The organism is Devosia limi DSM 17137 (genome assembly GCF_900128975.1).
GTDB classification, from domain to species: Bacteria; Pseudomonadota; Alphaproteobacteria; order Rhizobiales; family Devosiaceae; genus Devosia; species Devosia limi.
On sequence record NZ_FQVC01000008.1, the window covers coordinates 76972 to 134642 of the forward strand.

Consider the following 57671-nt stretch of genomic DNA (forward strand, 5'->3'; position numbering starts at 1 on the left):
CCCCTCAAGGGGGAGGGGAGCCCACCGGCGGTGCCCGGACCGCAAAAGCAAAGGGGCCCTTGCGGGCCCCTTCATCGTCAGCGGTATCGGATCGGCTTAGGCCGAGTAGTACATTTCGTACTCGACCGGATGCGGGGTCTGCTCGAACTTGATGACTTCCGTCATCTTGAGTTCGATGTAGCTGGCGATCTGGTCCTTGTCGAACACGCCACCGGCGAGCAGGAACTCGTGGTCGGCTTCCAGGGCGTTCAGAGCTTCGCGCAGCGAACCGCAGACATGCGGGATCTGCATCAGTTCCTGGCGCGGCAGTTCGTACAGATCCTTGTCCATCGGCTCGCCGGGGTGGATCTTGTTCTTGATGCCGTCGAGGCCGGCCATCAGCATCGCAGCGAAGCTGAGATACGGGTTTGCCAGCGGATCGGGGAAGCGGATTTCGACGCGCTTGGCCTTCGGTGACTGGCCGAAGGGGATACGGCAGGAGGCCGAGCGGTTGCGGGCCGAGTAGGCCAGCAGCACAGGGGCTTCAAAGCCGGGGACCAGGCGCTTGTAGGAGTTGGTGGTCGGGTTGGTGAAGGCGTTGATGGCCTTGGCATGCTTGATGATACCGCCAATGTAATACAGCGCGTCCATCGACAGGCCGGCATACTGGTCGCCGGCGAACAGCGGCTTGCCGTCTTTCCAGATCGACTGGTGGCAGTGCATGCCCGAGCCGTTGTCGCCGAAGATTGGCTTCGGCATGAAGGTCACGGTCTTGCCATAGGCATTGGCAACCTGGTGGATGACATACTTGTAGATCTGCACGTCGTCGGCAGCCTTGATCATCGGCGCAAACTTGATGCCGAGTTCATGCTGGGCCGAAGCCACTTCGTGGTGGTGCTTTTCGACAACCACGCCCATTTCGGCCATTGCCGCGAGCATTTCGCCACGGATGTCCTGGGCGCTGTCCAGCGGCGGCACCGGGAAATAGCCCTTCTTGAGACCGATATGGTGGCCGTTATTGCCGGCTTCATAGGCGGTGTCGTTGTTGGACGGCAGTTCCGGATGGTCGACTTCAAAGCCAACCTTGAACGGGGTGTTGGAATACTTCACGTCGTCGAACATGAAGAATTCCGGCTCGGCGCCGAACACCACGGTGTCGCCGATACCGGTCGACTTGAGATAGGCCTCTGCCTTCTTGGCCGTGGTGCGCGGGTCGCGGCTATAGGGCTGGTAGGTCAGGGGCTCGAGAATGTCGCAGTTGATGACCAGGGTCGACGCACCAAAGAACGGGTCCATGTAGTGCGAGTCCGGATCGGGCATCAGCACCATGTCGGACTCGTTGATGGCCTTCCAGCCGCCGATCGAGGAACCGTCGAACATCGTGCCTTCTTCGAACAGGTCCTCATCGACGATGGAAACGTCGAGCGTGAGGTGCTGCAGCTTACCGCGCGGGTCGGTGAAGCGCAGGTCCACATACTTGATGTTCTCGTCTTTGATGCGCTTGAGAAGGTCGCTTCCGGTGGTCATTAGGTCTTCCCCTGTCTATTCGGAATGCTGTGGTGTTTGTGTGGATGGTCAGGCGCGCTTACAGCGCGTCGTCGCCGAATTCGCCGGTCCGGATGCGGATCGCCTGTTCGATGGAATAGACGAAGATCTTGCCATCGCCGATGCGACCGGTTTGCGCCGCATTGCGGATCGCTTCGATCGCCTTTTCGGCGAGGTCATCGGGGCAAACTACCTCGACTTTGACCTTGGGCAGGAAATCCACGACATATTCGGCGCCGCGATAGAGTTCGGTGTGGCCCTTCTGCCGCCCGAAGCCCTTGGCTTCGGTGACGGTGATGCCCTGGAGACCCACTTCTTGCAGTGCCTCTTTGACTTCGTCGAGCTTGAAGGGCTTTACGATAGCCTCGATCTTCTTCAATTGAGTTTCCACTTCGCTATTTCGGCGGTACCGCCACCCCCTTATGCACGGCCTGTGCCAGCTGTGCCAGTGCAGATAAAGTCATTGCATTGCAATGGTTTACAGACGCACTGCATACGGGACGGGCAGGCGGAAGAACCCGTCCATGGTCAGATTTGCGGCAAGATGCCCATTTCTTGGGCAATTGGCAAACACTCGCCTGCCCAATGCTGTGGCGCGCGAGTTGTCCAAAGGCCTGTAAGGCTTGCCACAATGAGGCTTTGACTGGCACTTCAAGTTAGGTTAGACCCTCGCCCAACCCGGCCAACGGGTATTCTTGCGGGTGTGGCGGAACTGGTAGACGCACTGGATTTAGGTTCCAGCGCCGCAAGGCGTGGAGGTTCGAGTCCTCTCACCCGCACCACGATTATGACCCTGGCTGCCTAAGATCAATGAATACGGGATTGAACCGAATGCAGGTTACCGAAACCCTCAACGAGGGCCTGAAGCGCAAGTTGAGCGTCACCATTCCGGCGAAAGACCTCGTCTCGCGCCTCGATGCCAAGCTCAACGAGATCCGGGGCCAGGCCAGCATCAAGGGCTTTCGCCCAGGCAAGGTGCCGACCGCTCACCTCAAGAAGGTCTATGGTCGTTCGGCCATGTCCGAAGTGATGCAGGACGCAATCAATTCGACCGTTTCCGAGACCCTTGATCAGCGCTCCGAGCGCGCCGCAGCGCAGCCCAAGGTTGACCTGCCGGACGATCAGGCCGTGATCAACGACGTTCTCGAAGGCAAGGCCGACCTGGCATTCGTCGTGGAGTACGAAGTCCTGCCGCCGGTTGAACTGATGGAACTCAAGGGCGTCAAGCTCAACAAGCCCGTCGTTGAAATCACCGACGAAGAGCTGGATGCCGAAGTCAACCGCGTGTTCGCCCAGAACCGTGGCTATACCGACAAGGGCGATGACGCTGTTGTCGAAACCGGCGACCGCCTTGGTCTGTCGTTTGTTGGCAAGATCGACGGCAAGCCGTTCGATGGCGGCACTTCCGACCATGCTCACCTGACCGTTGGTTCGGGCGAGTTCATCCCGGGCTTCGAAGAGCAGCTCGTTGGCATGAAGAAGGGCGAGACTCGCGAAATCGAAGTCACGTTCCCCAAGGATTACCAGAGCGAAGAGCTTGCCGGTAAGAAGGCCACTTTCGAAGTGACCATCCTGCACGCCGACGGCCCGAACACGGGCGAGCTGGACGATGAGTTCGCCAAGCGCCTTGGCGTCGAAGACGTCGCTGCGCTGCGCGCCGCCGTCAAGACCCAGATGGAAGCCGCGCTGGCTTCGATGAGCCGCCAGCACGTCAAGCGCCAGATTCTGGACGCGCTCGATGACGGTCACAAGTTCGAAGTACCGGCCCAGCTGGTCGATGCCGAGTTCGAGACCATCTGGAACCGCGTCAAGCACGAGATCGAGGCCCATGGCCGTTCCTTCGAAGACGAAGGCACGACCGAAGAAGCCGCCAAGGAACAGTACCGCAAGATCGCCGAGCGCCGCGTGCGTCTGGGCCTCGTGGTTGCTGAGATCGGCAACAAGAACGACGTCAACGTCACCGACGAAGAGCACCAGCAGGCGCTCATCGCCGAGGTCCGTCGTTTCCAGGGCCAGGAACAGCAGGTTTACGACTATTACCGCAAGAACCCGCAGGCTCTCGCCGGTCTCCGTGCTCCCGTGTTCGAGAACAAGGTCGTCGACTTTGTTGCCGAGCTGGCCGAGCAGACCGAAAAGAAGATGACCCGCGCCGAGCTGGCCAAGCTGATCCAGGCCGACGAGGACGAAGTTCCGGAAGAACACCACCACTAAGGTTCCGGACCAGATTTTTGAAAGCCGCCCAGCAATGGGCGGCTTTTTGTTTTGGGGCCGGCTGGTAGGATGGGCTCGCCGGCACCACATCGGCAGGGCCTCGCAAATCCGGCAAGGCCGACATCAAGGACGTTACCGACCAATGAGCAGCCCCAGTTCCGATATTCTGCTGACGCCAGCCCAGATGGGCGAAGCCGACCGCCTCGCCGTGCGCGCCGGAATCAAATCCCTCAAGCTGATGGAGGCCGCTGGCCGTGCTGTGGTGGATGCAGTAACCGAGCACTATTACCAGCGCTCGGTGCTGGTCCTCTGCGGCATGGGCAATAATGGCGGCGACGGCTTCGTGGCCGCACGCCTGCTCAAGGAGAAGGGCTGGCCGGTGCAATTGCGGCTCATTGGGGATCGCGCGGCGCTCAAGGGCGATGCCGCGGCCATGGCGGCGCTGTGGACCGGCAGGACCGAAGCCCCAAGTCTGAAGGACCTCGAGCACGCCGACCTGGTGATCGATGCTCTGATTGGTGCCGGGCTGGATCGGGACGTCGACGGTGCGCTTGCCGAGCTCATTGGGGCGGTCAATGCCAGTGGCCGTCCCGTGGTCAGCATCGATGTCCCCAGCGGGTTGGATGGCGCCACCGGGGCCGTGCGGGGCACGGCGATAGACGCCGACCTCACGGTGACGTTCTTCCGGCTCAAGCCGGGTCACCTGCTGCAGCCGGGCCGCGATCTGTGCGGTGAAACGGTGCTGGCTGACATTGGCATTCCCGATTCTGTGCTTGATCTAATCGGTGCAAGTGCATGGGAAAACACGCCAAACCAGTGGGAAATTCCCGCAGCCGAGAGCCAGGGTAACAAATTTGACCGTGGCCACTGTGTCGTGGTTTCGGGCGGTCCACTGCACACCGGCGCCGCCCGGCTGGCGGCAATGGGCGCGTTCCGTGCCGGTGCCGGTCTGGTGTCATTGACCGGCACGCAGGATGCCCTGATGGTCCATGCCGCTCACGTCACTGCAGTGATGTTGAAGGTGTCCGAGACCGTTGCGGATCTGACCGCGCTCCTCGCCGACAACCGCATCACCACCGTCGTGCTCGGCCCGGCCGCAGGCGTGGGGCAGGAGACGCGCGACAAGACGCTGGCGGCGCTGGCAGCAGGCGCCGCGGTCGTGCTGGATGCCGATGCCCTAATCAGCTTTGAAGGGCAGGCCGAGGCCCTGTTTGCCGCCATCAAGGCCCAGCCGGAGCGCCCGGTCGTGCTGACGCCCCATGGGGGCGAGTTCCGGCGCCTGTTTGGCGAGACCCAGGGCGACAAGTTGACCATGGCCCGCGCCGCTGCGCGGCATTGCGGCGCCACGATCGTTTACAAGGGCAATGACACCGTCATCGCCGCGCCCGATGGCCGGGCCATCGTCAACGCCAATGCGCCGGCCTGGCTGGGAACGGCCGGGGCTGGCGACGTGCTGGCGGGGATCGTGGCGGGCCTTCTGGCGCGCGGTATGCCCGGATTTCAGGCCGCCGCCGCCGCCGTGTGGGTGCACGCCGATGCTGCCAACCGATTCGGAGGACCCGGACTGATCAGTGAAGATCTGCCATTATTGGTGCCGGGCGTGCTGGCAAGCCTCTAGAAATGGTGAACATGCGGGCAAAAGGGCATCGCGCCTTGCTCCTGCCGAAAAAATCGTTAGTGCAGGGCGCAATGATTTTTCACGTTCTGATGATTTCACGGAGCCTCTCGTGAGCGACCTGACCCTGAGCCAAGCCATCGACAACATCTATGCGTCGATCAAGAACAATAACGAGGACATTGACCTCCACATCGCCGCGCTGAAGGCCGCAATGGCGACCGAGGGCGTCAAGGAGGCGGTGTTCGAGCCGGCCAAGCTGGCCCAGAACAACCGCCAGGGTCGCAAGACCATGCAAGCCTATTTCAAGAAGAAGGGCGTTCCGGTCAGCTTCGCTTCATAGGGACGGACACCATGGCGTCGGGTTGGCATTCACCTTGCCGTCACAAGCCTTGGCGTGCCTATTGAAGCGCGCGTCAATGCCGCCTATCTGTGCCTTTACCGCGCGTTAATGCGGCACAGGCAGCAATCGGCCAGTCGCGCTGATTCGAATTCAAGGCACGATCCAGCAATTTGGGTGTCCGGTTTCCGGCATCGTGTACCAACCGAATAGGCTAGCCCGGCATCCACGCAGTCCGGCGCAGCAAAGGGGCATCAACTATGAGAGATCCACACGATCTTTACATGAATACGCTCGTTCCCATGGTGGTTGAGCAATCCAACCGCGGCGAGCGCGCATTCGACATTTACTCGCGCCTGCTGCGTGAGCGCATCATCTTCGTGACCGGCGTGGTCGAGGACAACATGGCGAGCCTGATCGTGGCTCAGCTGCTGTTCCTTGAGTCGGAAAATCCGAAGAAGGAAATTTCCATGTACATCAACTCGCCTGGTGGCGTGGTGACGGCTGGCCTGTCGATCTACGACACCATGCAGTTCATCCGTCCGCCGGTTGGCACGATGGTCATGGGGCAGGCGGCTTCGATGGGCTCGCTGCTGCTGGCCGCCGGTGAAGCCGGGATGCGGACGTCGCTACCGAATTCGCGCGTCATGGTTCACCAGCCGTCCGGCGGGTTCCAGGGTCAGGTGACTGACATCCTGATTCACGCCAAGGAAGTCGAAGGCCTGAAGCGTCGTCTCAATCAAATCTACGAGAAGCACACCGGCCGCACTTACGAGGAAATCGAGAACGCTCTCGAGCGTGATCGCTTCCTGTCTGCCGAAGAAGCCAAGACCTTTGGCCTTATCGACAGCGTCTACGAGAAGCGCGCCGTACCGGACGCAGTCTGATCTATGGGCGTTAACGCCAATAACGAAGCGCCGCGGAGTGTGACATCCGCGGAATTGCACGTAGCCGGATCGACCGCTAAGGTCGGTTCGGCTTAGACTTTCTTTAGGCCTCGAGCGTTACCGTCATAGGTGACGTTGAATTTTGGGGGTGTTTACCCCCGGGAGTGACAGGATGTCCAAAGAGACAACGAACGGCGAATCCTCCAAGAACACGCTTTATTGCTCGTTCTGCGGGAAATCCCAGCATGAGGTTCGCAAGCTGATCGCCGGTCCGACCGTGTTCATCTGTGATGAATGCGTAGAACTGTGCATGGACATCATCCGCGAAGAGAACAAGACCTCGATGGTCAAGTCCTCCGATGGCGTGCCGACACCTGCAGATATCTGCAAGGTGCTCGACGACTATGTCATCGGCCAGTACCGCGCCAAGCGCGTGCTCTCCGTGGCCGTCCACAACCACTACAAGCGCCTGCACCACGCGACCAAGAACCAGGATGTTGAGCTTTCCAAGTCCAACATTCTGCTGATTGGTCCGACCGGTTCGGGCAAGACGCTGCTGGCCCAGACCCTGGCTCGTATCCTCGACGTGCCCTTCACCATGGCTGATGCCACGACGCTCACCGAAGCCGGCTATGTCGGCGAAGACGTTGAAAACATCATCCTCAAGTTGCTGCAGGCCGCCGACTACAATGTCGAAAAGGCCCAGCGCGGCATCGTCTATATCGACGAAGTCGACAAGATCAGCCGCAAGTCCGACAACCCGTCGATCACCCGTGACGTATCGGGCGAAGGCGTGCAGCAGGCCCTGCTCAAGATCATGGAAGGCACCGTGGCTTCCGTTCCGCCCCAGGGCGGTCGCAAGCACCCGCAGCAGGAATTCCTGCAGGTGGACACGACCAATATCCTGTTCATCTGCGGCGGTGCCTTCTCGGGCCTCGAAAAGATCATTTCGGCACGCGGCGAAGGCTCGGGCATCGGCTTCGGTGCCGTGGTCAAGGACCCCAACGACCGTCGCGTCGGGCAGGTCCTGGCTGACGTCGCCCCGGAAGATCTGGTGCGCTTCGGCCTGATCCCGGAATTCATCGGTCGTCTGCCGATCCTGGCGACCCTTGAAGATCTGGATATTGCCGCCCTGATCGAAATCCTGACGATGCCAAAGAACGCTCTGGTGCGTCAGTACCAGCGTCTGTTCCAGATGGAAGAAGTCGAGCTGACCTTCCACGAGGATGCCCTCAAGGCCATTGCCGAGAAGGCCATCGAGCGCAAGACGGGTGCTCGCGGTCTGCGGTCCATCCTGGAAGGCATCCTGCTCGACACCATGTACGACCTGCCATCTCTGGAAGGCGTCGAGGAAGTCGTGATCAGCGAAGACGTGGTGAAGGGCAAGGACGTGCGTCCGCTCTACATCTACTCCGATCGCCAGAAGGAAGAACTGCCCGCAGGGGCCTGATCTTCTCGACCATGAGATACTAAAACGCCGGGGCAAAAGCCCCGGCGTTTTTGATTCTTGCTCACCCACGGAGTCATTCCCGCGCAGGCGGGAATCCACTCTTTGGCACACCGGATGAAGAATGGATTCCCGCCTGCGCGGGAATGACCCGGTGGTCGTTTCAGGTCTCGTGGTTCAGGCGATCTCCGGCGTCCTGGCGGGCAGCACTCTGTGCGGTTCGCTCACCAGCTCCCCATAAAGGTTCTTCGGATCCGCCACATCCGGCACCAGGTCCAGCATGTGCTTCGGTCCGCTCCGCGTCAGGTCATGCACCAGCCGGAGGGCTGAAAAATCCTCGATAGCGAAACCAACCGAGTCGAAGACGGTGATCTCATCAGCGTCGGTGCGGCCAAACCTGGAGCCAGCCAGCACTTCCCACAGTTCGGTGACGGGATAATCCGCCTCCATCTGCTGGATTTCGCCCTCCACCCGCGTCTGCGGCGTGAACTCCACGAACACCCTGGCGCGCTCGAGAATGTCCCGATGTAGCTCCGTCTTGCCGGGGCAATCGCCGCCAATGGCGTTGATATGCGTGCCGGGGCTCAGCATGTCCGCCGTGATGACGGCCGCGCGGCCTTTGACCGCCGTGGCAACGGTCACGATATCCGCGCCCGCTACGGCTTCACGCGCAGAACCGGCGCGGATCAGTCGAAGACCGAAACCAGCGGCATTGGCCATGAACTTCTCGACCGCCAGGGGATCGGGGTCGTAAACCCTGATCTCCTCGATGCCGATGATCGCCTGAAAGGCGAGGGCCTGGAATTCCGATTGTGCTCCCGTGCCGATCAGCGCCAGCGTGCGGCTCTCTGGCCGGGCCAGCAGTGATGCGGCGAAAGCCGACGTGGCCGCGGTGCGCAGGGCCGTCAGCAGCGTCATTTCGCTGATCAGCAGCGGATAGCCCGTGGCGACATCGGCGAGGACGCCAAATCCGGTCACCGTCAGCTTACCGGATGCCGGATTGCCTGGGTGGCCGTTGACATATTTGAAGCTGTAAAGCGTTCCGTCCGAGGTTGGCATCAGCTCGATAACACCCTTGGCGGAGTGGCTGGCGACACGGGCTGACTTTTCGAATTCGGGCCAACGTCCGAAATCGGCGCGGATATAGTCGGTCAATTGTTTCAGAAAGCCCTTTGTGCCGGTGGTTCGCACCAGCCTCTTGAGGTCCTCGATACCAATGAATTGGGTCATTGCTGCCTCCCTGCTGCAGTGATGGTTGCACCCTGTCGGGAATAAGGTGCGGCGCCGGATGCCAGCCCGGTGAAGCCGGTGCCGCGCATTGGCGAACGCGCCATGATCTGGCGGCCAAACAGGCTGGCGGCGAGATCGACCAGCAGCCGGGCGCTCATGCCGGCGTGGTCGAGGAATGGATTGAGCTCGACGATATCCACGGAGCTGACGCAGCCGCTGTCATGCAGCATTTCCATCGCCAGGTGACCTTCACGGAAGGTGAGGCCTCCCGCGACTGGCGTGCCGGCACCCGGAGCAATCGAGGGATCCATGACATCGACATCCAGGCTCACATGCAGATGCCCATCAACGGCTTCCACGCGCTCGATAACCCCGCGCATCAGTGCTACGGCGCCCATTTCGTCGATCCGGCGCATATCCATCACATCGACGCCGCGCGCCTCCAGCAGTGTGCGCTCGGGCCGGTCGATGGAGCGGGCGCCAAAGATGGTGACGTTGCGCGGATCGATTGCCCCACGCCACGGCCCATCAAACTCCGGGCCAAAGTCCGGCTCGCCGCACAGCAGCGCCAGTGGCATGCCGTGCAGATTGCCGGTGGTGGAGGTTTCCGGCGTGTTGAAATCGCCATGGGCATCGACCCACAGCACGAAGAGCGGCTTGCCGATCTCGGCGCAGTGGCGCGCCACGCCACCTAGGGTGCCCATGGAGAGACTATGGTCGCCCCCGAGGAACACCGGCAGGTGTCCGGCCTGCAGCGACGCCTGTGCCCGCTGGCAGCTCTGCGCAGCCAATGCCAGCACGTCGGCCTGGCGCTCGGTCGATAGCCGCCACGGCGATTGGGCGTTAGGGGCAGGGCGCTCGTGCCAGACAATATCGCCGTGATCGCTGACCGTGTGGCCCAGCGCGGCGAGCGTATCGAGCAGCCCAGCCACGCGCAGTGCTTCCGGCCCCATACCATCGCCGCGGCACGAAGCGCCCGCGTCAGTGGGAATGCCAAAGATGTCGATGGAGCGAACGGCGTCTGCTGGCTGATGCATTGGTGTCGGTCCCCGCCGGGTCATGACCGGCTCTGATGATCCCTTCAGCATGAAGCACAGTGAGGTGGGCCAATAGTCGGAGATGTGATAGAAATGACTATTCAACTGAGCAAAGTGGCGGTGCAAAATGTGCAAAGTGACAGATCATGCAGCTCGATGACCTCGACCACCGCCTGATTGCGCTACTGCGCACCAATGCCCGGACGCCCGTGGCCAAGCTGGCGCTCGATCTCAAGGTGTCGCGCGCAACTGCCAAGGCGCGTGTGGACCGGCTGGTGAGCAATGGCGTCATCGCCGGCTTCACCGTCGTCATGGCTGGGGGCGAGAGCCATGGCGTGCGCGCCATCACCATGGTTGAAGTGGATGGCAAGAACGAAGCTGCCGTGGTCAAGCGCCTGCTTGGGATGCCCGAAGTGCGCCAGCTGCACACCACCAATGGCCGCTGGGACGTTGTCGCCGAGCTCGAAGTTGCCGATGTAGCTGAGCTGGACGACCTGCTGCGGTCAATTCGCCTCATCGACGGCATCGCCAATACCGATACGAGTATCCTGCTCAAGGCCCGCAAATCGGTACTTTGAGGAGGCTATCTACCCGCCAGATGCACATCTCCTGTGCGCTGCGGGGTTAACCGTGACAATTTTGCAAAGGTTGACTTGCCCCAGCCGCCGTCCGACCTATTTATTAATCAGAATCAGCCCAGCCTCTGCGGTGGGGCTGTCTGCAACGGGCGCGCTTCCCTCCTTCCTTCCAGTGCGCCCCGGAAAGGATAAGAGATGACTGACGTGAATCCCGCCGGCGGCGAAATCAGCCGTGATCGGGTGTACCCAGTGCTCCCGCTGCGCGACATCGTCGTTTTCCCCGGCATGATCGTGCCGCTGTTCGTCGGCCGCGAGAAATCGGTCAAGGCGCTTGAAGAAGTCATGCGCGACGACAAGCACATCCTCGTCGTAACCCAGAAGAACGCGCAGGATGATGATCCGGCGCCCGACCAGATTTTCACGACGGGCACCATTGCCACCGTCCTGCAGCTGCTCAAGCTCCCCGATGGCACCGTGAAGGTCCTCGTGGAAGGGCTGAGCCGCGCAACCATCGATCGCTACCTCCAGACCGTCGATTACTTCGAGGCCGAAGCCACCGTGCTGCCCGAGCCCGAAGACGATCCGACCGAGCTTGAGGCGCTGGCCCGTTCGGCCCAGACCGAATTTGAAAGCTATGTGAAGCTCAACAAGAAGATCTCTGCCGAGGTCGTCGCTGCTGTTGGGCAGATCGAGAACCATTCCAAGCTCGCGGACACCATTGCCAGCCACCTGGTCATCAAGATCAACGAGAAGGAAGACCTGCTCTCGACCGTTTCGGTCGCCGAGCGCTTCCAGAAGATCCTGGGCCTGATGGAAGGCGAAATCGGCGTCCTGCAGGTGGAAAAGCGCATCCGTAGCCGCGTCAAGCGGCAGATGGAAAAGACCCAGCGCGAATACTACCTCAACGAGCAGATGAAGGCGATCCAGCGCGAGCTGGGCGATGGCGAGGAAGGCTCCAACGAGATCACCGAACTCGAAGAGCGCATCGCCAAGACCAAGCTCTCCAAGGAAGCCCGCGCCAAGGCGGATGCCGAGATCAAGAAGCTCAAGACCATGAGCCCGATGTCAGCTGAAGCCACCGTGGTCCGTAACTATCTCGATACGCTTCTCGGGCTCCCTTGGGGCAAGAAGAGCAAGGTCAAGCGTGACCTGGTCCTGGCCGAAAAGGTTCTGGACGAGGATCACTATGGCCTCGAGAAGGTCAAGGAACGCATCCTTGAATATCTGGCAGTGCAGGGCCGTGTCGGTAAGCTCAAGGGCCCGATCCTTTGCCTCGTCGGTCCTCCGGGCGTCGGCAAGACCTCGCTTGGCAAGTCCATCGCCAAGGCGACGGGGCGTGAGTTCGTGCGCATGGCGCTCGGCGGCGTTCGCGACGAAGCCGAGATCCGTGGCCACCGCCGCACCTATATCGGCTCCATGCCCGGCAAGGTGATCCAGTCGCTCAAGAAGGTCGGCAAGTCCAACCCGCTCTTCCTGCTCGACGAAATCGACAAGATGGGCCAGGACTTCCGCGGCGATCCGTCCTCGGCATTGCTGGAAGTGCTCGATCCCGAGCAGAACCACACCTTTGCCGATCACTACCTTGAGGTCGATTATGACCTTTCGGACGTGATGTTCGTGACCACCTCGAACACCTTGAACATCCCCGGCCCATTGATGGACCGTATGGAGATCATTCGCCTGTCCGGTTACACCGAGCAGGAGAAGCACGGTATTGCCAAGCAGCACCTGATCCCCGAGACGCTCAAGGAAAATGGCCTGCAGCCGCATGAGTTCATCCTCAGCGACGAGATGCTGACCGCCGTGATCCAGCGCTACACCCGTGAAGCGGGCGTGCGTAATCTCAAGCGCGAAATCTCCAAGCTGATGCGCAAGGCTGTGGCCGAGATCGTCAAGACCAAGGCCAAGTCGATCACCATCGACGAGGAAACGCTGACCCGCTATCTCGGCGCCGACATCTACAAGCACGGCGAAATCGAAGCCGAGGCCCAGGTTGGTCTGGTGACCGGTCTGGCCTGGACTTCGGTTGGTGGCGAACTGCTGACGATTGAAGGCGTGATGACGCCGGGTAAGGGTCGCATGACCGTTACCGGCAACATCAAGGAAGTGATGAAGGAATCGCTGACTGCGGCCACTGCCTATGTGCGTTCGCGCTCGGTCGATTTCGGCATCAAGCCGCCGATGTTCGACACGCGCGACATCCACGTCCACCTGCCTGAAGGGGCAACGCCCAAGGACGGTCCGTCCGCTGGTATCGGCCTGGCAACGGCCATCGTTTCGGTCATGACCGGCATTCCGGTTCGCAATGATGTCGCCATGACCGGCGAGATCACGCTGCGGGGCAGGGTCCTGCCCATCGGCGGCCTCAAGGAGAAGCTGCTTGCAGCGCTCCGTGGCGGTATCAAGACGGTGCTCATCCCGGAAGAGAACGTTCGCGATCTCGCCGAGATCCCCGATATCGTCAAGGAAGGCATGGAGATCGTGCCGGTCAGCCGGATGGATCAGGTGATCGAGCGGGCCCTGGTCCGCAAGCCTGAACCGATCGAGTGGAACTTCGATGAACAGCCGGTGAAGCCGGTTGGCGTCGAAGCCGAAGACAACAGCACTGGATTGCCGCATTAATCTGGCAGATCCGGGTCATCAGACGGCGGTCCGCAAGGGCCGCCGTTTTCATTTATCCTGTGACACCGGGCCTGCCGCCATCTAGGGAACTGAGCCCGCTCAGGAACATCCCGTTCCCAGCGCATAGCGAGATACCAATGCCGATGACCGCCAGATTGCTTGCCACTGTTGCCGCCGCTGCCGCGATGAGCTTTTCCGCGCCTGCCTTCGCCCAGGAAGAAGTCAGCGACGCCGTCGACATCGCCATGTGGTGCGGTGCGGCCTTCACCGTTGCCGCGCAGGCCGACGATACCCCGGCCGAGCAGGCCGAAAGCTCCAACGCCGTTGCCGCCATCCTGTTCGCCAAGGCCGAACTGGCCCTGGAAGCCGACGCCGTCGCCGAAACCGAGTATGATCGCCTCGTCGAGTTCTATGTCGAAGACGCTTTCGCCCAGGTGATCAATGAGACCGGGGATACCCGCTACACCCCCGAGGAATGCCTGGCGCTCGCCGCGGAGGAATAAGCCGCTTGCTGCGAGCCGACACGATTGTTCGGCTCGCCCCTTGCCTTGGATAGGTGTCTGCTGACATCAATTGTCGCTGCGGCGCGATCTGCTTGGAGGGCGCCCCGTTCCGGTTCGCAGGGGGCCGATTATGAACAAGCCGCTACTCGTCATTCTCGCCGCCGTGACCCTTGATGCCATCGGGATCGGACTGATCTTTCCCATCCTGCCCGCCCTGCTGCGGGACGTCGGCCACACGACTGAGGTGGCGACGATGTTGGGCCTCATGCTGGCGCTTTACGCGGCGATGCAGTTCCTGTTCTCACCCGTTCTGGGGGTGCTCAGCGACCGCTTTGGTCGGCGGCCGGTCCTGTTGATATCGCTGGCCGGGGCGGCAATCGATTATGTCATCATGGCGTTCGCGCCCCAGCTCTGGATGCTGGTCGTCGGCCGTGCCATTGCCGGGATCACCAGTGCCAATATGGCGGTGGCCACGGCCTACATCACCGATATTTCCAGCGAGGACGAGCGGGCCAAGCGCTTCGGTTATTTCCATGCCATGTTCGGTATCGGCTTCATCATCGGCCCGGTGATCGGCGGCATTCTGGGGGACTATTGGGTGCGGGCACCCTTCCTCGCGGCGGCGCTGCTGAACGCCGTCAACTTCTCGCTGGCCCTGTTCGTCCTGCCGGAGTCGCGCCCCGGCACGCGTCATGCGAAGTTCGAGTGGAAGGCGCTCAATCCCTTCATTCCGCTCAAATGGGCGCTCACCTTCAAGGCGCTGATTCCGATGATGGCCATCTTCGTCATCATGAACTTCGTCGGCACCATGTACGGCACGGTCTGGGCGCTCTTCAGCGAGGACAGCTTCCGCTGGAGCGGTATGATGATTGGCCTTTCGCTCGGGGCATTCGGCTTCTTCCACGCCGGGGCGCAGGCGTTCCTCACCGGACCGGCAGTGGCGCGGCTGGGGGAGCGCTGGGCCCTTGTCGTCGGCATGGCCTGCGAGTTGACGGCGCTGGTCTGCCTGGGCTTTGCCACGCAGGGCTGGGTCTTGTTCGCCCTGGCGCCTCTCTTCGCGCTGGGTGGCATTGGCATGCCGGCGTTGCAATCGCTGACCACCACGCAGGTGGGACCGGACAAGCAGGGGCAATTGCAGGGTGTGCTGGCCAGTCTCGTCAGCTTGGCGGCCGTGTTCGGGCCGCTGTTCTTCAGTTTCGTCTATTTCGCCATTCGCCCGAGTTGGCCAGGTTTGATCTGGATTATCGGTGCCGCAATTTACCTGTCGGCGCTGCCGCTGATGTTGGGAATCCGTCGCCGCATGCCCGTCGCGGCCGCAGGTTGAGTGATGTGCCGCTGAGGCGGTGGAAAACCCCGGAAAACCGGGAAAAACTTCGATCCGGCCTTGTCGGCGTGTTTTTTCCGGTTCATTAACAGCTTTGCACCGTCTGGCGGCCCAAGACCCCCGGAAATCCTTGCGTTTCACCTAGAATCGCAAAATGGTGGCGACGTTTTGGTTCGCCGCGAGGCGGGCATTCACTGTGAGGAAACGCTATGAACAAGAACGATCTGGTTGGCGTCGTTGCCGACAAGGCTACGATCACCAAGGCACAGGCCGCCGAAGCGGTTGACGCAGTGTTCGAAGCGATCACCGCTTCGCTCAAGGGCGGCGACGAAGTTCGCTTGGTTGGTTTTGGTACTTTCGCTGTTTCCCAGCGCAAGGCATCGATCGGCCGCAATCCTGCTACCGGCGCCGAGATTCAGATCCCGGCCTCGAACCAGGCTAAGTTCAAGCCCGGCAAGGGCCTGAAGGACGCGATCAACTAATCACCGGCAACGGTTTGATGCGTCGATCGGCCCCGAGCGCCTTGCGCCGGGGCCATTTCTTTGTCCGTACCCAGTTGACGGGCAGGGCCGGTGGCCCTAATCAGAGCCCCACACGCAGCTGCTTCGGCCTGCGGGCGATTAGCTCAGTTGGTAGAGCGCCTCGTTTACACCGAGGATGTCGGCGGTTCGAGTCCGTCATCGCCCACCAACCCCTTTAGTTATAAAGGGGTTAGAATGGGCCGGAAACGGCCATGATTTCCCTGGTGGTGCAGCCGGCTTCGGCCAGGCGCCGGCAGGCAGCTTTGCGGAGGCCGTGGGCGTTGAAGCCCTTGGGCAGACCAGTGAAGCGCTGAAGATCCTTGTGGCGCTTGGAGATCCGCTACGTTTCGAGATTTTTCGAAAGTTGGGCGAAACCCCGGGATTGTCCTCATTCGATTTCAGATGCGGCAAGTCGGCATCGACGATTTCCCATCATACTGAATAGCCCCTAGATTTGTAGACGCCTTCCTTATGGGCAAAGCCAATTTCACCGAAGAGTTCAAGCGCGATGCGGTGCGTCAGATCACCGAGCGGGACTATCCGCTTTCCGAGGTGTCGCAGCGTCGGCGCGTGAGTGCCCATTCGCTCTCGACCTGGCGCAGGCCACCGGCCACCTGAGAATCGGTGGAGAGGCGACGATGCAGCAAACCCGGTGACTGATCCTGGCCTATCTGGGGAATCGCGCTCCGGCAGCCGAATGGCCTAGGGGTTGTCCAATCGTAGCTATCTTGTTAGAAGCGTCCCCAATTCAGGAGATGCCTTTGCTCACCGTTGCCAATACCCTCAATTCACCCGCCGAGGCGGTGAATACCGGTGTTGCGCGCATGGCGCAAACAAGCCAGTAGCTCTCGGCACCAGGCGGCTGGGCTATGCCCCCGCGCATTCTTCTATTGAGAATACTCATGATCACTGAAGCATCTGCTTCTGACTTCGCCTTGCTGCAGGTTGGCAGGGCGCCTGATGACTATCGTTTGGCTCCCGGTAATATCGCTCCCACCGAGGTGATCGAAATGCTGTCCGAATTGGCCGAAGGCATTCGTCCAAACTTCACCCCCTGTGCCTGGATGATTATCGAGGACGGTGAAATCGTCGGCCTCTGCTCCCTCATTCGCACGCCCGAGGCTAGCAACATTCACATCGGGTACGGAGTTTCGCCATCGCGCTGGGGGAAAGGCATAGCGAGCCGCGCCGTTGCTGACGTCTTGGCGTGGGCTCGACGTCACCCAAGGGTCGACTGGGTCACGGCCGAAACCGGCGCCGAGAACTTAGCTTCACAGTCCGTCCTGCGGCGAAATGGCTTCGAGCAAATCGGCACCTGTGTCAATGAGGAGGACGGCCCACTTATTCAGTGGCGCAAAAACACTGCGGCCTGATTACATGGAGCGGCTCACAAGAGCCGCTCCTACGTCCCGTCTGACGGCTTTTCGGATTTCTACTTCACGCACTGAAGGTCCGAAAAGGGGCGGTTGCCGCCGGACAGGAACACGCACCGTATGGTCGTGCTGAAAGCCAATGTTGCGACCGCCCGCGACAGGGGAGACTGGACCCGGACCAGCGCTGTTTAGGGTCGGTGCCTCACAGCGGCCAGACGATCAGCAGCAGCGGGATACTGACCCCCACCACCAGTATCTCAAGCGGCAGACCCAGCTTCCAGTAGTCGCCAAAGCCAAATCCGCCTGGGCCAAGGATCAGGGTGTTGTTCTGGTGGCCGATGGGTGTCAGGAACGCGCAGGAGGCGCCGATAGCCACGGCCATCAGGAAGCTGTCCGGGTTGACGCCCAAAGTGGAGGCGATGCCTATGGCGATGGGACAGAGCACTGCGGCAGTGGCAGCATTGTTCATCACGTCGGACAGGCACATTGTTACGACCAGCACCACCGCGAGCGCGGCGACTGCATTGCCCTGCGCAATGGTGTTTACCAGAAACTGCGCCAGGACATCTGCCGCCCCCGTGACCTGCATGGCGCCCGCAACCGGGATGAGGGCGGCCAGCAGCACGATCACCGGCCAGTCGATGGCAGTATAAATCTGGCGTAGCGGAACAGTGCGCAACAGCATCGACGCAATCACCCCCAACGTGAAAGCCACCGCCGCCGGCAGCAGCCCGGCGGTGACAATGCCCACCGATCCCAGCATGATGGCGCTCGCAATGATCGCCATGCGCTTGTCGGGGATGCGCAACTCGCGCTCACCCAGCGGCACGCAACCGGTGTCGTTGACGAATTCCGACACTATTTCGGCGGGACCCTGCATCAGGAGCAGATCGCCAGATTTCAGTGTGAGCGTCCGCAGCCGTGACTTCGGTCGGTGCCCCTCACGCGACACCGCCAGGAGGTTCAGTCCGTAACGCGTGCGCAACCGCAGATCGGAGGCTGAGCGGCCGACGATGCTGGAGCTGGGCAATACGACAAGTTCGCGCAGCACGATGTCCTCATCCCGCTTGCTGTCGCCGTCATCTGTTTCATCCTGCGCCGGGCCAGGCGATTCCTTCGCGTTCTCGTCCTCCTCGTCCTCTGCAGTCGACGGCCCCTGTTCTTCCAGCTTGAGGCCAAAGACCGACAGCGCCTCGGCCAACGCTTCGACATCCGCCTCGATCACCAGGATGTCTCCGGCGCGGATGTGTCTGCCGCCATGCGGCGCGGTCATCCGCACATTGTTGCGCACCAGGCCGACGACCTGCGCTTCGCTGACCTCGATCTCACGCTCAAATGCCCGCAGGGTCAGGCCGACCGCCTTACTGTTCTCGGGCACGCGCACTTCGGTCATATAGGCGCCCGTCTCAAAACCCTCTGTGTCAACCGCTTTGCGCTCAGGCACCAGGCGCCAGCCGATTAGCGCGACAAAGGCCACGCCGAGCACTGCCACCGCGAGCCCGACCGGAGCAAAGTCGAACATCGCGAAATGACCCAATCCTGCCTCGGCCCGAAACCCCGAAACGATCAGGTTCGGCGGCGTGCCGATCAGCGTGGTCATGCCGCCCAGGATGGTGCCGAATGCCAGTGGCATCAACACCTGGCCGGGCGACATGTGCAGTCGGCGGGACAGTTGTAACGCTACCGGCATCAAGAGGGCCATGGCGCCCACATTGTTCATGAAGCCCGACAAGAGCGCCCCCAAACCCATCAGCATGGCCATGCCAGTCAGCCGCCCAGGCTCGCGTGGCAGCACCGTGCGCGCCAGCCAGTCCACTGCGCCGGTGCTTTGCAGACCCTGGCTCAACACCAGAACGCAGGCCACGGTGATTACAGCTGGATGGCCAAAGCCCGCAAATGCGTCCGCCGGCGGTACCAGCCCTCCCACGACGCAGGCCATCAACGCCAGCAGCGCCACTATGTCATGCCGGAACCGTCCCCACAGAAACAGCGCCATTGTTGCAAACAGAATGGCGAAGATCAGGATCTGGGGCGTGGTCATTTTTAGGGCTCGCGTTGCTCAAAGGCCGAAAGGCAGCCTACGCGATTTTCTGTATAAAGCCGGTCAATCTGCAAGCGGCTCAAATGAGCGGTCGGCGCGACCGCGTTCGCAATGGCTGCTTTCCGATATGCGGCAACCCAAAGCAGACAGGCAGCTACCGGCCCCAATTTGGTCGTGGCCAAATGCATAGGGCAAGGCCCAATTGTATGAGAATGGCGCGGCAGAGGAGTTTCGAGTTTCACCCCTGGGACGCTTGGACTTAGCTTGTCGGCCCTGGATTCGGTTTTGGCTTTGACTGCAGCACAAAACACTCCGCAAAGTTAGAAAGCTCCGAATTTTTTCAAGCGAATTCAATGGGGCGGGGTAGGGGGGCAACGAGGCTAGACGTTCTAACCTCCTTGTATACATAGGCGCTGGTGGTCCGTCATCACCCACCATTCTTCTGTCGCAGGACAGGATGCGCCAATAGGGTGCCACTCCCAAAATCCGATATCAGCGGGCTCAAACGCGGCCCGCCTAACGATCCAGTTCGTCGCTGAGGCTGCGGGCCCAGAACAGGCCAACGATGGCGCCTTTGATGGGCGGCAGGAGCAGCAGTGGCAGGATGAGCGCCAGGGGCACCAGGACGGCCAAGTAGACGAGAGGACTTGCGGCACCGGTCAGCTCCATCTCCAGCATCACGAAGACCAGCAGGTGCGCCACGATCATGATGACGACGAAGGGCAGCAACAGGCCCGCATTGTAGCGATCCAGCCGCTCACCGCAGTGCGGGCAGTTCTCGACGACCTCGATATAGTGGTGGAACAGTTTGCCGACCCCGCATTTTGGGCAACGGCATTTCAGGCCCTTCAAGAGTGCGGGCCAGATGCGGCGGGGTGTTTTTGCGAGTTTGGATTCGGCCACTTGAGTCTCCCAAGTCTACTCCGGGCAGCCTATGACGGGCGATGCGGCTTGGCGACTGGTGTTCGTGGCACAGCGACGTTCGGCCGCTTAACGACCGGTAACGGCCTCCACGACATCGGCGATGCTGAAGCCGGCGGCCGAGACTGCGCAGGTGGTCGCAACGAGGATAATCGCCGCGATCAGGCCGTACTCAACGGTGCTGACGCCGGATTCGTCGCCGACAAATTTCGCAAGGATATTCAACATGGATGCCACCCGTAACACGCATTTACTCAATAAACGTTTCTTGCCCGATCACGCCTGAACGCATTCTGAACGAAATCTGACCGACCAGCCCAGAACTTGAATGTCTCACTCAACTCCAGTACAGGTCCCTTGTTCGGTTCCGCCATTTCGCGCGGATTAAAAGGGAACACGGTGCGGATTACCCATCAGGGGCCAAAACCGTGGCTGCCCTCGCAACTGTAAGCGGCAAGTGCCGCTGCCATCGCCACTGACCTCACGGTTGGGAAGGCGGCAGCGCCACACTTGAGCCGTGAGCCAGGAGACCTGCCGAGCACACATTCCATGAAGCCGAACGAGGTGTTTCGGCAGGGGGCGGTCTATGAAAACCTGCACGCTCGGCGTCGCGCTCGATTTCACTCGTCTTCTCCACTGGGAAGATGGCGGTTCTGTGCCTGATGCAATTCTCTTTCTGATTTCACAGCAATATCTCAGTGCCAGGCGGCAGCGCATGCTCAGCGACGGGCTGGCGGCGGCTGTCAGCTTGCCTAGCCGGTTGATCCGGCTGGAAGGCGTTGGTGCCCATCTCGGCGAAACGCTCGATGCGATGCGCGACGACGGCTTCACCGATATTCTGGTGCAGCCGCTGGGCCTGCCATTCTCCGAGAGCCTGACGGCCTGGGTGCCTGGCGTGCTGGCGCACTGGCTGAGCGTACAGGCCCTCGATAAGGGTCTCGTGCTGCGCTTTGCATCCGATCCGAGTGGCGATAGCGATGTCGTCGCATCGCTTGCGGCGCAGACCATGGCCAATGCGCTGCTGGCCGAGCCGGTCGATCCGGCGCGTGCCAGTCTGGGTAAGCCCGGATGGCAGGACCCTCCGGCCTTTGATCACCACATCCTCGTCTGCACCGGACCCCGGTGCCACTTTCGCGGGGCACGATCGCTGCGCACGGCTCTGGCCGAGGAACTGGCTCGCCAGAACCTCGCTTCACGCTGCCTCGTCGCCCAGACAGGATGTCTTTACCCCTGCAACCAGGGGCCGATGCTGGCGCTCTATCCGGCGGGGGAATGGTACCAGCTGATCGAGGAAGAGCATGTTGCCCGCTTCGTGACCGAGGTCATCGGGCAGGGCGCGAGCCTCCCCGAATTCATCATCCATCGGGTCCAGCGCCCCGAAGGGGTCGCCCAGCGCCCCGAAGGGGTCGTCCAGCGCCCCGAAGCGCGCGCGCCGCACCTCGAAGCCAATTCCACATTTCAATCAGGAGACTAATATGCGTCACTTTGCCCTGACCACGGGCCTGCTCGCCCTCATGACGGCGGCCCCGGCTCTTGCCGACAGCACCGTTTATCCGCTGACCATCGTCAACGGTCCCAACACGCTGGTGTTCGAGAAAGCGCCCGAGCGCGCCATCAGCCTCAATGGCCACACGACTGAACTGATGCTGTCGCTGGGCCTGGCCGACAGAATGGTCGGCACCGCCTATCTCAACCATCCCATTCTCGACAGCCTCAAGACCGATTACGACGCGATCCCCATTCTCTCGGATGGTACCAGCTCGCCGTCGCTTGAAGTCGTGCTGGGCGTCGAGCCCGATTTCACCTTTGGCCGCCTGAGCGCCTATCGCGACACCGCCGTGGCCACGGTCCCGGCGCTGCAGGACCTGGGCATCAACGGCTATGCCGTCACCGGCACGCTGATCAAGGGCGCGACGCTCGACGACGTCTACACCGACATCACCAATCTCGGCCTGATCTTTGACATCCAGGACCGCGCCGACGCGTTGATCGAAACCATCGGTAACGAGATCGCTGCCGTTCACAAGAAGGTCGCGGATGTCGATAACCCGGTTTCGGTCGTGGTCTTCGATAGCGGCACGGACCAGATTTACACCACCGGCAAGGCCTTCCAGACCCACCTGATCGAACTGGCAGGCGGCAAGAACCTGTTCGCCGATCTCGATGAAACCTGGGCCAATGTGAGCTGGGAAGAAGTGGTGGCGCGCGCGCCCGACGTCATCGTCGTCAATGATTATGGCACTGTTTCCGCCGCCGAAAAGATCGCCCAGCTCAAGGCCAATCCGGCGCTGTCGTCAGTCCCGGCGATCCAGAACGAACGCTTCGTCATCCTGCCGCTGCCGAGTGCCTTTGAGGGCGTTCGCAATCCGACCGCCGTGCGTCTGCTGGCTGAAGGCTTCTATCCGGACCTGTTCAAATGAGTGAAGCATCCGCTTCCCCTCTGGCACGGCAAAACCCCGGTTTTGCCGTGCCGTTTCCGCTTGTGATCGCGGGGCTGGCCTTCGCGCTGGTCCTCTCCGTCACGATTGCTGTCCTGATGGGGCCGGTGCCCTTGCCGGCCTCGATGGTCTGGCAGGTGGCGTTCGCCCGGATCTTTGGCGGCGAGGGGGAGTGGAGTGCGGCGCAGGGCAATATCGTCTGGATGATCCGCTTTCCGCGCGTTCTGCTGGCGATGTTTGTCGGCGGCGGGCTGGCTGCGGTCGGTGTCACCATGCAGGCTGTGGTGCGCAATCCGCTGGCGGATCCCTACATTCTGGGCGTCTCGTCCGGGGCCTCGGTAGGCGCCGTGCTGGTGCTGGGCCTCGGCTGGTTCGCCTTTGCCGGTGCCTTCGCGGTGTCGGCCGGCGCCTTTACCGGCGCCATCGTCGCCTTCGCCATTGTTTTTGTCGTGGCGCAGGCCGGCGGCCAGATGTCGCCGCTGCGCCTGGTGCTGGCGGGCATGGCCTGCTCCTACACCTTGTCCGGGCTCACCAGCCTCCTGGTGCTCACGTCCGACAATCGTGAGCTGGCGCGGCAGGCAATGGAATGGCTGCTGGGCAGCCTCGCCGGCGCGCATTGGAATGATCTGGGCCTGCCGGCAGCGGCGCTTGCCATCGGCACCATCTATCTCGTGCTCAATGCGCGGGCGCTCAACGCGTTACTGATGGGTGACGAAACCGCAGCCACGCTGGGCATCGATGTTGCCCGCACGCGGCGGCACCTGTTTGTTGTCGTCTCACTGGTCACAGGCGTCATGGTGGCGGTGAGCGGCGCCATCGGCTTTGTCGGCCTCGTCGTGCCCCATGCGGTGCGCATGGTGGTGGGCACCGATCATCGCCGGGTCCTGCCGGTGGCAGTGCTGTCGGGCGCCATCCTGCTGATCTGGGTGGACGTGATCGCCCGCATGGCCTTTGCACCGGTGGAATTGCCGGTCGGTGTCATCACCGCGCTGCTGGGCGGGCCATTCTTCATCTGGATGCTGGCCACGCAGCGCTGGAAAAAGGGAGAGGGCGCATGAGCCGGATTTTGCTCGAGGATCTGTCGGTTGCCATCGATGGTCAGCAGATTGTCGAACAGATTGCGCTCTCGGTCCAACCCGGCGAGTTCGTCGGACTGGTTGGCCCCAATGGCAGCGGCAAGTCGACCCTGCTCAAGGCGCTGTATCGCGTGCTGCGGCCGTCTGGGGGCCGCGCCTGGCTGGATAGCGACGACATCTGGACCATCACCGCCAAACAGAGCGCCCAGCGCCTGGCGGTGGTCGGGCAGGAGCGCATGGGCGAGTTCGACTTCACCGTGACCGAACTGGTCGCCATGGGGCGCACGCCGCACAAGGGCATGTTCGACGCCAATGGCGCCCGGGACCGTGGGATCATCGAGGACTGCCTCCATCAGGTCGGCATGGCCAGCAAGGCGCAACGACAGTTCATGAGCCTGTCGGGCGGTGAGAAGCAGCGGGTGCTGGTGGCGCGGGCGCTGGCGCAGAGCACCCCGGTGCTGGTGCTGGACGAGCCGACCAATCATCTCGATATCCGTCACCAGATCGATCTGCTCGAACTGATCCGCCATTTGCGCAAGACCACGCTGGCGGCGCTGCATGATCTCAATCTGGCGGCGCGCTATTGCGACCGCATCGTCATGCTGCACCATGGCCGGGTGGTGGCAGAGGGCAGGCCCCATGAAGTGCTGACGCAGCAGCGGATCGAAGCAGTCTATGAGGTCGGCGCGCTCGTGCAGCTCGACGCCGACAAGGTGCCCTCGATCCTGTTTGCGCCGCTGCAAAGAGCGGCAACGCCTGCAGATCGTCCTGTGCAAATGGAAACCGGGGCTTAACCAGTCCAGGCGATTCCAGGCTCATCTGCGTAGATGTCCGAATTCGGGTCGCGCCTCGCTTGCCGGATGATCCTCCGCAAGGCGCCATTTCGCGCCGCTCATAGCGGAGGACAGAATGCGACGGTTTCCAAAACGCACGTTTGCGATGCTACTGGCTGCGTGCTCCATGACCAGCGCGAGCTTTGCCGATAGCCTTCTCGGCATCATCGGCGATAGCGACAGTGGATCGCTGATCACCATCGGCAGTGGCTCAGCTGGCGATTCCGGCCTGGTCAATCTGGGCCTCGGCGGCGGCGACGGCAATGTATTGGACGCCAATGTCGGCGGTTCCAGTTCCGGCTCCGGCGCATTGGTCGATGCCAATGTCAGTCTCGGCGGTTCGTCCGGTCTGGTCGACGTCACCGCCGGTGTCGGCAATGCCGTGGATGCCAGGGTCAATGTCGGTGGCGGCAATGGCCTGGTCGACGTCAATATCGGCATCGGCCGCCCAGGCAATGGAGGTCCCGGCGGACCCGGCGGTCCTGGAACCCCGGGCGGCCCCGGCGGGCCCGGCAGTCCCGGCGGCGTTCCCCCGGGCTTTGTCGTCGTGCGTGGCGGCGGGGGCGTGATGATCGGCTCAAATCGGGCATCCTGCGCCAATACCAATACCGCTCAATTGCTGGAGCTCTTCAACAGCACCAGGACGCGGGGCTGGAATCGGGCCGATGGCATTCAGCTCATCCCGATCAAGGTGTGTGCCGACATCCGCCAGCAATTGGCCAACTACCTGGCCGCCAATGGCGACTACCACGCGATGGTGCGGGCCGTGGCGTCTGACCCGCTGATCCGTGCCGCACTCAGCCGAACCCGCTACCAGCCCGGCCACGTGCTCGGCGTGCAGCGGTCCGGCTCGCAACTCACCGTCTTCGTGTTCTAGCGCCGGCCAGGCCTTGCGAAGCGCAGGGCGCAGATAGGCCCGGGCCGGCCAGATCTGGAGAATGGTTGGCCCGGGCAAAATAGCGGGGTGGCGGGCAGGGGGCTCTCGGGATTGGAAACGCCGAAACCTGCCCGATACGTTGTGAAAGGCGACCGACTCCCCGCGCGCAAGTGCGAGTCGGTGCGCCTGCGTCGTCGAGTGGCGAGTCGGAAGCGCTTTGAACCGCAGCGCAAACCGACCCTGATCCGTCCTGAATCGTGCGACTCGCCAAAATGCCAATAAAATGAGCAATTTGCGCGAAATCGATCCCTAAGAAATTATGAAAAGCAATCAAACCGAAGTGAGTTGGTCGTGTTTTTCCACACCTCAAAAACTCATTGCAGAATTCTCATACGATTTTGTTTTGGGCGCTTGACTTGGTTGGGGGGGCTGGGTAAACGACACCCACGTTGCGCAGACAGACCAGTCTGCCGCTGCGGGAGTAGCTCAGTTGGTTAGAGCGCCGGCCTGTCACGCCGGAGGTCGCGGGTTCGAGCCCCGTCTCTCGCGCCACCTTCCTTCTTGATTATGTTCAAGAAATTGGAATGGTGGCGCAGGGCTCCGCCCCGGAAGTTTCAACTTCCTAATCTTCCAAGGTTCCTTTCTAAACTCGTTGTGCTCTGCGCCAAAAAGCGCGCGCCGCTTTCACAACGGCGTCGTCTTCCATACACGCATGCCGTCGTTACGGCGCTGGTTTTTGAAAGAGTAAGGTCCGGACCGCCTTCAGGACCGTGTTTCCTTTGGGAGAAACGCTCTTTGTGGCCGACTGGCCCGTCGGGCGGTTTCCGGCAGATAAATCCAAACTCTCAGAACCGCGAATCGTCGGTAGACTGCGGTTCGTGCAGGCACTTGTCTGGGCGTCGCGCTCCCGTGACATCTATGATGGCTTGGAATGGACACAGACTGTGCTCGCAGCCGCGCTTGCCCATCTCGGCCGTATCGATGAAGCGAGAGATGCGCTGCGGGTCGTGACCGCTGCGCGCCCCGGCCTGACGATTGGCGAACTTTTTGGCCGCAACCAGAGGCCTGGCCCCCACGATGGTTTTCTGGTCGAGGGCCTTGTCAAAGCCGGTATCCTGAGGACCTGAATCCAAGGTGATTTGGGCGCCCCTGTTCGGACATTCAAAGCCGCGGGAGCCGCCAATACCAATGGAGCCGGACGATCTTTCCAGGTGCTCCGTGCGACTATCCAATCTTGCGCGCCGTAAAGGGAGTTACGGTCTTGCACTGCATGCCGGCGATGACCGCCGCCGCGGCGGCGTCGAGACCGGGAATGCTGAGGTCATATTCGAACACCGTGCTGCCGCTTACCTGGGTTGCGCTATCCACGCTGATGCTGTGAATGACGCTCGCGCCCGAAGCGCCGCCATTGGCGGACATGCGCTCGTCGACCACGACGCCGCGCCAGGTCTGCAGGCCCGTCTTGCTCCAGCGCACCATGCCCACCGATTCCATGAACAGCTTGTCGGGGTGGAATTCTCGATCCCATTGGATCGTCCGCGTCTCGCCGGTCATGCCGCTGGCGGCGACCTGACCGCCCACCATCTTGCAGGCCGAAGTGTCGGTGACGCCGACGCTGATCTGCCAGCGTCCATCTGCCATGCCTGAATTGTCAGTTACTTCCAGTGGGCAGGAGCCGGTGCCGCCATATTTGCGGTCGAGCTGGGCGGGGGTAAGAGACGACCAGTAGAACTTCCCATCGTAGTTCACGAGCGTCTTGGTCTCATAGCTTGCCGGAAAGGCACCAGGCATCTGCGTGGCGAGGGTATCAATGCTGTCGTTGGAGACACGGCAGGTGCAGCCAGACGATCCGCATATGGCGATTTGCGCAGAAACGGCGAAGGCTGGCAGACTTGTCCCAAGGCCCGACAGGACCATGACAGCCGTGAGGGATGCGATTTTGATCATTTTGCACATGTAGCGATCCTCAATTGACGCCGAGCCGGGTCATGAATTCCTCGGGAGACATCCCGCCCAGATCCACGGGCAGGGTGGTCTCTTCCTGCAAATCTGTTGGCGCCACGCTCAGCGTGTCGCGGATCATCTCGAAGACCACATCGAGCATCATGTCCTGTCCGCGCATGTAGCAGAGCTGGCTGGTGCCAACTGTTCCGCAGCGGCCATTGGACTCCAGCCATTGGCGCGGATTGAGCTCGATGGTGTTGACCGTGCCGAAGCTCTCCCAGAAGAAGCTGGCCGTTGGCAGGCCGCTGCCTGCGCCGCCGGCCGTTTCGTAGAAATAGGGCTCGCTCATCGACCAGTCGTTCGGCAGCCTCAGCGAGATGCCGCTTTCTGCGTGACTGACGGGGCATCCGGGTGGCGTGTCTTTGCAGACAAAGGCGACATCGTCGCCAAGGCCCGTCTCCGAGGGGCCGGAATCGCGGCCTTGTGCCATCGGAATTTCAAAATCGTTGCGGCCTTTGGGGTCGATAGTGATGGTATCGGCGAGATAAATGCCGGCATCGGAATTGACGCCCTCGACTTCATAGGTGCCACCGGCGGCCAGCTCCGTAACGAAGCTGGTCTCCAAATCGCTGCTGGCAAAAGCGACATTCAGTTCCTGCATATCGGTGCGGATGGCTGACCATTGCACACCTACATCCCCGATCTCGAATGGCGTCCGCAATCGGACCGGCACATTGGCGGCCGCCGCCGCCTCACCGGCCTGCATGGGCTGAGGCGCCGATGAGGTCATGTCGACGAAGTCCCCCGGCGCGGGGCCGTGTACCGCTTCGCGCATCTCGGCCAGGGATGGTGGCGTATAACCACCGGGCCACATGACAACGCTGATGCCCATGGCGCCGGCGGACAGCGTTCCGGCATAGCCAATCTCATAGGGTGTGAGATAGAGCGTCATCGGCTCGAGGATCGGGTCGCCCACCGTAAAGGTCATGCGCAGTGCGCCGTTCTCGAAAGTGGTTGACGTGAACGTGCCCTCCCGGCCCGCCGCCTGCGGCCCGGCCAGCATGTCCTGTGCCGTCCAACTGCCGTCGATAGGTGCACCAGGAGAGGCCTGCTCCAGTGCCAGCGTCAGCAATCGGTCTGCACCCGCCTGCACTTGATAGGGCGGCACGCCCAGCACCTGCCATGGGCCGTCCAGCGTCGGGACAATCGGATCCTCCTCGCTCATGACGGGGATGACAAAGTCATTGTCCTGACCGGGCAGGATCTCCACCACACCCTTGAACGTGTCCTTGGGCCCCCAGTTGGCGGTCACCTCATAGCGGCCGGGCTCGAAGACACCCTCGCCAATGATAGTCTTGCCCGAGGGCGCCCATGCTTCCGGGCTCATGTCAGGATCGAGCGGAATGGCCGACCATTCATGCGGCTCTTGCGGGTAGTCTGGCGGCAGGCGGAATGTCGCCGGCACCATGGGCAGGTCGTCCTGCCCGGGCGCGGCCTGGGTTGCCGCGGCGGCCTGCGCAGCAAGATCGGCCGTATTGATGCCATCGCGATCTTCATAGGGCACGCCAACGCCGAACGCGCGGGAGAACAGGATTTCTTGGCTGTTGCCCGAGATATAGCGGAGTTCGTAGAGGCCGGGTTCCTTCGGAGCGCGCAGTCGCATCGTCTGCGTCTTTCGGTTGCTGAAGGGGGCTCCCCAATCGCCCACATAGTCTGCAGGCGCGGCGGCTGGTCGGGCGATGACGATGCGTTGGCCGACCTGATTAGGGCCGCGCCAGGTGAACTGGAACCTCTTGTCCGGTTCGACCGAACCGACGGCGTCGAAGCCGTTGGACGGCGGAACGACTTCAATTGGCTGGCGGGCGATGATGCCCTGGCCAGTCACGGCCAGGATCAAGTCATATTCGCCTGGCTCTGACGGTGCCGTTCTGGTGAACGGGTTATTGCCGGTCTCGCCACCGCCCAGAACGCCATAGGAGGGGCTGACGTCCGGCGCTTCTTCGCCACGCCGCGTGAAACCGGCATAGTCGACATTCCGCGCCGACCCTTGAAAAGAAATTCTGTAGTCATGGCCAGCTTCAGCCTTGGGACCCATATCGAAGAAGGCTTCGGCAACAGGTTCTGGCTCCGGCGCCGGCGCTGGCTCGACCTGCGCCACCTGACGTAGCGCATCGGCCAGTTCCTGCCCCGTTTGCGGGGTGAGCAGCAGTCCACCCGTGGCATCGGCCACGCAGGCCATGACTTCGCCCTCTTCCCTGGTGAGGCCGAAGCCGACAACATGGGCGCGAATGGCAATGCCTTCATTGGCAAGCTGCGCGGCCAGCGCGCAGGGATCAGCCTCGCAGGTTTCGAGCCCGTCGGTCACCAGGATGATATCGGCCGATTCCGCAGTTGGCGGGATCATCGAGGCGGCCAGCGACAGCGCGTCCGTGATCGGCGTCATGCCGCGCGGATTGAGCCGGTTGAGGCTGGACGACAGGCCTGCGGGATCATTGATCCCGACATTGGCGACGACTTCGATATCCGAGCAATCCCCGCGCCGGTTATGGCCATAAGCGATGACGCCGAGCGGAATGGAATTGTCGCGGCTGACGAAAAAATCGCCGATCACCTCGCGGGCGATTTCGACCTTGGAAATGCCGCCATCAAGCTGGCCCCACATCGAGCCCGAGGCGTCGTAGATCAGGATCGAGGCGCTGTCCGCCTCCTGTGCAACCAACGGCATGGCCAATGTGGCTGCGGCGCTCACCAGCGCCGCGCGCCCAAATGTCTTCAATCGCCCCCGCATGCCGGACGTCCCTCCGATGATGTTATGAAAACTCATGTCGTTGCCCCGCCCTGCATGGTTGAGCCACCAGTGCGCGGTGGGGCGGTCTGCTGCCATCCGGCGGCCTTGTCCTTGATCTTGGCGAATTGCTTGGACATGCCCGAAAGCTTGGCGTCCCATTCCGCATTGGGCTCCTGGCCCTCGATGGTGCGGAAATAGACATCCATCATGCAGGCGATTGCGAAGGGTTCGATCAGCGCGGCTTTCACCGCAGGGCGAAGACGAGGCCGCCAGCCGACCAGGCGCCGGGGATAAAATAGACCAGCGCCGCCGCTGGTGCGAGCATGAGCAGGAACACCAGGAACGACAGGCCATAGACGATAAGCGTCAGCCAGGCCGCGTTTTTGAGCATGGTCTTGTAGTTCTGCCCATAGAGTACCAGCGCCGTGCGCGCCGAGCCCCAGGGATTGGTCGAGCCGGTGCGGATGGCATAGGCGAGGATCACCTCGTCGATGAAGCCCACTGCGATATTGAGAAAAGCGCGTAGAATGCCGGTCATCTGTTGCAGGCCGGGAATAGGCAGGAAGGCGGCAATGCCTTGAATAAGCCCGGACACAGCGCGCAGCACGCCCTTGACCAGTTGATCTACCGCGAACAGGACGCTGGCCTCGCCGAAGCGCTGCCTGACCACGGAGGTCGCGTGGGAGACTTGCGACTTGCCCTCGGGCGTCTGCCGCCCATCGAGCAGATCGACCAGCACGGCGATATGGCCGGCCTTGACGATGTAGAGGATATATTCGCGCAGGAAATAGAGGACGCCGGCGGTGACCCCGAAGCCGATGGCGCCGCCCCAGAAGATCGAACCGGCCCGGAAGCCCTCATCCCCAAAGGCGCCGATGCCCCAGCCAATGCCGGCGCCCGTCCCGGTGACGATCACATAGGCCGCCGCAATGCTGAAATAGACGGCCACGCGCAACAGGACGAAGGGCATGGTCTTGCCCATGAGCCCAAGCGAGCGGGAAATCGAAAAATCCCACATTATCGGGCCTGCCTGGGTTGAATGGTGATGATTGTGAACATCAGCTGCGTCTCCAGAGAAATCGGTCTGTCAATGGTCGAGACGGGGCACGGTGGTTGCGGCAAGCCTGCCGGTCCAATCGCCTGTGTGAAATAGTCCGGGTCGAGCTGGACAAATCGGGGCGCTCCCACGAAGCGCTCAATTTCGGCTTCGAGATGTGCGGGCCCGTCCTCGGGGCATTCCACCGCCGTCGCGGGCAAGCTGGACATGCTCACAGCGCGTGCGACGCACGAAGATCTTACTAGGCAAGCACGCCGTTCAGACCGCGCCGGGAAGGTCAGGCATATCATGTCGCGCCCCGCTCATTTGGCGCTGCACACCAAGTTGCAACATATCCGGCCCCCCGGCTGTCGCTTTGCTGAGCAAATCAGCAAAAATCCTAGCGGCAATAGACATTTCCTGCACAAGCTGCGCAATCTATGGAAATCCATAGGTGGGATGGAACAACGTGACAATCGAGCCAGTCCTGGAGCGCATGGTTGAAGCGACAAGCAGCGCCATGGTCTGGGTCGCCATCCAGGACTATTTTGCGCAGCACGGCTTTGATCGTGTCATCTATGCCGATTTGCGCGGCAAGGTGCCTGTTATCCTCGACACCTATCCCAACGGCTTCGACCAATACTATGCCGATGTCTGCAATCCGCGGGACGATCCCTTCTTCCGCTATTGCTGCTCGACGCTCTCGCCGAAGCAAACCGGCGCCGACTACTTGCACCATTACGACTATCTCAGCACCAGCGAGCGGCAAGTTATCCTGGCAGCACGGGAATCGGGGATGCGGTCAGGGTTTTCCTGCACATTTCACAAGTCAGACCAACGGGGCATGGGCGGCTGGAATATCGGTTCCACCCTGTCACGATCCGAGGTGGAGGCCATACAAGCCGAGCACGGCGTCCATCTGCGTGTGGTGGCCCTTTATGCGCATGAGCGCATGCAGATGTTACGACCTCAGGATGGGGCAGCCTTGGGCCCGGCTCTGTCGGCGCGCGAGCGCGATTGCCTCGCCCACCTGGCCTCCGGTCTGCGAACGCAGCAGATTGCGGACCGGCTTGCCATCAAGCCCGTCACCGTGGAAATGCACATAAGAAATGCCCGTGAAAAGCTCGGGGCAAATACCCGGGAGCAGGCCTTGGCAAAGGCCATCTCGCGGGGTCTCCTGACGCTTTAGTCGGAGCCGCAAAACGTCTGCTTTCCGGGGACCGGCCGCTAAAAGCAGACGGACTGCTCACAAGTCTTTGCCCCCCACGCGCCAGCTTCTATCCGTTCGCGAGTTGCCCGAGCCTGGCATAGGCCGCAGTGAAGCCCTTGAGGGAGACAGCCAGGCTTACGGGCTGGCCTGCGTCCATGGAGGAGGCATTGGCGGTCATTGTCGTCGCGGCCTCGAGGGCTGCGATGTCGGCTGCGCTGAACGAGAGCGGCAACAGGCAGCCGGCGGGCAGACAGGTGGCGAACCTGAGCGAAGCCAGGGGCGGATTGCTGTCGATGGTCAGCGTCGCGCCGGCCTCGAGTGCAAGGCCGAAGGGCAGGATCAGCACGCCCGTCGCGCCGCCATCTTTGCCCGGCTGCAGTTCAATGGCGAGAACCCGCTGCCCATTCTGCTGCGCCTGGACCTGGGACATGGCGCAGCTCCGGCCCGTTTCCACGGCAGCGCAGACCACCTGCCAATCCGCAAATGTCTCCTGCAGTGCGCTGGCGCCGCCCGGCAGCGATGATGGTGGCGTCTCCTGCGCGCTTGTCGGCATGATGGCTGCCATGGCGAACAGGGCGGCGACGGTTGCAGTGCACAGATGGCCCATAAGGCGCCTCGCTTTGGGATAATGAACAGGTTGGGTGTCAGTAGCGCGCGGTCAGGCGAAATTTCACGTCGACAGCGCCCGCTTTCGTGCTGCCGGCATCGCTCAATGCCAGTGCCGCGGTGGCATTGACGCTGAGCATGTCGGCAATGGTGTAATCGAAGCCGATGCCGGTGCTGGCGAGCGCTTGCTGGGCGAAGCCAATATCCACAAAGGCAAAGGGCGACAGAACATCAGAACCTGTGGGCGAGCTTTGCGGCAGCCGCAATTCATTGCGCAGCACGATGCCGCTATCTGCCGTCACGTCCCCCAGGCCATAGCCCCGCACAGCGTCCAGCCCGCCCAGCGTCAGCCGTTCGGTGTCCGGCAGGGCCTGGCCGGCCAGTTGAACGACTACATCGTTCCTGAGTTTGAACCCGATGCCCAATTCGGTCACCCGGCTCAGGCTGCCGCCGAAATAGGCATAGCTGGCGCTGGTCACGGCGCCGTTTGAATAGGCGCTCCAGGCGCTGCCATTATCGTGCGCCAGAATGCCACCGGGGCTTGCCATCACAAACAGGTCGACCCCGGTAGAGCCATGGTCATCCTTGAACTCATGCCTCCAGCCGAGGCCGAATTGCAGGATTTCGGCCTCTGCCGCCCCGAGGCCAATCTGCGCAAAATAGGTTTGTCGCCGCAGGTTGCGGTACTCGATGCCGGCATAGACCTCGCCACCATGCACCCCCGGCAGGATGTTGGACAGGGCCGTGCGATAGTACAGCGGCACCTCGATGATGGTGTTGTCGAAGGTGAAGGCGGAGCTGGTCTGGCGCGTCGCGATATGGGCTGGGCTGAATTCCAGGGTGCTTCGACCGTCCAGGGGCAAAACCACGTTGGCGGCATGGCTCACATACCGCGCGCGGTGGGCGTCATAGCCATTGCCAAGATTGGGCAGCAGGCCCGCCAAGTCGGAAAACAGATCGGACGAACCGGTCAGCTGGTAAGTTGCAAAGGCGCCGTCGAGCATGGGCAGGGCAATGCCGGCACCGACAAAATAACGACTGTGCCCCGTTTCGGCGCTGCCGGTGTTGGAGTAACCGGCATAGACCTGCCAGGGTTTTGCTGCCGTGACAGCCAGCACGAGATCGGATGTGCCTGTTTCCGAGCCCGGCGAGAATAGCCCTTCGACGCGCCGAAAGGGTGAGCGATTGAGCCAGGACAGATCTTCATTGACGCTGGCGGCGGGAATGCGCCCGTCGTCGTTCAGGCGAATCTGCGCCGCAAGGCGCCTTGCGGCCGGATCGTCGACGCCTCTGGCCGATACAGCACCGAAGCCGAACTCCTGCACCCGCAGGGTCAGAATGCCATTGGTGACCTCCTGTGGCGGAATGGTCACCGAAACGAAGGGATAACCGGCGCGCCGATAGACGCCGGCAATGGCAGCCTGCGCGTCGGCAATCAGCGCCATGGAGAGTGGCTGGCCGACCAATGGGCGCAGCACAGCCTCGAACTCCGGCCGCAGATTGCGCCCCGGTCCGATGTCGCCAACGATAATACCGCCGGTGCCGCTATTTCCGGGCTGTTCGCTGAGGCCGACCAGCTTGATGCCGGCGAGGTTTACGCCCAGCGGGCTTTCGTCGGCGCTGGTGCTGGCTTGCTCATCCTCCCTGACGGTCGGGGCGGCGACATTGGCCCGAACTGGAGGATTGCGCTCAACCGTTACCGTTTGCGCCTGCACTGATGCTGTGCCGGCGCAAACGATGGAGGTCATAAGCGCAGTGTGTATGAGCGCGAGGAGCAGGTCGGGGCCCTGGAGATAACGAGCTTTCATCAAAGGGCTCCGGTGGTCAGGTAGGGGCCGGCAGGTAGGTTGGCCGGGTGCGGAACATAGGCACAGGAGCTGTCCATCACCCCGTCTTGGTCGCAGGCCTGAAGGTGGGCGGAGCTGGCGAAACCTGTATTCGGGAAGGCCAGGCCGAAGGGGGGATTGCTCTCGATGATGGATTGCAAAGGGCCAGACTGTTTGGCAGCGACCGTCAGCGTGCCATTCACAAAGCTCAGCAGGTAATTGCTGCTGGCCGAAAGCGTGCCTTGCGAGATGGAATAGGAGCCGACCGGAGAACCTGCCATTGCGGTGGTTGATAGCAGGCCCGAGAGACTATCTCCGCCCACCAGGCCCAGGCCGCCAATTGTGTAGGTGAGGGGTGGATTGGCCTCGTCCGGCGTCTTGGTGAGATTATCCGCCGTCACGGTCAATGCGCGTTGCGCCACGGTCAGCGTGCCATCGACATAGGTGATATCGTAATTGCCTGACGTCAGGCCCGAAAGCGCGACGCCATAGCTGCCGGCATTAATGGCGCCCTGCGATGTGCCGCCATAGATCAGCGCACCGCCCAGGACTGCTGCGCTCTCGCCATTGACGAAACCGGTGTAAGTCGCGCCATTCCCCCCGGAATAGGCCGTGCCGTCATAGATTCTGGAATCGTCGTTGGCGGTAACGGTGAGGGCGCGCGCCGCGATGCTGACATTTGCGCCGATATAGGTGACGGCGTAATTCGATGAGGCGGCAAGCGTACCCTGCGTGATGCCATAGCCGCCGACCCCGCTTGTGCTGGAAGCGGTGCTTGCCAGGGCACCCGTCAGCGCGTCGCCATTGACGAGCCCGCCGCCACCGAGCGTATAGGTGAGTGTCGGCGCAGTGTCGCCATAGGTCATGGTTTTGGCATCGGCGGTGACGGTAAGGGCGCGGGCGGCGACCGTTACATTGGCGCCTATGTAAGTGATGGCATAGTTCGCATTGCCCAATGTGCCCTGGGTGATGCCATAGGTGCCGACGGCGCTGGTGCTGGAGACCGTGCTCGCCAGGCCCGACAGAGAGTCGCCGTTGACGAGACTCCCGCTGGTGACCGTGTGGGTGAGCGTCGGCGTCGTGTTGCCATAAGTCATGATCTTGGCATCGGCAGTCACCGTGATAGCGCGGGCTGAGATAGCCATGTTCGAACCGGCATAGGTGATGGCGTAGTTGGCATTGCCAAGCGTGCCCTGCATTATGCCATAGGTGCCGACCCCGCTGGTGCTGGAGGCGGCGCTTGCCAGGGCACCCGTCAGCGCATCGCCATTGACGAGACCGCCACCACCGACCGTATAGGTGAGTGTCGGCACCGCATTGCCATAGGTCATGGTCCCGGCATCGGCGGTTACGGTGATCGCCCGCTGGTTGATTGTCGCCGTTCCACCGACAGAGATAATGTCATAACCCTGCTGGCTGGAGTAAAGCCCACCAAGCGTCAGGTCTGCTCCCGTATAGGTACCGGCATTGGCGCTGGTCAGGGTGTAACCCGCCGTTCCCAGCACCTCGGCATTGTCATAGCCGGGGAGTGAGTAGGTGAGCGTGCCGACACCGGCCAGCGTGGTCGTGCCGTCATAGGTCTTGTTCACATTGCCACCCGTGACGGTGAGCGGTGTCAACAAGGCGCGAAGCAGTGGTCCGGTCTGGCCTTCATAGATGCGCCAGGTCGCGCCCGTGCCGCCAATGCCATCGATGCTCCAGCCGACAAAGCTTGCCTGGTTCAGCGTCTGGGCCGTGGCCAGCCCCTGGGCCGTCGCGCTGGCGCCAGTGCCATTGCTGTTTGCCAGGCCCGAGGTCTGGGTATTCCAGTAGCTGTTGACGATCGTGCCGCCGTCAATATTTCCCGCATAGCCGCCGACATTGGTGGTGCCTGTGACGGCGCCGGTGGAATAGGTGCGTTGAAGGGACCCGCCCGCGAGTGTCCCGATAAAGCCACCGACATTGAGGGCAGCTGCCCCGCCCGTGACGGAGCCAGTCGCATATGAATCGGAGATAACGCCGAGATTGCTGTCGCCGACAAATCCGCCGATTCCATCGCCCGTCGCGTTGACAGCGCCTGTGGCGAAGGATTGCTCGATCACCCCGCGATTGGAGCCGACGAGGCCGCCAATGCCGGTCGTGCCAGTCACCGCTCCGGTGGCATAAGACTCGCTGATCAGCCCCGAATGCCTGCCCACCAGCCCGCCTATATAAAAGGCACCGCCGGTAACGTCCCCTGTAGAGGAGGACCGCGTTATCGTCGCACCGGACGTGATGCCGACAAGGCCTCCAGCGTAGGTAACGCCGCTGACTGCAGCTGAGGAGTGCACATTGGTAATCGTTCCCCAATGTAGCCCGACCAGCGCGCCCACATTTGAGCCCCCTGCGATACTGCCTCCGACAAGAGCCAAGTTGCTGATTTCACCTTGCAGCAGCGCGAAAAGGCCGACCTCGCTTTGTCCACCGCGATTAATCGTCAGCCCCGTGATCGAATGGTTTAGTCCATCCAGGATGCCAGTGAAGTTTGAGCCGATGATGCCGATCGGCTCGAAGCCGGCACCGGCGTTCCAACTGGCGGTGCCGGAAGCATCGATGTCGTCAGCCAGCGCAAAATAGCCGGTCATCGTCAGGTTCTGCAGCTGCGCAATATCGCGGATCAGGGTGTAGGCCTCGCCATTGATTGCAAGGCTCGAGCTGGCGCCTGAAAGGGTGATGCGCGCGCCGTTGTTCAGCCTGTGGCCGCCACTGTGTTGCAGCGCGAGACCGGCAAAGGTGCCCGTCGCAGTGATGTTGCTGTTGATCACAACCGAACCGGCGGCATTCAGCGTCAGGATGCTGTTGGTGCTCCAGGTGATCGGGGCGGCCACGGTAATATTGCCGGCCTGCGCTCCGGTGCTGCCCGTTGTCACCGTCACGCTTGCCAGGGCCAGCGCATTGGTCAGTGTCGTGACATTGAGCACACTGTCATTGCCATTGGCATCGAAGCCCGACATGCCGCTGCTGGCGCCGCTGGAAATGGTGATGTTGTAGGGATCGAGCAGCAGTGTGCCGAAGCGCCCGCTATCGCTGCGCAGATCGGCCGTGCCGCGATAGTCCAGCCAGGCTTTTCCCGACACCTCCGCGTCGCCGCCCTTGAAGCCGCCAGCTCCCCTTGCCGAAATTGCGCCTTGGAAGGACGTCCGCCGATCGGACCAGACAACGATGTTGCCACCGGCGCCTGCCGAGCCATCCGCCAGAATGCGCGCGCCACCGGCCACCGTCACGCCGTCTGCGGTCGCAACCGCTTCGCCGAGATAGTTGCTGGCAGCATTGACGCCACCCTGATAGTCGCCGCCGATCAGGATGGTGCCCCCGGTCGCTCCCGAGGCATTGAGCACCGCATCGGCGCCAAGCGACAGGGTATGCCCCGTCACGACGATTGTGCCGCCAGCTCCGGTCGTGCCGGCCCCATCCAGTTCGCCGTTCACCACTACATCACCCCCTGCGATGCGGATATCGCCGCCGCGACTGGCCGGGCGCGGTTGGGGCACAGGTGCTGACGCGGAACGCTTTGCGCTGAGCTGGCCGGTAACCTTGACGTTACCCAGCGCCCCCGCCGTCAAGAAAATGCGACCCGCCCGGCTGGTTGCTCCGCTCGCCTTGACGACCCCGCCGGTATTGCCCGCAAGGGCATAGACATTGCCGCCATTGGCGCGCAGTTCGGCATTGGCCGCAGCGATGTCGCCGGAATTTGTGACCCCGGTATCCGCGCCCCCGACCACCACCGAGAACAGGCCATTCTCTTCGGCGGCGTCCCTGGCCAGGATTTCGTAGCCCGCCAGAAGACCGACGCTTCCATTTGCGGCGCTGATGCTGCCCTCATTGTTCACCGCCCGCGCGATCAGCGCGACATCGCCCGCCTTTGCCTCGATCGTTCCGAGATTGACGACGGATGCCTGGGAGCCGCCGGCAAAGGCCATGGCGCCGCCGTTTAGGAAATCCCCATCCGAGACATCATGGGTCGATGCAAAAAAGCTGCCGCCGGTGGAAATGACACCGTTGCGCCCGACGACGACGCCGGCGCCATTGACCAGATAAAGCGATCCGGTTGCCGTCAGCGCGCCATCGATGCGCGAGCCGATATTGCCCGTGACGCGATTGAGTGTTGCCCCCGCGCCGTTGTTAAAATGTACCGAGGCACCCGACCCAACGGAAAAGCCGCTCCATTGCACAATGCCGACCGGCCCGGCCTGATCGATGACAAGACCGGAGGGGAGGGTGTTGATGGTGCCTGTGCCGATCACGAATTGCCCGTTGGACGGCAAAACGACCTGGCCTAGGGCGATCGGAGGCAAGGCCACGCCCGCCATCAAGAGTGCGGTGCAGATCCTGAGCATCTTCCTGGACATCGTCGCTTCCCCATCGAACAGCTAGGATGTACCAGCTTTGCTCCGGCCCAATTTGACTGTCCGTACTGAAAGTCTTGATGGGGCAGCAAAAAAAGTGGGCTACGGCCAGACCAAGGGAGTGGGCAGTGGCGCCATGGTCGGATGCGCCATGGAACATTCAGGTCTTCCGGCTCGCTGCGCCGGCCCAGCGGGTTTCGACTTGACGTCGAACGATTGGTTCTTCGATTATGAACCGAAGATGTTCCGTCCTCGGTGCGACGGTTAGCAATGGTTGAGCAACCCCATGTCGATCGACCGTGCAAACGTCAAGGCGGGCATTCCGCTCGGCAAGCCACACATCGCCATGGACCTCGTCCCGACGGGCGACGGCCGGGCGTTTAGCGACTGGCAGACCAGCACGTCCTTCATCAGCCAGAACTCCTTGCTGACGGAGGAGGACGCGGCCGCGTTTCACGGCTCGGCGCAGATTTTCTTTCTCGGGCGGCTCGTTCTGCTGGAGTCGACTGCCTCCCATCCTACCCGGATGCTGCGGACGGGACTGGACGTCGCCCGATCGGATGTCGATCTTCTGCAGATCTGCCTGCTGACCAAAGGCGTAATTACGGGACGCGGCGAGCCCGCATTTCGCGTGGGCCCGGGGGATATCTGCTTCATCGATTGCAGCCAGCCGTTTGAATGCGAAGTATCGGGCTTCGCCATGACCGTGCTGCTCGTGCCGCGCGACGCATTGCCATCAAGCCTTTCGGATTACCTCGTGCATGGCCTGGTGCTGAAAGCGGATCGCCCGGCGACCGCCATCCTGGCCCAGCTCATGCGGCAAACCTATGAAATGGCGCCGAGCCTGTCTCATGACGAGGCCGAGGCCGCCGCCAGGGCTGCGGTGTCCCTGGCCTTTGATCTCTTCAAGTCGGGCCTGAGCCCCAAAAAGGACTTGGCGTCGGCCCCGCTGGACCTGCTGGGGGCCGCCCAGGCCAGGATCGAGCGCCTGCTGGAAAATCCGGAGCTGTCCGCTGCCATGCTGCAGAAGCAGCTGCGCGTGTCGCGCGCAACGCTTTATGAGCTCTTTGTGCCCAATGGTGGCGTGCAGGCCTATATTCGGGAGCGGCGGCTGCAGCGATGCTACGAGATACTCAGGAGCAACCACCGCCCCAATGACACCATTGGGACGGTAGCGTTCTCGCTGGGATTCCGGAGCGAGGCGCATTTCAGCCGGGCCTTCAAGGACCGGTTCGGCCTCAGCCCCCGCACTTTGCGTCTGGAGGCCCGCCGGCAGAGTGGCGATCTGCAGCCCGCTCTTGTCGCCGGCATCGCTCCACACATGATCCAGGCCCTGGTGCACGGCGACGCCAAATAGCCCAGGCGCCACGACCGCATACGCGCAATCCGTTTGCGCGAGTTCCTTGTTTGTTCTAATGGTCGTCACGCGAGAATCTGGGCATCCGGTACGCCAATCGTGCGCGTGCGGAGCCGACTGAGAGCGAGGGGCGAATGGAAAACCGCGAGACGAAGTCCGCCAAACCAACCAGGCTTATTGTGCTGCTCGCCTTTGTCCGCGACGAGGAAGGTGAGCTGCGGCCTGCCTTCGATGCGCGCGAGGTGCCATCCGAGGACAAGGCCAAGATGGACGGGCGACGGATGGCGGCGCTTGGGACCTATGCCGGCGTCATTGCCTGGTCGCGGACCGCCGATCTGGTCAATGGTGAGTTCGGCGACCCCGTCGTGCTGTTCCAGCATGGCGACGTTCCGGATATGGACTGACCCGGCCGGCCGATCTGCTTACCGGCGCCTGGTCGCGCTGCCCGCTCGGCTGTAGGATTTCCTGTCCAATGCGCCCCGCGAGGTGTAGCGCATGCGCGTTCATTCTGTAGAATGGCGGGATATTTTAGGCATTGTCTTGATCTGGTAGATATTTATGGCTCTGACGGGGATCGCGTTCCGGCACACCGCAATTGCAATCACAACCATCCTTTGCTCCCTCGGCCTGACGGCGCCGTCGTGGTCGCAGCCCGTGCTTTGGGGCCACGACATGATCGGACGAAACTATGCGTTGCAGCACGGTTTCACTGGAGTCGGGGTCGTTGTCGGGGTGATGGATCAAGCAGCGCGGACGACCCACAGCGAGTATGCCGACCGTTGGCTCGGCGGCTACAGCGTTGATGACATGGCCTACGGCCCTCCGCTCAATCACGGAACGCATGTGTCGGGCACCATCGGTGGCGTCAATGTCGGCGTCGCACCCGGAACGCTGCTATACGGCATCGACTGGTTTGCCCTTAACGGCGATGTGGGCGTCTCGAAAGGGTTCAACTGGGGCAGTGCCCAGGGTATCCGCCTCTTCAATAATTCCTGGGAGTTCAAGTTCGCCGACCCGGTAAGTGGCATTTCTCGCACCGTGACGCTCACGGATTTGTCAAAGGCGCAGGTGGAGGCGGGCATACCTCAGGCACTGGCTTCTCTTCGCGACGGCTTGCGCCTCGGAACGCTCCAGGTGTTCGCAACCGGCAATTCGGGGCTCGCGCAACCAAGTTTCGTCGCCGGCCTTCCGTACTATTTCCCTGAACTGCAGGGCAATTGGCTGGCGGTGACCGCCTTGGGACCCACGCGCACCCTGGCGAGCTACGCCAACCAGTGCGGCCTGGCCGCGAATTGGTGTCTCAGCGCCCCGGGAGGAGACGGCGTCGGCAATGATTCGATCTGGTCGGCAAGCGCGGGCGGCGACAACCTCTATTTCCCCGAAAACGGCACATCCATGGCCGCGCCCCATGTCACGGGCGCCGTCGCCATTGCCGCGGAGATTTTCCCACAGGCCAGCAATGCACACCTTGCTCAATTGGTTCTGCAAACCGCAACCGATATCGGCCAGCAAGGCATCGACCCCGTTTATGGCTGGGGTCTTTTGAACCTGCGGAACCTCGTCGATACCATCAATCCGGCCACTGCCACCGTGTTCACCGGCGCCACCCAGGCGCGGTTCGGCGCCCTTTCGCAGGTGACGCAACTACTCGGGACGCGCGCTGCGGCGACCGATCTGGGCGCGATCTCGGCCGCAGGCGTAGCGCCGCTCGCCTATTCGCCGGTGACAACCGCGTCGCTGGCGATAACGGACGCGATGACCGCGCCGGCTGGCCGGAATGCTTGGCTATCACCTGTCCTGGGTATGGAACGCGCTGCAACCCATGGCAGCCGAACGATCGGCATAATCGGCGGCATCGATCTGCTCCAGAGCCAGAATCTGCGTTTGGGCGTGGCAGCTGGCTTTACCGCGGCCTCTACGTTTGCAACCGGCACCGACAATTCCGCAACCGCCAACAATCTGCACTTTGGCCTCTATGGCCACTGGGCCGCGAACGGCTGGTTCGTGGATGGCACCGGACAAGTGGCGCGCTTCGATCAAACCGTCACCCGACGGACGATTTCCGGTGCAACAGGGACCAGCCTCGCGCCCGTTGGCGTTTCCAGTTTTTCCGGCTTTGGCCTGGAAGCAAGCGTGCGGGCCGGGCATCGGTTTGAAATTCCGGGTTTTGCCGCGGCATCGCCCTACGCCTCTGTGATCGGCCGCGGTCAACAGCTGACTGGGGCCAGCGAGACCGGTGCGGGGGCCTTTGGCCTCGACCTGCCGTCGTCTGCTTATGCGCAGATGGAGATCGGTGTCGGCCTGCGCCTCGAGACCGAGCCCGTCGCCTTTGACGATCACGAGCTCAATCTGGCACTGGATTTGTCCTATGCGCGACTGACCGGTGACAGGGACCTGAACACCTCAGCCGCCCTGCACGGACGGGCAATCACAACGACGAACGGCCATATGGGCGAGGACGTCCTGCGTATTGGGGCCCAGCTGAACCTCAACGCCACGACGCAGACGGGCGTGAACTGGTTCGGCCGTTACGATGCACAGTTCCAGAACCAGTCTGCGTCGCAATCGCTCGCAATTGGCGGGCATTTCAGGTTCTAGCCCGGCATCGCCCGGACCAGGCGCCCGGGTGGCAGGACCGACGCGACTATTGCGGCGATAGGTCTGGATGTTGCGCCGTCAGCGTCGTGATGAAGCGCTTGGTCCTCTCATCCTTGGGCGCGCCGAAAACCTGCCGCACCGGACCCGCTTCCACCACTTCGCCATCCTGAAGGAACACCACATTGGTGGCGATCTTGGCCGCCAGGCGCAGGTCGTGGGTGGCCATCAGCATGGTCGTGCCCTCGCGGGCCAGCTGGGACAGCACCTCCACAACCTCGCCGGCAAGCTGCGGATCGAGCGCCGAGGTGGGTTCGTCGCACAGCAGCACCTTGGGGGCAGGGGCGAGGGCCCGGGCAATCGCCACCCGCTGTTGCTGGCCGCCGGAGAGGCTGGACGGCCAGGCGTCGGCCTTGGCCGTCATGCCGACCTTGTCGAGCAGCTCAAGCGCGCGCTGGCGCGCTTGCTCCTGCGGCCAGTTGAGCACCACCAGCAGACCTTCCATGACGTTTTCCAGCGCCGTCAGATGGGGAAACAACTGGAAGTTCTGGAAGACCATTCCGGTCTTGCGGCGCAGCGGCAACAGGTCCTTACGGCCAACCTTGCCGCCGGGCGTAAACTCGATCACTGCATCGTCGATCCGCACTTCGCCCGATTGCGGTATTTCGAGCAGATTGGCACAGCGCAGCAGCGTGCTCTTGCCACTGCCCGAGGCGCCGATGAGGGCGGTGACGCCGCCTTCCGGGACAACGATACTGACGCCTTTGAGAACGTGATTGTCGCCGAAGCTCTTGTGGATGTCGGTCAGGCTGATCACGACGCGGCCTCCAGATGGCCGCCATAGCGGTAGAACCGTTTCTCCAGCTGCGCCTGCAGGCTCGACAGCACCGAGCTAAGCACCAGGTAGATCAGCGCAACCTGAACATACAGGATCAGCGGCTCATAGGTGGTGGCGACGATGCGCTGCCCCGCGCGGAACAGCTCGGGCACCGTAATGGCAGCGGCAAGCGAGGTGTCCTTGACCAGTGAAATGAAGGTGTTGGACAGCGGCGGCACCGCGATGCGCATCGCCTGCGGCAGGATGGTGCGGCGCATCGCCTGCGGCCAGGTCATGCCGATGGAATAGGCGGCTTCCCACTGTCCCTTTGGCACCGCCAGCAGGACGGCGCGAATGATCTCCGAGGTATAGGCGCCCACATTGAGGGTAAAGCCGATCAGCGCCGCGGGGAATGCATCCAGCACGATACCGACGCTGGGCAGCCCGTAAAAAATCAGGAACAGCTGCACCAGCAGCGGCGTTCCGCGGATGATCCAGACATAGAACCGAACCACGGCCGCTATCGGCCTTGGTCCAAAAAGCTGGGCGATTGCGGCCAGAAACCCGACCGTCAGGCCAAAGGCAAAAGACAGCAATGTCAGCGGCACGGTAAAAAGCAGGCACGCCCATAGCAGGGACGGCAGCGACTCGATCATCAGCGACAGCCAGGGCGGCATGATGCATTTTCCGTTATGAAAAAGGACCGGCCGGTTGTCGGCCGATCCCTGTGGATACTACGCGATCTGCGTTTTACTGCGAGACGTCTTCGCCAAAGTACTTCTGGGATATCTCGGCATAGGTGCCGTCGGCCTTGATCGTGGTCAGCGCGTCATTGATCGCGGCTAGCAGTTCCGGCTTGCCCTTGGCCAGCAGCACGCCCGAGAAATCGGCATCGGGTGCGGTGGCGACGACTTTGACGTCGGCGTCCGGCTGCTGCTTCTTGAAGTCGAGATACGACAGGCTGTCATTGATGGTCGCGTCGGCGCGGCCCTGCAGCACCAGCGCGATGGACTGGTCAAACCCTTCCGTACCCACCAGCGTCGCGCCATACCCCTCGGCCAGCCTGCCGAAATTGCTGGTCAGCGACTGCGCAGATTTCTTGCCGGCAAGGGCCTCGAAGCCGGTGATGTCGGTATTGTCGCCACGCACAACCAGAGCGGCCTTGGAGGCAATGTAGGGTTCGGAGAAATCATACTTGGCCTGGCGATCGGCGTTGATGCCCACCTGGTTGATCACCACGTCGTAGCGATTGGCATCGATGCCGGCGATCAGGCCGTCCCATGGGCCTTCCACGAACTCTGGCTCTACGCCAAGCTGCGCGGCAATGGCGCGGCCAATTTCGACGTCAAAGCCAACCAGCGCGCCGCTGGCGTCATGAAAGGTGAAGGGGGCATAGGTGCCCTCGGTGCCGATGCGGAGCACGCCGGCCTGTTTGACGGCATCGAGTGCCGTCTGCGCGAATGCCGGGGTGGCCATGGCCAGCAGACCGACGGCAAGCAGCACTTTCGAGAATTTCATCTTCTTCTCCTGATCAAGCCGGTTGCTGTAGAGGAACCGGGTCTGGGTACTGAAAATTGGCCCCCTCGCGCCCACATTTCAACCGCCTGGATGGATGTTTCCTCCAAGGGCGGTTGCCCGGGGCCGCCATGCTCCCCATGCCCGTTTCCAGAGCCGGATGTTGCTGAACGCCCGCTCCAGCGAGATCGGCGCCCACCTCTGCTCCAGCGCGATATCGACAGCAGGGTGCAGCTGCTTTTGCTTGCACCATCCGTGCAGACGACCGATAGAACCGGCGTAACACTCTTGCGAAAGCTCCGCCGTGAACCCCTGGGTCCTGATTGATACCGTTCCGCTGCCCGATGGTCGTGGGGACATTCGCCTCATCCAGCGCGCCGACGAATTCTCGATCATGCTGGGCACCATCGCCCTGATGAACAGCCGCCTCAGCGGCTCCGAGGAAGCCATGGCCGGCTTGTCATGGGCGCGGATCAAGGATCGTCCGCACGCCCATATGCTGATCGGCGGCCTTGGCATGGGGTTTACCCTGCGGGCCGCGCTGGCCGAATTGCCGGCAACCGTCAAGATCACCGTGGCGGAACTGATGCCCGCTGTCGTTGCCTGGGGCCGGGGGCCTATGGCGGCCATTTTCGACGGCTGCCTCGATGACCCCCGCGTCGACATCAAGCTCAATGACGTGCGCCACGTTATCCGGTCGGCCAAGGGGAGCTATGACGCCATTCTTCTGGATGTCGACAACGGCCCCGACGGGTTGACCGTCGAAACTAATGACGCCCTCTACAGCATGGCTGGCCTGAAGGCCGCCAAGGCCGCCCTGCGGCCCGGCGGCGTCCTGGCAGTCTGGGCTTCTGCGCCCGATCGGGCGTTCACCCAGCGCCTGCAGCGTTCCGGTTTTACCGTCGAGGAAGAGCGCGTCCGCGCCAACGCCAAACGGCGCGGGGCCCGTCACGTCATCTGGCTGGCCACCAATACCCCGCCGCGTCCCGCTGCGCCCAAGCCAAAGGTAACCTAATCGACCCAGGCCATGCTGGGGTCCACCGTGGCGCAGAACAGGGCCACGCTCTGGCGGGATTGTTCAACCACGCGGCGGATCAGTTCGGTCTCGGTGGTCGCCTGATAGGTGGCGATGATCGGCATTGGCGGGAAACGCTTGCTGACCCTGATGGGGTGCAGGAGGCCCATTTTCAGTTCGCGCTTGATGGTAACCGTGGGAATGGCGCCCACGCCATAGCCGTCGATCAGCAGGTTGATGATGGAATAGAGGGAATTGGAACTGGTCAGCTTGCTGGCCAGCACCTGCTCATCCTGGAAATACGGCGCGATCATCCGGTAGGGCGGCGTGTCCTTGGGGAAGGTGATGATCGGCATCCGCGCCAGGTCATCGACGCTATAGGTGCTGTCCGGATTGATGATCTTGGGCGAACCGGCCCAGGTCATTTGCAGCACGCAGGAGGTGAAGCTGCGGAAATTGTCGCCAATGGCCGGATCGACCGCGAAGATCACGTCGAACTCGCCCTTGTTCATCCCCTCGATCAGGCTCTTGGTGCCTTCCACTGTCAGCTCGATCTTGAGCGTTGGCGCGGCCTCGTGCAGCGCTTCGACAAAGGCCGTCATCCAGGTGGAGGACACCGAGTCGATTGCCCCGATCCGCACCACCTTGGGCGCATGGGTAGTTTCGCCAGCCAGCTCGCGCTTGAGCCCTTCATAGGAGCTCAGGATCGCCTGAAACGTCTCCAGCACGCGTTGCCCGCTGGCGGTCAGCGCGAAGTCGCGGCCGGTGCGGTGCATCAGGCGGCAGCCGAATTCATCCTCCATCGCCGCCAGGCGAATGGAGATGGCGGGTTGGGTTGTATGGAGTTCCTGGGCGGCACGGCCAAAGTGCCGGTGCCGCGCCAAGGCGACAAAGGTCGTCATGTCGAGGATGCGCATAGCGCTTCCTCTATCAGACTTGGCCATTTTCGCGCGACTTTTTCTTTGGATTGCTGGCAATAGGCACGATGCTTCCGCCTCCCCCGAACGGCACCTCCCCCTCGAGGGGGAGGTTGGGACGGGGCGGGAGCCTCTATATGCTCACACGGGGACCACCGAGCCCCCTACGACGCCACCATGATGTGCCGAACCTGCGTGTAATCCAGCAGCGATTGCATCGACAGATCAGAGCCATAGCCCGAGTTCTTCATGCCGCCATGCGGCATCTCGGTGGCGAACACGCCATGGGTGTTCACCCAGGTCACGCCATATTGCAGCGCATTGGCTATGTTCATCGCCTGCACGCTGTCACGCGACCAGACCGAAGACGCCAGCCCGTAATCGGACGCATTGGCCCATTCAAGCGCCGTCGCCGCTTCATCGAATGCCGTAATGGTCAGCACCGGGCCGAACACTTCCTTCTGCACGATTTCCGATGAGATCGGCGCCGCCACCAGCGTCGGCTGGTAGTAATAGCCCTCGCCATCCGGTGTCTGCCCACCCGCCACGATATCGGCGCCATCGGCTCGCGCACGCTCCACAAAGCCCGCGACCCGATCCCGCTGCGCCGCCGTGATCAGCGGCCCGAACTCGACGTCATTGCGTTCCGGCGCGCCATAAACCAGCTGCCCGATCATCCCGGCCAGCTTGTCGGTCACTTCCTGGGCAATGCTCTTGTCGACAAAAATGCGGCAGGCCGCCGTGCAATCCTGCCCGGCATTGTAGAAACTCGCCTCGCGCAGCGTTTCCACCAGCACATCCACATCCGCATCGGCGCAGACGATCACCGGCGCCTTGCCACCCAGTTCCAGATGCGTGCGCTTGATGCTCTCGCCGGCGGCCGCCTTCAGCACCGCCCGCCCGGTGCGCACATCGCCCGTCAGCGAGATCATCCGCACCAGCGGATGGGTGATCAGCGTCTGCCCCACTTCGGGACCATCGCCACAGATCACGTTGACCACGCCCGGCGGCAGGAATTCCGCCAGGATCGAGGCCAGCAGCAACAGGCTGAGCGGGGTGTTCTCCGATGGCTTGATCACCACCGTATTGCCCGCCGCAATGGCCGGCGCAATCTTCCACGCCGCCATCAGCAGCGGATAATTCCACGGCGCGATCGAGGCGATGACGCCCAGCGGATCGCGGCGCATCATGCTGGTATGCCGGCTCGAGCGATAGCCATTGGCTGCCGTCCCCGGCACGTTGCGCACGGCGGTCCCGAAAAACCGGAACACATCGGCCACATTGGCGAGTTCCCCCGCCTGCACATAGCGCCAGGGCTTGCCGGCATTGATCGATTCCACATCGGCCAGGCTATGCGACTGCGCCTCGATGGCGTCGGCAATGCGGAGCAGGGCGCGGCTGCGCTCCTTGGGCGTGGTCTGGCTCCACTTGGCAAACGCTGCATGCGCCGTGGTCACGGCCGCATCGATCTGGCCACGATCGGCCGAGGCCACCTGCGCCAGCAGCTTGCCGGTTGCCGGCTCATGGCTTGGCAGCGTCGGGCCCTGGCCCGCGACATAGGCGCCATTGATGAAAAGGCGGGATTCGTAAGTCATGATGTCATCCAGCTAGGGTCAGTCACGGATCACGCGGATGCGTGCCGGATCGATGCTCAGGACCACGTCCTGGCCATCGGCGAATTCGAGGTCATTGGCGGTGAGTGCGCGCAGCGGATGGCCCGCCAGCGTCATCACATAGCGGTTGCGGGCGCCCAGGAAGACGCGGGTGCGCACTCTGGCCTTGGGCCCGGACCCCTTGGCGCTCAGCGTCAGGTCCTCCTGGCGCAGCGCAATCGTGGCCGCCCCACGGGTCTTTTCCTGCGCATCCAGCGACAGCAGCTGCCCATCGGCAAACTTTGCAACTGGGCCATTGGCCCCGTCGATGATTTCGGCTGGAACCAGATTGGCCGAGCCGATGAAATTGGAGGCAAAGCCGGTTGCCGGCTGGTTGTAGATCTCGTCCGGCGTACCCTGCTGTTCGATCTTGCCGGCATTGAGCAGCACGATGCGGTCGGACAGGCTCAGTGCCTCCTCCTGGTCATGGGTCACGAAAATCGTCGTGAGCTTCAGCCGCTGGTGGATTTCGATCAGTTCCACCTGCATGTCTTCGCGCAGGCGGGCATCCAGATTGCTCAGCGGCTCATCCAGCAGCAGCACCTTGGGCGTCGAGACGATGGCCCGCGCCAGCGCCACGCGCTGTTGTTGCCCGCCCGACAGCTGGCGCGGCTTGCGCTCGCCCAGATGCCCCAGCTGCACCGTTTCCAGCGCCGCCTTGACCTTTTCCTGCTGCTCGTCGCGATTGCCGATGCCCCGCATACGCAGCGGGAACCGCACATTCTCGGCGACGCTCAGATGCGGCAGCAGCGCGTAGGACTGGAACATCATGGCGATATCGCGCTGCTCGGGCGGCAGCTCCGTCACGTCGCGATTGTCGATCTCGACGTTGCCGGCGGACACGGTTTCCAGCCCCGCCACCATGCGCAGCAGCGTGGTCTTGCCACAGCCGGATGCGCCGAGCAGCGAGATGAACTCACCCGAGGCGATATCGAGCGAAATGCCATGCAGCACTTCGGTCTTGTTGAAGGATTTGCGGATATTGGTCAGGCGGACATTGGCCATGGGTCAGGCACTCGCAAATTTGGTGAGGCCAAGCATCCGGTCGATCACGAAGATCAGCACGATGGTCAGGGCAATCATGATGGTGGACACGGCGGCCACCGAGGGGTCGGGCGAAAATTCGAGCTGGCCGTAGATCTGCACCGGCAGCGTGGTCAGGGTCGGGCCGCGCAGGAACAGCGACAGCACCGCCTCGTCGAATGAGATGTTGAAGGCGAAGAACGCGCCAGCCGCGAGCCCGGGAATGCATTGCGGCACGACCACGAACCACAGTCGCTGCATCCGATTGGCGCCCATGGTGCGCGCCGCTTCCTCCAGATAGGGATTCGACTCCGCCAGCACAGCCAGCGTCGTGCGCACCACATAGGGCAGGGCGATGACGGTATGGCTCAGCGCCAGCGTGATGGGCGATACCGGGCCAAAGGCAGCACTCCAGAACATCAGCATGCCGATGGCATAGATGATGGTCGGCAGCACCAGCGGCGACAGGAATACCGTTGCCAGGAGGTCCGAGAACGGCAATTGCCGACGGTGGATGGCGATCGCCGCCGCGCCACCGATGACGGTCGCCAGCACCGTTACCATCACCGCAATCTGGATGCTGATCCAGGCCGCGCCGAGATAGGCGTTGGACGACAGCACCTGTTGATACCAGCGCAGGCTCAGCCCATTGGGGGGAAACGCGATGAACTGGCTTTCCGAGACTGAAACCCCGACCACCACGATCAGTGGAGCCAGCAGGATCAGCGCGGTCAGCGCCACGAAAACGACGCTGGCAAGTCGCAGCCAGCTAGGAACAGCCTTAACCATGCTTGGTCCCCGTCAGCTTGATATAGGGCGCCAGCACCAGCAGGATACCAGCGAAGAGGATGACAGCCTGCGCCGCAGCAAACGGCCAGTCCGGCGTTGCCGTCACCGATTTATAGATCGAGGCCGCCAAGACCTGGATGCGGGTTCCGCCCAGAAGGTTGGGGGTCACAAACGAGCTGGCCGAAAGCGTGAAGCACAGCAGCGATCCGGCGACGATGCCCGGCAGCGCCAGCGGCAGCACCACGGTACGGATGGTGGCGAGGAACGAGCAGCCCATGGTCCGCGCAGCTTCCTCCAACCGGCCATCGATGCGCGTCAGCACGCCCAGGATCGACAGCGCCATGAATGGCAACAGCACCTGCACCATGCCGATGACGATGGCGGTTTCGGTCTGCATCAGCGCAAAGGTGCGCCCCACCAGGCCCATGTCGCGCAGCATTTCGGGGATCAGCCCGCTGCGGCTCAGCAGCACCATCCAGCCAAAGGTGCGCACCACAACACTGGTCATCAGCGGCAGGATCACCATCACCACCAGCCACAGCCGCAGCTTGGGGCCGACCTTGGTCATGATATAGGCCAGCGGAAAGCCAATCAGCGCGCAGATCAGGGTGATCAGCAGCGACAGGCGCACGGTGCGCCACAGGATATTGAGATAATAGGGGTCAGACAGGAAGCGCACGAAATGGCTGAGGGTCGGGCCATCCGGTCCCGAAATGCTCAACAGCAGCATCTGCGCAATCGGCAGGAAAAACGCCAGCCCCAGTAACAGGATTCCAGGCAGGGCCAGCAGCAGGTTCTCTGTGCGGTCGTTCATTCGGTGTGGTCTTCCTTGGGTCGCATGGCTCTGGTGCCGCGCGTTCGATTTATCAGTAGCCGCATGGCGAACCGGTCGGCCACGGGATGGTCCCTGCGGGTCCAGACACGATGCCATGGCCTTGTGATGGTCAGGCGTGTTCGAGGTCTACTGGAAAACGGCCGGCCTCTCCACCTTGGGTTGAAGAGGCCGAAGGCCCGGGCAGGCGAGGGAGGAGCCGCGTCCGGGCCGCGAACCATGCTCATCCCGGTTTAGGCGAGCATGGATGGCGGGGGGTACTCGCCCCCGTCCCAGCTTCCCTTTTGGGGGGTGGAAGCAGGACGGGGGCAGGCACCTGGAGTGCGAAGAGCTTAACGGGCGATTGCCTTGTTCCACTCTTCGACCCAAGCCGTGCGGTTGGCTTCGATCGCTGCCGGGTCGAACCGGATCAGCCCGGCGACGCCAGCTTCCCCATACGCCACGTCGGCGGCGACTTCGGGGCTCAGCTCAGTCTTGGTATTGGTCGGCGAGTAGCGCAGGGCATCGGCGAAGCACTGCTGCGCTTCAGGCGAGATCGACATGTCGATGAGTTTCAGCGCCAGTTCATTGTTCGGACGGCCAGCCACCAGGTTGGTGGTGATGAAGCTGGCAGGTGTGCCTTCTGCACCCTGGGCAAAGCCCGATGGCAGGCCGGCATTGCGCAGCGTGAAGGCATAGTCAGACGCGTATGGAGCAATCCAGGCATCGTTCTGGGCGAATTCCTGCTGGATCTCCGGCGAGGTCGAAACCACCACGGCACCGGCATCGAGCAGCTTGCCGACAGCATCCAGACCCGGCTGGATATTGGTCAGATCGCCGCCCTGTACCTGATTGAGCATCAGGAAGCCGAGCATGCCATAGGCGTTGGAAATGTCGGTGAGCACCAGGTGCTCGCTATAATCCGGGTTCAGCAGATCGGTCCACTGGGTCGGCGGCGTGGTCACGGCTTCGGTGTTGAACACTAGGCCAATGGCGGCGATCGAGTATGCCGGGCCCTGGCCCTTGTCGAGATTGGCCTTGGCGAAGTCATAGAGATCGGCGGCATTGCTCAGGCTTGCCGGATCGATCGGTGCGAGCAGCCCCTCAGCTGCGCCGACGATTTCCTGGCCGCCAGAGAAGTGGATCACGTCGAACTGCGGCGCATCCTTCTGGGCGCGCAGCTGGGCAAAGGCGTCAGCCGAATAGGCGGTGACGACATTGACCTTGGCGCCGGTCGCGGCCTCGAACGGGGTGATGATGCAGGCGCGGTGCGCCGTCTCATAGGCACCGCCGAAGGAGTTGATGGTGAGCGTATTGTCCTGCGCGAAGGCAGTGGAGCCGAGCAGGGCCGAAATGCCCAGGACGGCGGTACCGAGTGTATATTTCATTTGCGTTCTCCCTTGCTGATGAATGAGTGGCCGGGCTGGGCAGCCCGGCCGGTGTTCCTAGAGGCGACCCAGTTCGACAGTCTTGGCGCCTTCGATGCGGATCAGTCGGCACTGTTCGGCCACTGCATCCAGATTTTCGGTCATCTTGCCGAAATAGGTGCAGGGAATCCAACCGGTGGGGCCAAATGTGCGGCCACCAACGCCGTAGAACATGCCGATCTCCCAGAACTCGGTCGGGTCGATCTTGAAGAAGTTCTTGGGCTGGTAGAACCAGAGCAGTTCCCCCACTTCGGGCAGCACTGTCTGGTTCTCCGGCGGCAGAGCCGTCGGGTCGAAATTGCGGTGCGTCTCGGGCAGGCCCATCATGATCTCGGGGCCCGAGAACATGGCGTGGGTGGCCTGCCACTGGATTGGTGTCTCAAGCGCATTCCACAGCGCTTCACAGGTCTTGGGGGCATTGTCCCAATAAAGCGTAATGATACCCTGGACGTTGGCATCGACGAATTTGAGGTAGAATTTCTTGTCGGACATGGATGGCCATAAGTTGATTTGGTCCCTCAATCAAAGGCCATCCAGCACCCCTGTCCAATTCCAAATCAAAATCCAAGCGATAATGGATTCTTATTGACTTGCGGCGCTTCGAGCGATTTCGCCAATTTCGCGCCAGAACGCCAGATCGTGGGGGCGACCCTCCGGGCGCCATTCCGGATGCCACTGAACGGCCAGGATCGGCGGAGTTCCCGCAGCCGAGGAAACGGCTTCCACCACGCCATCTTCAGCCCGGGCATTGACCACCAGGCCGCGCCCCAATTGCCCGATTGCCTGATAGTGCACGCTGTTGATGGCAATGGACTTTGCCCCGGTGATTTCAGCCAGCGGCGTGCCGGGCTCCAGCGCGACCCGGTGCCCATAACCGAACATGTCATCGATCGAAACGCCATCCGGCGCATGGTGAGGCAGGGCCGGCTCCGGTCCGTCGCGCTGGTCGACCAGCGTGCCACCCAGCGCAACATTGATCTCCTGCAGCCCGCGGCAAATGCCGAACACCGGCTTGCCCGCTGCTATCGCTGCCTTTATCAGCGCATCCGACATCGCGTCGCGGTTCCAATCAAACGGCGCCCGCCCACTGGCGGCGCCATAGCGCGCCGGCTCGATATTGGAATTGCTCCCGGTCAGCAGGACCGCGTCGAGTCGCGCGATGATCGCATCGGCATCCCCAACATTCTCGATGCTCGGGCAGATCAGCGGCACCGCATCGGCATAGCGCGCCACGGCATCCACGTAACGGGTTTTGACGATATAGGCGTCCTCGCCCTCAACGGTGCGATTGCAGGAAATAACCCCGATAACGGGCTTGCTGGTGCTGGGCATGATAAGTGCGGTACCTGGAGGAAACTCCCCTGAGAGTCGTTTTGCCGTCGGCATTCGTCAACCCGCACAATCGCCAAAACCCCTCTGGACAACCATCCCGACCAGCGCAAACTCACGCCCACTCGCGTAAGCGCGTGGGAATCCCGCCCCCCACCGGGTCATCCCGGCGCAGGCCGGGATCCATGCTGAACACCCTCAACGCCGTCCAGCTCACGGGTAGCCCACCGGAAACCAGCAGCTGCCAGCACCAGCCAGCAATCGCCAGCAAAACCGGCCCTAATCCAGCGGTAAATTGTCCTCCAGCCAGCGTTCAAAGCGCGCCAAAACCGGATCGCCCTCCCGCTGTGGCGCCGCCAAAAGATAATATCCCCCCAACCGCACGGTGCTGGTCAGGATTTCCACCAGCCGCCCATTGTCGATCTCGGCACCCGCCGTCAGCCGCGTCACCAGAGCCACCCCCTGACCGGCCAGAGCCGCGTCAAAGCCCAGATTGGCGTCCCACAGCCGGGGCCCGCGCAACTCCGTCGTGAGCTTGACCCCCATAGCCTCGAACCAATCGGTCCATTGCTGGCGGCTTTCCTCGTGGATCAGCGGCGCTTCGGCCAGCGCCGCAGGGGTCTCCGGCACCCCATGCCGCTCGATCCAGGCCGGGCTCGCCACCGGAAACATCCGTGGCATGATGAGCCGCTCGGCCCCTGGCGGAAGCTGGTCGAAACTGCCGAAACCGATCATCAGATCGGCCTCCCGCGCTGCGAAATCGGGCAGTCGGTCGATCGCCCGCAGGCTGATATCGACCGCTCCCATCGCCGCCTCGATCTCCGACAATCTGGGTGTCATCCAACGCGTTGCGAGCCCCGGCATGCACCAGATCCGCAGCGACGACCGCGTCGGTCCCGGCCGCAGCTCCGCCGTCGTATTGGCAATGATCCGAAACGCCCGGCTCACCGCCGCAAACAGTGTCTCGCCCTGCGGTGTCAGCACCACCCCGCGCGGCGTCGTCGTCACCAGCTTCTGCCCCAGCCAGTGCTCGAGATTGCGCACATGGCGGCTGACCACCGTGTGGCTCACCCCGATATCCTCGGCCGCCTTGCGCATGCTGCCCATCCGCGCCACCGCCTCAAAGGCCCGCAGCATGATCAACGGCGGCATCCCCATTTTCATCCCATCACCACTCATGGGTGGAAGCTTTAGTGCACCACTGTGACCAAATCAATCTGCTACGGGGTGGGGCAGTGGACCGCCTATCGTTCAGGCAACAAATTCCGTCTTCAGAGTGCGCTCAATGACCCAGAATGCCGACCTCCGCGCCCGCCATGTCGCCGCTATTCCGCGCGGCCTCGCCAGTGCTTTTCCCGTTTATGCCCGCCATGCCGAGAACGCGGAAATCTGGGATGCCGACGGCAAGCGCTATATCGATTTTGCCGGCGGCATCGCCGTCCTCAATACCGGTCACCGTCACCCCAAGGTGATGGCGGCGGTGCGCGATCAGCTTGATCATTTCACCCATACCGCCTTCCAGATTCTGCCCTATGAGCCCTATGTGGCGTTGTGCGAGCGGCTCAATGGGCTGGCTCCCTTCACCGCTCCCGCCAAGTCGGTGCTATTCTCGACTGGCGCAGAAGCAGTTGAAAACGCGATCAAAATTGCCCGGGCTCATACCGGCCGCCCCGGCGTGATTGCCTTTAGCGGCGGCTTCCATGGCCGCACCACGCTGACCATGGCGCTGACCGGCAAGGTCGTGCCCTACAAGGTCAAGTTCGGTGTCGCGCCGCCGGCGATTTACCATCTGCCATTCCCCGCCGAGACCCATGGGGTCACCGTCGCTGATACGCTCAAGGCGCTCGAAACTCTGTTCCGCGCCGACATATCCCCGTCCGACGTGGCGGCGATCATTATTGAACCAGTGCAGGGCGAGGGCGGTTTCCTGCCCGCACCCACAGAATTGCTCCAGGCCCTGCGCATGACCTGCGATACCCATGGGATTGTCCTGATTGCAGACGAAGTGCAGACCGGCTTCGCCCGCACCGGCAAGATGTTCGGCATCGAGCATTCCGGTGTCGAGCCCGATCTGGTCACGGTCGCCAAGTCGCTGGCCGGTGGTTTCCCGCTCTCAGGCGTTATCGGCCGGGCAGGGATCATGGACGCAGCCGAGCCAGGCGGTTTGGGCGGCACCTATGCCGGCAGCCCCATGGCCTGCGCTGCGGCACTAGCCGTCCTCGACGTGATCGACGAGGAAGACCTGCTCAATCGCGCCAATGCCATCGGAGAAACCATCCGTAAGTCATTGGAAAATATGGCATTGCGCAGTGACTGCCTCGCTATCACCGCCATCCGCGGCCCCGGCGCGATGATCGCCTTCGACATCGTGACGCCCGAAGGCGAACCGGATGCCGCCGCCACCAGGCGGGTCATCCAGACCGCACTGGAGGATGGGCTGGTGCTGTTGTCTTGCGGTATCCATGGCAATACCATCCGCGTTCTCAACCCGCTGACCATCGCCGATACAGTCCTGCTCGAGGGGCTGGAGAAACTCGGTCTTGCTCTCGCTGCCGCCAAGTAAGTACAGGAGCCTTCATGCGTAGCCTCACTGATCCGACCCTCCTGCGGTCGCAGAGTTACATCAACGGCCAGTTCACCGGTGAGGCCAGCATGGCGGTCACCAATCCCGCCACCGGCGAGGTCATCGGACTTGTCCCCCATCTGGGTGCTGCCGAGGCGACTGCAGCCGTCGAAGCCGCCGCCGCCGCCTTCCACCCCTGGGCCGCCCGCACGGCCAAGGACCGCGGCGCCATCCTGCGCAAGTGGTTCGAGCTGATCGTGGCCAATCGCAGCGACCTTGCCACGATCCTCACCAGCGAGCAGGGCAAGCCCTTTGCCGAGGCGCTGGGCGAGATCGATTATGCCGCCTCCTATGTCGAGTTCTACGCCGAGGAAGCCAAGCGCATCGCCGGTGAATTGTTGCCCTCGCACCGGACCGATGCCCGCATCATGGTGTCGCGCCAGCCCATAGGCGTGGTTGCAGCTATCACCCCCTGGAACTTTCCCGCCGCGATGATCACCCGCAAGGTCGCGCCGGCCCTGGCGGCAGGTTGTACCGTGGTCCTGAAGCCGGCTCCGGAAACCCCGCTCACCGCCCTGGCTTTGGCTCAATTGGCCCAGCATGCTGGATTTCCTGCCGGTACGCTCAATGTCATCACCGGCGATGCCATCGCAATAGGTGGTGTGTTGACCAGCCATCCCAAGGTACGG

General features: G+C 62.3%; 50 protein-coding genes, 3 tRNA genes, 1 pseudogene and 1 riboswitch (1 of these 55 running past the window's edge). Of the genes and pseudogenes, 28 read left to right on the plus strand and 26 right to left on the minus strand.

The genetic code is table 11. The annotated features are described in order from the left end of the window. Window positions 1-96: 96 nt before the first annotated feature. Both glnA and BUA69_RS13520 read right to left on the minus strand, forming a co-directional pair. Entirely contained in the window at window positions 97-1506 is a 1410-nt protein-coding gene (glnA, locus tag BUA69_RS13515) for a type I glutamate--ammonia ligase (RefSeq protein WP_046136016.1), read from the minus strand. A gap of 58 nt (window positions 1507-1564) precedes the next feature. Then, window positions 1565-1903 carry a P-II family nitrogen regulator gene (locus BUA69_RS13520; RefSeq protein ID WP_046136017.1) on the minus strand — a complete coding sequence of 113 codons (339 nt, stop codon included), beginning with the start codon at window positions 1901-1903 and terminating at the stop codon, window positions 1565-1567. Between the two features lie 318 nt (window positions 1904-2221). Here BUA69_RS13520 and BUA69_RS13525 point away from each other — a divergent pair. From BUA69_RS13525 to clpX, 6 genes are all read left to right on the plus strand, one after another. Beyond that, window positions 2222-2306: transfer RNA gene (locus BUA69_RS13525), tRNA-Leu, on the plus strand. A gap of 49 nt (window positions 2307-2355) precedes the next feature. After that, entirely contained in the window at window positions 2356-3735 is a 1380-nt protein-coding gene (gene tig, locus BUA69_RS13530; RefSeq protein WP_046136018.1) for a trigger factor, read from the plus strand. Window positions 3736-3877: 142 nt separating this feature from the next. Next, a complete protein-coding gene (locus BUA69_RS13535) occupies window positions 3878-5353 on the plus strand; it encodes a bifunctional ADP-dependent NAD(P)H-hydrate dehydratase/NAD(P)H-hydrate epimerase (protein ID WP_046136019.1) in 1476 nt (491 codons plus the stop codon). Between the two features lie 109 nt (window positions 5354-5462). Next, window positions 5463-5693: a hypothetical protein gene (locus BUA69_RS13540; protein ID WP_046136020.1), complete on the plus strand. Its 231-nt coding sequence runs from the start codon at window positions 5463-5465 to the stop codon at window positions 5691-5693. Window positions 5694-5950: 257 nt separating this feature from the next. Continuing rightward, window positions 5951-6577: an ATP-dependent Clp protease proteolytic subunit gene (locus BUA69_RS13545; protein WP_046136021.1), complete on the plus strand. Its 627-nt coding sequence runs from the start codon at window positions 5951-5953 to the stop codon at window positions 6575-6577. A 172-nt stretch (window positions 6578-6749) separates the two neighbouring features. Further along, complete coding sequence (gene clpX, locus BUA69_RS13550) at window positions 6750-8027, plus strand: ATP-dependent Clp protease ATP-binding subunit ClpX (RefSeq protein ID WP_046136022.1); 1278 nt, start codon at window positions 6750-6752, stop codon at window positions 8025-8027. A 174-nt stretch (window positions 8028-8201) separates the two neighbouring features. Here clpX and BUA69_RS13555 read toward each other — a convergent pair whose 3' ends face one another. Both BUA69_RS13555 and rocF read right to left on the minus strand, forming a co-directional pair. Beyond that, the gene (locus tag BUA69_RS13555) at window positions 8202-9254 is read right to left on the minus strand and encodes an ornithine cyclodeaminase (protein WP_046136023.1); all 1053 of its coding nucleotides are present in this window, start codon (window positions 9252-9254) and stop codon (window positions 8202-8204) included. Further along, window positions 9251-10291 (minus strand): arginase, encoded by a 1041-nt coding sequence (gene rocF / locus BUA69_RS13560; protein ID WP_072866562.1) that lies wholly within the window; start codon window positions 10289-10291, stop codon window positions 9251-9253. The genes BUA69_RS13555 and rocF overlap by 4 nt, the downstream gene beginning before the upstream one ends. A gap of 146 nt (window positions 10292-10437) precedes the next feature. Here rocF and BUA69_RS13565 point away from each other — a divergent pair, with 146 nt between their 5' ends. The 8 genes and pseudogenes from BUA69_RS13565 (at window position 10438) to BUA69_RS13600 (ending at window position 17212) form a co-directional block, all read left to right on the plus strand. After that, window positions 10438-10869, plus strand: a complete 432-nt coding sequence (locus tag BUA69_RS13565; RefSeq protein WP_046136024.1) for an Lrp/AsnC family transcriptional regulator — start codon at window positions 10438-10440, stop codon at window positions 10867-10869. Between the two features lie 195 nt (window positions 10870-11064). Then, window positions 11065-13491 carry an endopeptidase La gene (gene lon / locus BUA69_RS13570; RefSeq protein WP_046136025.1) on the plus strand — a complete coding sequence of 809 codons (2427 nt, stop codon included), beginning with the start codon at window positions 11065-11067 and terminating at the stop codon, window positions 13489-13491. 143 nt (window positions 13492-13634) lie between these two features. Then, the gene (locus BUA69_RS13575; RefSeq protein WP_143154516.1) at window positions 13635-13994 is read left to right on the plus strand and encodes a hypothetical protein; all 360 of its coding nucleotides are present in this window, start codon (window positions 13635-13637) and stop codon (window positions 13992-13994) included. 130 nt (window positions 13995-14124) lie between these two features. Continuing rightward, complete coding sequence (tet, locus tag BUA69_RS13580; RefSeq protein WP_046136027.1) at window positions 14125-15318, plus strand: Tet(A)/Tet(B)/Tet(C) family tetracycline efflux MFS transporter; 1194 nt, start codon at window positions 14125-14127, stop codon at window positions 15316-15318. A 209-nt stretch (window positions 15319-15527) separates the two neighbouring features. Beyond that, complete coding sequence (locus tag BUA69_RS13585; protein ID WP_046136028.1) at window positions 15528-15800, plus strand: HU family DNA-binding protein; 273 nt, start codon at window positions 15528-15530, stop codon at window positions 15798-15800. Between the two features lie 132 nt (window positions 15801-15932). After that, window positions 15933-16008, plus strand: a tRNA-Val gene (locus BUA69_RS13590). A gap of 302 nt (window positions 16009-16310) precedes the next feature. After that, a pseudogene (locus BUA69_RS13595) lies at window positions 16311-16442 on the plus strand (transposase); the annotation flags it as partial. A 299-nt stretch (window positions 16443-16741) separates the two neighbouring features. Next, window positions 16742-17212, plus strand: coding sequence for a GNAT family N-acetyltransferase (locus tag BUA69_RS13600; RefSeq protein WP_046136029.1), 471 nt, complete (start codon window positions 16742-16744; stop codon window positions 17210-17212). Between the two features lie 202 nt (window positions 17213-17414). On the opposite strand, the gene BUA69_RS13605 is transcribed toward BUA69_RS13600, so the two are convergent. From BUA69_RS13605 to BUA69_RS20785, 3 genes are all read right to left on the minus strand, one after another. Beyond that, the gene (locus BUA69_RS13605; RefSeq protein WP_046136030.1) at window positions 17415-19253 is read right to left on the minus strand and encodes an SLC13 family permease; all 1839 of its coding nucleotides are present in this window, start codon (window positions 19251-19253) and stop codon (window positions 17415-17417) included. 516 nt (window positions 19254-19769) lie between these two features. Next, entirely contained in the window at window positions 19770-20156 is a 387-nt protein-coding gene (locus tag BUA69_RS13610) for a DUF983 domain-containing protein (RefSeq protein WP_046136031.1), read from the minus strand. A gap of 87 nt (window positions 20157-20243) precedes the next feature. Next, window positions 20244-20402, minus strand: coding sequence for a Flp family type IVb pilin (locus BUA69_RS20785; protein ID WP_143154517.1), 159 nt, complete (start codon window positions 20400-20402; stop codon window positions 20244-20246). 117 nt (window positions 20403-20519) lie between these two features. After that, a riboswitch (cobalamin riboswitch) is annotated at window positions 20520-20727 on the plus strand. A 33-nt stretch (window positions 20728-20760) separates the two neighbouring features. On the opposite strand from BUA69_RS20785, the gene BUA69_RS13620 reads away from it, so the two are divergent. The 7 genes from BUA69_RS13620 (at window position 20761) to BUA69_RS13650 (ending at window position 26525) form a co-directional block, all read left to right on the plus strand. Then, window positions 20761-21648 (plus strand): (2Fe-2S) ferredoxin domain-containing protein, encoded by an 888-nt coding sequence (locus tag BUA69_RS13620; protein WP_052950642.1) that lies wholly within the window; start codon window positions 20761-20763, stop codon window positions 21646-21648. A gap of 1 nt (window position 21649) precedes the next feature. Next, entirely contained in the window at window positions 21650-22594 is a 945-nt protein-coding gene (locus tag BUA69_RS13625; protein ID WP_046136032.1) for an ABC transporter substrate-binding protein, read from the plus strand. Continuing rightward, window positions 22591-23670: a FecCD family ABC transporter permease gene (locus tag BUA69_RS13630; RefSeq protein ID WP_046136033.1), complete on the plus strand. Its 1080-nt coding sequence runs from the start codon at window positions 22591-22593 to the stop codon at window positions 23668-23670. Before BUA69_RS13625 ends, BUA69_RS13630 begins: the two co-directional genes overlap by 4 nt. Beyond that, window positions 23667-24482 (plus strand): ABC transporter ATP-binding protein, encoded by an 816-nt coding sequence (locus BUA69_RS13635; RefSeq protein WP_046136034.1) that lies wholly within the window; start codon window positions 23667-23669, stop codon window positions 24480-24482. Before BUA69_RS13630 ends, BUA69_RS13635 begins: the two co-directional genes overlap by 4 nt. A gap of 115 nt (window positions 24483-24597) precedes the next feature. Beyond that, complete coding sequence (locus BUA69_RS13640; RefSeq protein WP_143154518.1) at window positions 24598-25398, plus strand: hypothetical protein; 801 nt, start codon at window positions 24598-24600, stop codon at window positions 25396-25398. A gap of 475 nt (window positions 25399-25873) precedes the next feature. Then, window positions 25874-25950, plus strand: a tRNA-Asp gene (locus BUA69_RS13645). A 245-nt stretch (window positions 25951-26195) separates the two neighbouring features. After that, window positions 26196-26525 (plus strand): hypothetical protein, encoded by a 330-nt coding sequence (locus BUA69_RS13650; protein WP_046136035.1) that lies wholly within the window; start codon window positions 26196-26198, stop codon window positions 26523-26525. Window positions 26526-26622: 97 nt separating this feature from the next. Here the strand turns inward: BUA69_RS13650 and BUA69_RS13655 are convergent, their stop codons facing one another. From BUA69_RS13655 to BUA69_RS13665, 4 genes are read right to left on the minus strand one after another with little or no spacing between them, the layout of a single operon-like run. Further along, complete coding sequence (locus BUA69_RS13655) at window positions 26623-27354, minus strand: hypothetical protein (protein ID WP_046136036.1); 732 nt, start codon at window positions 27352-27354, stop codon at window positions 26623-26625. A gap of 10 nt (window positions 27355-27364) precedes the next feature. After that, complete coding sequence (locus tag BUA69_RS13660; RefSeq protein ID WP_143154519.1) at window positions 27365-30166, minus strand: vWA domain-containing protein; 2802 nt, start codon at window positions 30164-30166, stop codon at window positions 27365-27367. Beyond that, complete coding sequence (locus tag BUA69_RS21495) at window positions 30163-30378, minus strand: hypothetical protein (protein WP_342020938.1); 216 nt, start codon at window positions 30376-30378, stop codon at window positions 30163-30165. The genes BUA69_RS13660 and BUA69_RS21495 overlap by 4 nt, the downstream gene beginning before the upstream one ends. Then, window positions 30375-31148: a hypothetical protein gene (locus BUA69_RS13665; RefSeq protein WP_342020940.1), complete on the minus strand. Its 774-nt coding sequence runs from the start codon at window positions 31146-31148 to the stop codon at window positions 30375-30377. The genes BUA69_RS21495 and BUA69_RS13665 overlap by 4 nt, the downstream gene beginning before the upstream one ends. A gap of 538 nt (window positions 31149-31686) precedes the next feature. Here BUA69_RS13665 and BUA69_RS20630 point away from each other — a divergent pair. After that, window positions 31687-32355: a helix-turn-helix transcriptional regulator gene (locus tag BUA69_RS20630; protein WP_160300141.1), complete on the plus strand. Its 669-nt coding sequence runs from the start codon at window positions 31687-31689 to the stop codon at window positions 32353-32355. 88 nt (window positions 32356-32443) lie between these two features. Here the strand turns inward: BUA69_RS20630 and BUA69_RS13685 are convergent, their stop codons facing one another. From BUA69_RS13685 to BUA69_RS13695, 3 genes are read right to left on the minus strand one after another with little or no spacing between them, the layout of a single operon-like run. Continuing rightward, a complete protein-coding gene (locus BUA69_RS13685) occupies window positions 32444-32983 on the minus strand; it encodes an invasion associated locus B family protein (RefSeq protein WP_046136038.1) in 540 nt (179 codons plus the stop codon). A 37-nt stretch (window positions 32984-33020) separates the two neighbouring features. Then, on the minus strand, window positions 33021-34790 hold the full coding sequence (locus BUA69_RS13690) for a ShlB/FhaC/HecB family hemolysin secretion/activation protein (RefSeq protein ID WP_046136039.1): 1770 nt from the start codon (window positions 34788-34790) through the stop codon (window positions 33021-33023). Then, window positions 34790-39175, minus strand: a complete 4386-nt coding sequence (locus BUA69_RS13695; protein ID WP_082093897.1) for a beta strand repeat-containing protein — start codon at window positions 39173-39175, stop codon at window positions 34790-34792. Before BUA69_RS13695 ends, BUA69_RS13690 begins: the two co-directional genes overlap by 1 nt. 283 nt (window positions 39176-39458) lie before the next feature. Between BUA69_RS13695 and BUA69_RS13700 the strand changes: the two genes are divergently transcribed. The 3 genes from BUA69_RS13700 to BUA69_RS13710 all read left to right on the plus strand — a co-directional run bounded on the left by BUA69_RS13700 (window position 39459) and on the right by BUA69_RS13710 (window position 43127). Further along, window positions 39459-40529, plus strand: a complete 1071-nt coding sequence (locus BUA69_RS13700) for a helix-turn-helix domain-containing protein (protein ID WP_046136041.1) — start codon at window positions 39459-39461, stop codon at window positions 40527-40529. Between the two features lie 134 nt (window positions 40530-40663). Next, window positions 40664-40933: a hypothetical protein gene (locus tag BUA69_RS13705; RefSeq protein WP_046136042.1), complete on the plus strand. Its 270-nt coding sequence runs from the start codon at window positions 40664-40666 to the stop codon at window positions 40931-40933. Window positions 40934-41201: 268 nt separating this feature from the next. Then, window positions 41202-43127 (plus strand): S8 family peptidase, encoded by a 1926-nt coding sequence (locus BUA69_RS13710; protein ID WP_160300142.1) that lies wholly within the window; start codon window positions 41202-41204, stop codon window positions 43125-43127. A 46-nt stretch (window positions 43128-43173) separates the two neighbouring features. Here BUA69_RS13710 and BUA69_RS13715 read toward each other — a convergent pair whose 3' ends face one another. The 3 genes from BUA69_RS13715 to BUA69_RS13725 form a co-directional block, all read right to left on the minus strand. Next, entirely contained in the window at window positions 43174-43941 is a 768-nt protein-coding gene (locus BUA69_RS13715) for an amino acid ABC transporter ATP-binding protein (RefSeq protein ID WP_046136044.1), read from the minus strand. Further along, window positions 43938-44618, minus strand: a complete 681-nt coding sequence (locus BUA69_RS13720; RefSeq protein ID WP_046136045.1) for an amino acid ABC transporter permease — start codon at window positions 44616-44618, stop codon at window positions 43938-43940. Before BUA69_RS13720 ends, BUA69_RS13715 begins: the two co-directional genes overlap by 4 nt. 73 nt (window positions 44619-44691) lie before the next feature. Continuing rightward, a complete protein-coding gene (locus tag BUA69_RS13725; protein WP_046136046.1) occupies window positions 44692-45459 on the minus strand; it encodes an amino acid ABC transporter substrate-binding protein in 768 nt (255 codons plus the stop codon). A 301-nt stretch (window positions 45460-45760) separates the two neighbouring features. Between BUA69_RS13725 and BUA69_RS13730 the strand changes: the two genes are divergently transcribed. Next, window positions 45761-46471 (plus strand): spermine/spermidine synthase domain-containing protein, encoded by a 711-nt coding sequence (locus tag BUA69_RS13730; RefSeq protein WP_046136047.1) that lies wholly within the window; start codon window positions 45761-45763, stop codon window positions 46469-46471. On the opposite strand, the gene BUA69_RS13735 is transcribed toward BUA69_RS13730, so the two are convergent. The 9 genes from BUA69_RS13735 to BUA69_RS13775 all read right to left on the minus strand — a co-directional run bounded on the left by BUA69_RS13735 (window position 46468) and on the right by BUA69_RS13775 (window position 55571). Continuing rightward, window positions 46468-47388 (minus strand): LysR family transcriptional regulator, encoded by a 921-nt coding sequence (locus tag BUA69_RS13735; RefSeq protein WP_046136048.1) that lies wholly within the window; start codon window positions 47386-47388, stop codon window positions 46468-46470. The two genes, BUA69_RS13730 and BUA69_RS13735, sit on opposite strands and share 4 nt — an antisense overlap. A gap of 164 nt (window positions 47389-47552) precedes the next feature. Continuing rightward, window positions 47553-48983, minus strand: coding sequence for an aminobutyraldehyde dehydrogenase (locus BUA69_RS13740; protein WP_046136049.1), 1431 nt, complete (start codon window positions 48981-48983; stop codon window positions 47553-47555). An 18-nt stretch (window positions 48984-49001) separates the two neighbouring features. Continuing rightward, on the minus strand, window positions 49002-50045 hold the full coding sequence (locus BUA69_RS13745; protein WP_046136050.1) for an ABC transporter ATP-binding protein: 1044 nt from the start codon (window positions 50043-50045) through the stop codon (window positions 49002-49004). Between the two features lie 3 nt (window positions 50046-50048). After that, complete coding sequence (locus tag BUA69_RS13750; protein ID WP_046136051.1) at window positions 50049-50852, minus strand: ABC transporter permease; 804 nt, start codon at window positions 50850-50852, stop codon at window positions 50049-50051. Continuing rightward, window positions 50845-51666: an ABC transporter permease gene (locus BUA69_RS13755; RefSeq protein ID WP_046136052.1), complete on the minus strand. Its 822-nt coding sequence runs from the start codon at window positions 51664-51666 to the stop codon at window positions 50845-50847. Before BUA69_RS13755 ends, BUA69_RS13750 begins: the two co-directional genes overlap by 8 nt. 350 nt (window positions 51667-52016) lie before the next feature. Next, on the minus strand, window positions 52017-53051 hold the full coding sequence (locus tag BUA69_RS13760; RefSeq protein ID WP_046136053.1) for an ABC transporter substrate-binding protein: 1035 nt from the start codon (window positions 53049-53051) through the stop codon (window positions 52017-52019). 57 nt (window positions 53052-53108) lie between these two features. Next, a complete protein-coding gene (locus tag BUA69_RS13765; RefSeq protein WP_046136054.1) occupies window positions 53109-53582 on the minus strand; it encodes a DUF3830 family protein in 474 nt (157 codons plus the stop codon). A 90-nt stretch (window positions 53583-53672) separates the two neighbouring features. Continuing rightward, window positions 53673-54422 (minus strand): gamma-glutamyl-gamma-aminobutyrate hydrolase family protein, encoded by a 750-nt coding sequence (locus BUA69_RS13770; protein WP_046136055.1) that lies wholly within the window; start codon window positions 54420-54422, stop codon window positions 53673-53675. Between the two features lie 276 nt (window positions 54423-54698). Further along, the gene (locus BUA69_RS13775; RefSeq protein WP_244468788.1) at window positions 54699-55571 is read right to left on the minus strand and encodes a LysR substrate-binding domain-containing protein; all 873 of its coding nucleotides are present in this window, start codon (window positions 55569-55571) and stop codon (window positions 54699-54701) included. A gap of 133 nt (window positions 55572-55704) precedes the next feature. On the opposite strand from BUA69_RS13775, the gene gabT reads away from it, so the two are divergent. Both gabT and BUA69_RS13785 read left to right on the plus strand, forming a co-directional pair. Then, window positions 55705-56982, plus strand: coding sequence for a 4-aminobutyrate--2-oxoglutarate transaminase (gene gabT, locus BUA69_RS13780; RefSeq protein WP_046136056.1), 1278 nt, complete (start codon window positions 55705-55707; stop codon window positions 56980-56982). A gap of 14 nt (window positions 56983-56996) precedes the next feature. Continuing rightward, on the plus strand, window positions 56997-57671 hold the start of the coding sequence (locus BUA69_RS13785; protein ID WP_046136057.1) for an NAD-dependent succinate-semialdehyde dehydrogenase. Its footprint extends 774 nt past the window's final position; 675 of the gene's 1449 nt are visible here — the first part of the coding sequence; its start codon is at window positions 56997-56999; its stop codon lies off the right edge, out of view.

Coding starts and splice junctions, on each gene's coding strand:
- glnA (WP_046136016.1), bottom strand. CDS start 1,506: ATGACCACCGGAAGCGACCTTCTCAAGCGCATCAAAGACGAGAACATC.
- tig (WP_046136018.1), top strand. CDS start 2,356: ATGCAGGTTACCGAAACCCTCAACGAGGGCCTGAAGCGCAAGTTGAGC.
- BUA69_RS13535 (WP_046136019.1), top strand. CDS start 3,878: ATGAGCAGCCCCAGTTCCGATATTCTGCTGACGCCAGCCCAGATGGGC.
- BUA69_RS13545 (WP_046136021.1), top strand. CDS start 5,951: ATGAGAGATCCACACGATCTTTACATGAATACGCTCGTTCCCATGGTG.
- clpX (WP_046136022.1), top strand. CDS start 6,750: ATGTCCAAAGAGACAACGAACGGCGAATCCTCCAAGAACACGCTTTAT.
- BUA69_RS13555 (WP_046136023.1), bottom strand. CDS start 9,254: ATGACCCAATTCATTGGTATCGAGGACCTCAAGAGGCTGGTGCGAACC.
- rocF (WP_072866562.1), bottom strand. CDS start 10,291: ATGCATCAGCCAGCAGACGCCGTTCGCTCCATCGACATCTTTGGCATT.
- BUA69_RS13565 (WP_046136024.1), top strand. CDS start 10,438: ATGCAGCTCGATGACCTCGACCACCGCCTGATTGCGCTACTGCGCACC.
- lon (WP_046136025.1), top strand. CDS start 11,065: ATGACTGACGTGAATCCCGCCGGCGGCGAAATCAGCCGTGATCGGGTG.
- BUA69_RS13575 (WP_143154516.1), top strand. CDS start 13,635: ATGACCGCCAGATTGCTTGCCACTGTTGCCGCCGCTGCCGCGATGAGC.
- tet (WP_046136027.1), top strand. CDS start 14,125: ATGAACAAGCCGCTACTCGTCATTCTCGCCGCCGTGACCCTTGATGCC.
- BUA69_RS13585 (WP_046136028.1), top strand. CDS start 15,528: ATGAACAAGAACGATCTGGTTGGCGTCGTTGCCGACAAGGCTACGATC.
- BUA69_RS13600 (WP_046136029.1), top strand. CDS start 16,742: ATGATCACTGAAGCATCTGCTTCTGACTTCGCCTTGCTGCAGGTTGGC.
- BUA69_RS13605 (WP_046136030.1), bottom strand. CDS start 19,253: ATGACCACGCCCCAGATCCTGATCTTCGCCATTCTGTTTGCAACAATG.
- BUA69_RS20785 (WP_143154517.1), bottom strand. CDS start 20,402: ATGTTGAATATCCTTGCGAAATTTGTCGGCGACGAATCCGGCGTCAGC.
- BUA69_RS13620 (WP_052950642.1), top strand. CDS start 20,761: ATGAAAACCTGCACGCTCGGCGTCGCGCTCGATTTCACTCGTCTTCTC.
- BUA69_RS13625 (WP_046136032.1), top strand. CDS start 21,650: ATGCGTCACTTTGCCCTGACCACGGGCCTGCTCGCCCTCATGACGGCG.
- BUA69_RS13630 (WP_046136033.1), top strand. CDS start 22,591: ATGAGTGAAGCATCCGCTTCCCCTCTGGCACGGCAAAACCCCGGTTTT.
- BUA69_RS13635 (WP_046136034.1), top strand. CDS start 23,667: ATGAGCCGGATTTTGCTCGAGGATCTGTCGGTTGCCATCGATGGTCAG.
- BUA69_RS13640 (WP_143154518.1), top strand. CDS start 24,598: ATGCGACGGTTTCCAAAACGCACGTTTGCGATGCTACTGGCTGCGTGC.
- BUA69_RS13655 (WP_046136036.1), bottom strand. CDS start 27,354: ATGTGCAAAATGATCAAAATCGCATCCCTCACGGCTGTCATGGTCCTG.
- BUA69_RS13660 (WP_143154519.1), bottom strand. CDS start 30,166: ATGAGTTTTCATAACATCATCGGAGGGACGTCCGGCATGCGGGGGCGA.
- BUA69_RS13665 (WP_342020940.1), bottom strand. CDS start 31,148: ATGTGGGATTTTTCGATTTCCCGCTCGCTTGGGCTCATGGGCAAGACC.
- BUA69_RS20630 (WP_160300141.1), top strand. CDS start 31,687: ATGGTCTGGGTCGCCATCCAGGACTATTTTGCGCAGCACGGCTTTGAT.
- BUA69_RS13685 (WP_046136038.1), bottom strand. CDS start 32,983: ATGGGCCATCTGTGCACTGCAACCGTCGCCGCCCTGTTCGCCATGGCA.
- BUA69_RS13690 (WP_046136039.1), bottom strand. CDS start 34,790: ATGAAAGCTCGTTATCTCCAGGGCCCCGACCTGCTCCTCGCGCTCATA.
- BUA69_RS13695 (WP_082093897.1), bottom strand. CDS start 39,175: ATGTCCAGGAAGATGCTCAGGATCTGCACCGCACTCTTGATGGCGGGC.
- BUA69_RS13700 (WP_046136041.1), top strand. CDS start 39,459: ATGTCGATCGACCGTGCAAACGTCAAGGCGGGCATTCCGCTCGGCAAG.
- BUA69_RS13705 (WP_046136042.1), top strand. CDS start 40,664: ATGGAAAACCGCGAGACGAAGTCCGCCAAACCAACCAGGCTTATTGTG.
- BUA69_RS13710 (WP_160300142.1), top strand. CDS start 41,202: ATGATCGGACGAAACTATGCGTTGCAGCACGGTTTCACTGGAGTCGGG.
- BUA69_RS13720 (WP_046136045.1), bottom strand. CDS start 44,618: ATGCCGCCCTGGCTGTCGCTGATGATCGAGTCGCTGCCGTCCCTGCTA.
- BUA69_RS13725 (WP_046136046.1), bottom strand. CDS start 45,459: ATGAAATTCTCGAAAGTGCTGCTTGCCGTCGGTCTGCTGGCCATGGCC.
- BUA69_RS13735 (WP_046136048.1), bottom strand. CDS start 47,388: ATGCGCATCCTCGACATGACGACCTTTGTCGCCTTGGCGCGGCACCGG.
- BUA69_RS13740 (WP_046136049.1), bottom strand. CDS start 48,983: ATGACTTACGAATCCCGCCTTTTCATCAATGGCGCCTATGTCGCGGGC.
- BUA69_RS13745 (WP_046136050.1), bottom strand. CDS start 50,045: ATGGCCAATGTCCGCCTGACCAATATCCGCAAATCCTTCAACAAGACC.
- BUA69_RS13750 (WP_046136051.1), bottom strand. CDS start 50,852: ATGGTTAAGGCTGTTCCTAGCTGGCTGCGACTTGCCAGCGTCGTTTTC.
- BUA69_RS13755 (WP_046136052.1), bottom strand. CDS start 51,666: ATGAACGACCGCACAGAGAACCTGCTGCTGGCCCTGCCTGGAATCCTG.
- BUA69_RS13760 (WP_046136053.1), bottom strand. CDS start 53,051: ATGAAATATACACTCGGTACCGCCGTCCTGGGCATTTCGGCCCTGCTC.
- BUA69_RS13765 (WP_046136054.1), bottom strand. CDS start 53,582: ATGTCCGACAAGAAATTCTACCTCAAATTCGTCGATGCCAACGTCCAG.
- BUA69_RS13770 (WP_046136055.1), bottom strand. CDS start 54,422: ATGCCCAGCACCAGCAAGCCCGTTATCGGGGTTATTTCCTGCAATCGC.
- BUA69_RS13775 (WP_244468788.1), bottom strand. CDS start 55,571: ATGCCGCCGTTGATCATGCTGCGGGCCTTTGAGGCGGTGGCGCGGATG.
- gabT (WP_046136056.1), top strand. CDS start 55,705: ATGACCCAGAATGCCGACCTCCGCGCCCGCCATGTCGCCGCTATTCCG.